Origin of the sequence: Lentzea flaviverrucosa (genome assembly GCF_003350445.1) — a bacterium.
GTDB classification, from domain to species: Bacteria; Actinomycetota; Actinomycetes; order Mycobacteriales; family Pseudonocardiaceae; genus Lentzea; species Lentzea californiensis.
Genome location: NZ_QQAU01000001.1, coordinates 1,021,986 through 1,077,395 on the forward strand (window position 1 = coordinate 1,021,986; position 55,410 = coordinate 1,077,395).

A 55,410-nucleotide genomic window follows, 5' to 3' on the forward strand; every position below is an offset into this window, starting at 1 on the left:
ACAGCGTCCACTACCGCAACGGACCACGATCGTAACGTCAGGGAAATCCCAAGTTTGTGCGAGTGAACTGGACCACTTGCCGAGCTGGACTCACGATTCCCGCCATGAACGTCCTGCTGGCATTCGCACTCACCGCGAGTCTCACGTCGCCGGTGCACCTGCCTCCCACAGCACCGTGCCCGGAGAACGTCCCCGCCGGCACCACCTGCTACGAAGGCCGGGACCCGAACGGCGCGTACTACACGATCGCCGTGCCGAAGAAGTGGAACAAGACGCTCGTCGTGCACTCGCACGGCGGACCCGACCTCGGCGATCCCACGCCGGAACGCACGCGTGACGACCTGAACCGCTGGTCGGTCATGGTCGAGGAGGGGTACGCGTGGGCAGGCACCTCGTACCGGCGCGGCGGGTACGGCACGCGGATGGCGGCGGAGGACACCGACAACCTGCGCAGGATGGTCACCGGGATGCTCAAGCCGCACAAGGTGTACCTCCACGGGCAGTCGTGGGGCGGCAACGTCGCGGCGAAGACCATCGAGCTGTACAAGGGTTATGACGCGGCGCTGCTCACGAGCGGCGTCATGGCCGGTGGCACGCGCGGCTACGACTACCGCGTCGACCTGCGCGTGGTCTACCAGTACTACTGCGGCAACCACCCGAGGCCGTCCGAGGCGCAGTACCCGCTGTGGCAGGGCCTGCGGCCCGGCTCGACGATGACGACCGCCGGTCTGCGCAGCAGGATCGAGGAATGCCTTGGCGTGGCGGGCAGTCGCACGCCCGAGCAGCAGCAGAAGCTCAACGACGTCCTCACTGTCACGAAGATCCCCGAGGAGACGCTGAACTCGCACCTGAACTTCGCGACGTTCACGTTCCGCGACATCGTGCACAACCGCCTGGGCGACCGGAACCCGTGGAGCAACACGGGTGTGGTGTACCAGGGTTCGCACGACGACAAGGCACTCAACGCCGGCGTCGAACGCTTCGCCGCCGACCCGGCGGCCCGCGCCGAACTGGCCTACGACAGCGATCTCACCGGCAAGATCGACATCCCGGTCCTGTCGGTGCACGCGATCGGCGACCCGACCGCGTTCGTCGAGCACGAGTCGGCTTACCGCGACACCGTGAGGAAGGCCGGCCGCTGGTACAACCTCGTGCAGACCTTCACGACCGAGGCGACGCACAGCGCGTTCAGCGACTCCGAGTACGCCGCGGCCATGCAGTCCCTGTCCGCCTGGGAGAAGTTCGGGGTGCGCTCCAACCCGTTCCTGATCTCGCACGCCTGCCCCGGCCACGACAAGAAGTACGGCACGGGCTGCTACTACAACCCCTGGTACCAGCCGAAGCCCTACGAGTCGCGGGTCGCACCCCGCCAGTGACCCGAAGGGCTTGACCTCCATCTTGGTCGAGGTACGACGATCTTGACCATGACCGACATCGCAGAGATCGAGAAGCTCGTCGCCACCGTCCAGCACTCGCAGCAGAACGAGCTCCCCGAGGAGTTCATCGGCCTCTTCCGCTCCGACGCCGTCTGGACGACCGCGCACGGCAAGCGGCTCACCGGCCGTGACGAGATCGCCTCCTTCACCCGCCAGGTCCTGCCCGGCGCGGCGAAGGAGGCGACCGCCACGTACGAGGTGGCGCACGTGCTCTTCATCCGGCCCGACGTGGCGGCCGTCAAGATCCGCCAGCGTCCCGTCCGGCCCGACGGCACCCCGATCCTCGACCAGAACGAGGGTTCACCGCTGTACGTCCTGTCCAAAGAGGATGGTGCATGGCGCATCGCCGCCGGGCAGAACACCATCGTGCTCTAACGCCCCTGCAACGACCTCACCTTGTCGCCGAAGGTCCAGTTCTTCGAGCCGTCCCAGTTGATGGACCAGGTCATGAGCCCCTTGAGCTGCCCGCCGAAGCTGTTCCACGCCTGTCCGACCAGCGTGGGGTTCATGTAACCGCCGCCGGCACCGGGTTGCGCGGGCAGCCCGGGAACCTGCTTGTCGTAGGGCACCTTGATCGTGGTGCCCTGCACGACCAGTCCCTTGTTCAGGCACTGCGTCTGCGCCACGAACCCCTGCACGGTCCCGGCCGAGTAGCTGTCGCCGGAGCACCCGTACATGGAACCGTTGTAGTACTGCATGTTCAACCACCACAGACGGCCGTTGTCCGCGTACTTCTTGATGATCGGCAGATAAGCACCCCAGATCGAGCCGTACACGACGCTGCCGCCCGTCACGTACGCGGTCTCCGGCGCCATGGTGAGCCCGAACCCGGCCGGCATCGCCGCCAGCACACCGTCGATGATGCGAACGAGGTTCGCCTGCGACGCCGACAACTGGTTGATGTTGCCACTGCCGACCAGGCCGGTCTCGATGTCGATGTCGATCCCGTCGAAGTTGTACCTCTTCAGGATCGGCACGACGGTGGCGACGAACCGGTCGGCCACCGCGGCCGAACTCAGGTCGATGCCCGCCGCCGCGCCACCGATCGACAGCAGGATCGTGGCCCCGGCCTCCTTCGCCGCACACATCTCAGCGGGCGTCGCGACCTTCACCCCGACGTCCATGCCGTCCTCCCACAGCACGGTGCCGTCGGAGCGGATCACGGGGAACGCCGCGTTGATCACGTTGTACCCGTGCTGCTTGATGCGGCTGTCGGTGATCGGGGTCCAGCCGAACGGCGGGTGCACCCCGTTGGAGGCGCCGTCCCAGTTCTCCCAGTACCCGTGCAGGACCTTGCCCGCGGGACGGGGTTTGAGCGCGCACGTGTCGGCCGCCTGGGCGGTGGACGGGACGAGCATCGTGCTCATGAGCAGAAGCAGGGCTGTCAGTGCCCTCGGCAACAAGCGGGCGGACATTCGCTCACCTTTCGCTTACAGGCGGCGACCCGCTGTCATTGAAGCATGAAATGGTCCAGACCTCTACCGACCGATGTCGGTCACCTCGAAGGCGTGGCCGCGCGGCTGTGTTCCGCTTGTGCCAGGACACTTACGAGGTATCTCGAACCTGTCGCCTCACGGCAGGCGGGCCATGCCATGACGAGCGTGGGAACACCTGAGGCCGAAGGCCCGGTGAGCCGCCCGCCGGTCTTCTTCCAGCAGCCGTTCTGGACCGCGCTCGGGCTCGCGGTCATGAGCACCGGCCCCCTGGCCCTGGGCGGCCGGCCTGGGCGGGTACGTCCCCGCCGAGGCAAGCCGGCCGTCGTCGTGACAGGCATCGTCCTGACCGCCTTCACCGTGGTCGTCACGATCGTGGCCGTCCTCGGCACCGCACGGGACCGGCGCGTGTGGCGCGACCTGGACACGGCCGGCGTGCACGTCCTGGGTCAGGTCACGTCCGCCGAGCGTGTGTGGTGCGGCGAGGACCGCTGCACCAGGGTCGGGATGCTGGTCACCGTGCCGGGCCGGGCGACGTTCACCACGAGCCACGTCGTCCACGGCGAGAAGATCGTCGAGGTCGGGACGAGCATCGCGGTCGACGTGCACCCGTGCGCAACCTCTTCCGCCTGGCCGAGGACCCGTCCTCGGGTTGAGGCGTAGGCGGCTGCCCGCGAGGCCGACGATGCTGCGCGGGACGCCCGATCGCGCACGTCTGCGCTGAGGGATCTCCCGCACCACTGGCACAGATGGGGTGGGTCCGACAGGCGTGGGATCGCCAGCGGGGCCGTGGCGTTGTCGGTCGTCGCACACCGGATGATCGAGGCGGCGCGCGCTGAGGCTCTGGCACACCGTTGGCGATGCGCAGCGGGAAGCAGTGCGAGCGCCGGTCCGCTAGGTGTGCCTCCCCTGAGACGTTGTTGACTCGGCCAGGATGCGGTTGAAGCGTTCGCCTGGAGCCGGCAGGGGCGGGCGAACCGGCGGCTGACCGGGCCGCACCACCACCGAACTCCCGCCGCCCTCCCGACCGCGTCAACACCCCAACCGCGTCACCACCCCGACCGCGCCGGCCCGGAGTTCGCCGCGGCTCAGGCCGCCTTCAGGGACCAGAGGGTCTCCTCGGACACCTTCCACAGCTGGGCCGCCGCCTCCGGGTCCTGGGCGTACGGGGCGACGCCGCGCATGTGCGAGCCGCCCGTGACCGGCTCGGCCTCGTTGCCGTCTTCGAAGTACCTGCCCGAGATGCCGTCCAGCAGCGGGGTCGTGGCCACCACGAGGGTGGTCGCGGCACCCTGTTCCGGAGTCTTGACCCTGCGGGTGGCCGTTGCGCCGCTTTGGCGGATGCGCTCCTGCATCTGCTCGGGGGTGAGGTGGCGCTGGAGGTTGGTGGCGATGCTGCCGGGCATCAGGGCGTTCATGGTGATGCCCTCGCCGGACCAGCGGCGGCCTGCCTCCACGCCGAAGAGGATGTTTGCGGTCTTGGACTGGCCGTAGGCCTGCCAGCGGTCGTACTCGCGGCGGGCGTAGTGGATGTCGTCGAACACGACCTCGCCCATGAGGTGGGCGGAGGAGCTGACGTTCACGACTCGGGCGCCTTCGGCTCGCATTGAGTTGAAGAGGCCCAGGGTCAGGGTGAAGTGGCCGAAGTGGTTCGTGGCGAACTGGAGCTCCCAGCCCTCCGGGGTGCGGGTCAGCGGGGTGGCCATGACGCCCGCGTTGTTGATCAGCAGGTGCAGCGGGCCGTCCCAGGTGCGGGCGAAGGCCTTCACCGAGGCTTGCGAGGCCAGGTCCAGGTGGGCCACCGAGATGTGCTTGTTGCCGGTGGACCTGGACAGGGAGGCCGCCACACGTCCGGCCGCGTCGATGTCGCGGGCCGCGATCGTCACCTCGGCTCCGGCCGTGGCCAGGGCCCGGACGGTTTCCACGCCGATGCCCGAGGCGCCGCCGGTGACGATGGCTCGGCGGCCTGCCAGATCGGCGGTCGCCGCTACCTCCAGGGCCGTCGTGTCGAAGCCGAATCCTGTGGTGATCATGCCTGCACCTTCACTGTTTCCTCGGAGACCTTCCACAGCTGGGCGGCGGCCTCGGGGTCGGTCGCGTAGGCGGCCACGCCGTTGGTCGTGCCCTCGGCGTGCGGGAGCGCCTCGTTGCAGTCTTCGAAGTAGAGGCCCGAACGGCCCTCCACCAAGGGGGACACGGCGAGCACCAGCGTGGTGGCCGCGCCCTGCTCCGGGGTCTTGAGCTGGAGCGGGTTGTCGCCGCCGCCGCGAAGCCTGATGCGCTCCTGCAGCTCCTCCTGCGAGATGTGGCGCTGCAGCGCCGTCAGGATGCCGCCGGGCATCAGCGCGTTCATCGTGATGCCGTCGCCGGACCAGCGGCGACCCGCCTCCACGCCGAACAGCACGTTGGCGGTCTTGGACTGGCCGTACGCCTTCCAGCGGTCGTACTCGCGGCGCTCGAAGTGGATGTCCTCGAACACCACCGGGCTGCTCAGGTGGCCGGCCGAGCTGACGTTCACGACGCGGGCGCCCTCGGCGCGCAGCGCGTCGAACAGGCCCAGCGTCAGCGTGAAGTGGCCGAGGTGGTTCGTGGCGAACTGGAGCTCCCAGCCCTCCGGCGTGCGCGTCAGCGGCGAGGCCATCACGCCCGCGTTGTTGATCAGCAGGTGCAACGGCCCGTCCCACGCCGCGACGAAGGCCTTGACCGACTCCTGCGACGTCAGCTCCAGCGGAGCGACCGACACGCTGCCGTTGCCCGTGGTGGCGGACACGTCCGCGGCGACCTTCCGGCCCGCCTCGACGTCGCGCGCCGCGATGGTGACCTCGGCTCCCGCGGCGGCCAGCGCCCGTACGGTCTCGACGCCGATGCCCGACGCCCCACCGGTGACCACGGCGCGACGGCCCGAGAGGTCGACGCCCTCGACGACCTCGAGAGCGGTGCTCCCGAAGCCGAACGGGGTGGTGATGCGCTCACTCATCTGACTTCCCCAACCTGTGTCGTACACTGAAACGGAGGTTCCTCCGGTTCGAGTTCCACAGTAAGCGGAGGGTCCTCCGTTTCGCAAGTGACATGCCCCATGGGAGTGATGAAGTGCGTGCAGACGCGGTCCGGAACCGGGGACTGCTGATCGAGGTGGCGCTCGACGCGTTCACCCACGAGAAGGACGTGACGCTCGGCGCCATCGCCAAGAAGGCGGGCGTCGGGATCGGCACGCTCTACCGCCACTTCCCCACCCGCGAGGCGCTGATCGAGGCCGTCTACCGCACCGAGTTGGAGAAGCTCTGCGACGCGGCGCCCGAACTGCTCGAGACCCACGAACCCGCGGCGGCGCTGAGGGAGTGGATGGACCGCTTCATCGCCTACGCCGCGACGAAACGCGACCTCAAGGACGCGCTGCAGGCGGTGATCGCGCTGGGTCTCAACCCGTTCGAGCACAGCCGCGCGAAGATGACCGAGGCCGTCCAGACCCTGCTGACCCCGCTGAACGCCCGCACGGAGCCCATGGACCTGATGGCGCTGCTGATCGGCGTCGCCCAGAACGGCGACCCGGATCAGGCGAGGCGGATGCTCGACCTGATCATGAACGGGGTCCTCCACGACGCTGCCGCTCGAAGCGCTCCACCAGCATCGGCGCCTCGTTGAGCAGGAACGCGTAGAAGTCCCGCATGTACTCGAGCCGGTCGTGCGCGCGACCGGGCCCGACCGCCTCGACCCCCTTCTCCACGGCGCCCAGCACGTCGTCGACGACGGAGTGCTGCCGCGAGTAGAGCGTCGTCCAGGCGTTGTCGCGCATCCGGAAGTGCTCACGCCGGCTGCCGGCGACGTGGATCCGCTCGATCAGCCCCATCTGCGCGACCATCCTGATCGCACCGGACACCGATCCCGCGCTCACACCCAGTTCCCGAGCCAGATCTCCCGCGGTCAGCGACTCCTCCTCCGAGAACAGGAACGCCGCGATCGTCCGCGCTCCCATGCGCTGCATCCCGGCGCCGACCAGCGTGAGCGCCAGGTGCTCGGCGGCTTCCCTGCGATCTGTCTCGCCCGTCACAGTCATCCTGTCTTCAGAAATTTCTGAACGTTCGCTAGCCTCAATCCTAGGGGGAAGGGGCTGGTCATGGCCACAGCACTCGTCGTCGGGACCGGCATCTCCGGTCTCGCCACCGCGCTCAGACTCGCCCGCAGCACGTGGGACGTGGTCGTGCTCGACCACGGCACCCACCACGAGCCGGTCGTGCTCACCGGCCCGGACCGCCACGCAGCGAAACGACTCGCCGCACTCCCCCTTCCGCTGCACTACGAGACCCGCCACAGCAAGGTCACCGCGCTGCGCCCGGACCGTTTCGGCGTCACGGTCGCCTTCAACGACCACGAGGACGAGTGGTTCGACATCGTCGTGTGCGCCCAGCCGTGCTGCGAGGCGGAACGATTACCCGGTCTCTGCCTCGAAACCTGGTCCCGCGACCACGTGGCGCTGCTCTACCGCGCCGTCCGCGACACCGGCCTGCCGCTCAGCGCCGCCGAACTGCTCGCCGACGCGTTCGACATACACCACGACGACATCGCCGCTCTTGCTTGGTGGGAGACCACTCTGAAGCCGCACGCCGTTAGGCGGGCCTTTACCCGCGTTCGGTAAGCCTGCGGGTCATGACCACGTTACGGAGACGTACCTTCATCGTGGGCGGCCTCGCGGGAGCGAGCGCCGGGGCCTGCATCGGATTGGCGTCCTCCGCCCCGGCGAACGCCCTCGGCTACCCCTTCACCCTCGGAGTCGCATCCGGCGAACCGGCGGCCGACGGGTTCGTGCTCTGGACCCGCCTCGCCCCGAACCCGCTGAACGCCGACGGACTCGGCGGGATGCCCAACACCAGCACCGCCGTCGAATGGCAGGTCGCCACCGACGAGCGCTTCACCGCCGTCGCCCGCACCGGCACGGTCACCACCACCCAGGCAAGCGCTCACTCCGTGCACGTCACCCTCACCGGCCTGGAGCCGGGACGTGAGTACTGGTACCGCTTCCGCACCGGCGGCCACATCTCCCCCGTCGGCCGCGCGCTGACCGCACCGGCGGTGGGCACGCAGCCCGAACTGACCATGCTCTTCGCCTCGTGCGCGCACTACGAGGAGGGCTACTTCACGGCCTACCGCCGGATGGCCGAGGAACAGCCCGACCTGATCCTGCACCTCGGCGACTACATCTACGAGGGCGCCGCCACCACCACGAAGGTCCGCAAGTTCGCGCCCGCCACCGAGATCAGCACGCTCGCGAACTACCGCGTCCGCCACGCCCAGTACAAGGCCGACCCGGACCTGCAGGCCGCGCACGCCGCCGCGCCCTGGCTCGTCGTCTGGGACGACCACGAGGTCGAGAACAACTACGCGAACCTGATCCGCAACGACACCAACCCGGCCGGTGACTTCAAGGCCCGCCGCGCAGCCGCGTACAAGGCCTACTACGAGCACATGCCGCTGCGGTCCGCCCAGGCGCCGACGGCGGAGAACATGCTGCTGCACCGCAGGGTCCGCTGGGGCAGCCTCGCCACGTTCCACATGCTCGACACCCGCCAGTACCGCAACGACCAAGCGTGCGGCGACGGCACGAAGGTCTGCCCCGCCGCCGACGACCCGGCACGCACGCTCACCGGCACCTCGCAGGAGACGTGGCTGATCGACGGCCTGCGCCAGAAGCTCGGCACCTGGGACTTCCTGGGCCAGCAGGTGTTCTTCGCGCAACGGCTCGCCGCCGCGGACGGGTCCAAGAGCATGGACGCGTGGGACGGCTACACCGCCAACCGCACGAGGATCCAGAACGCCTGGGACACCAACGGCAACAAGGGCACGGTCGTGCTCACCGGCGACGTGCACCGCAGCTGGGGTGCGAACCTCATGCAGAACTACGGCACCCAGAACCGGGTCATCGGCACCGAGCTCGTCACCACCTCCGTCACGTCCGGCGGTGACGGCAACGCGGCCGACAACAGCCTCAACCCGACGCTGAACCCGCACGTGAAGTACTTCAAGAACCTGCGCGGCTATGTGAAGACCCGCACCACCTCAGCCGAGATGCGCGTCGACTACCGCGCCGTCGACAAGGTCACCGTCCGCGACTACCCGGTCAAGACCGTCGGCAGCTACGTCGTCGAGTCCACCAACCCCGGATTGCAGGCGCCGTGAAGACACTGCTGCTCGCGAGCCTGCTGCTCGCCCCGGTTCCGATGACGTGGTCCACGGTCAACAGCGACTCGACCGGCGACCAGGACAACGCGTCCGTCTCGGCCTCCCGCAACGGCTACACCGCCGTCGTCTGGGAGGACGACCGCGACACCACCGCCCCCGAGGACCCGGTCCACTCCGACGTCTGGATCCGCCTCTACAAGGAGGGGACCTCGGTCTACGAGAAGAAGCTCTCCACCGGCGGCACCGGCACCTGGCGGCACTGGCAGCCGGACGTGTCGGTGCGCGAGGACGGCAGCGCCGTCGTCGTCTGGTCGGAGGACCCGGACGGCAACGGCTACTACAACATCGCCGTCCGCTCCGTCAGCGCGAGCGGGACCGTGTCGGGCTCCGGCACGGCCAACGCCAGCGCGGACGGCCAGCAGCACTTCCCCAGCGTCGCGGCGGATCCCGACAGCGGCGGCTTCGCGGTCACGTGGGAGGACGAGCAGGGCACCGCCGCGCCCACGGTGCGGGTGAGCGTGTTCGCGTCGATCAGCTCCAAGTCCTACGAGGCGCAGGTCAACAACGCCGGCGGCACCCACGCCAAGCCGCAGGTCGCGATGGGCGCCGCGGGCAACGCGATCGTCGTGTGGGAGGCGGACGCGAACGTCGCCCGCAAGATCGTCACCCCGGCCGGGGGCGTGAAGCAGGCGCAGACCACGACGGGGCAGGGAAAACGCCCCGCCGTGGCGGCGAACTTCAACGGTGACTTCGCCGTCGCCTGGGAGCAGTCCGGCGTCCGCACGCAGTCGTTCACGGCGGCCGGGACCTCACGCGGTGCCGTCGCGCAGACCACCGGCACCGACCCGCAGATCGGCATCGACGACCAGCTCGGCGTCGCGGTGACCACGGCGGAGGCGCAGGACGTCCACACCAGCGCCTACAACCCGGACGGGACCACCACGGGCCGTCCCGAACGGCAGCTCACGGTCTCGAACGCCACCGGCAGGCAGGACGAGCCCGCCGTGGGCGTCGACCCTTGGGGCCGCGTCACCGTCGTCTACACCGACGACAACGACGGCAACGGGCACGACCAGATCTACCTCGGCACCGGCCTGAGCACCCAGCAGTGGTGAGCCTGACTCAGCGCTGATCGAGCGGCCGGCGTCGCTGGTGGACCTCCAGCAGCGACGCCGGCTTCCAGAACCCGTGCACGTCGTAGGTGTCCACACCGGGCGGCACGATCTCGTCGATCCGGTCCAGCACGTCGTCGGAGAGCACCAGCGAAGCGCCCTCCAGCAACGACTCCAGCTGCTCCATCGTGCGCGGCCCGATGATCGCCGAGGTCACCGCCGGATGCGTCGTCGTGAACGCGATCGCCAGCGCGGGCAACGACACCCCCATCTCGTCGGCGAGCTTCGCGAACTGCTCCACGGCCTCGAACTTCGCCGCGTTGCCCGGCAGCGACTCGTCGAACCGCTCCGGGCTGAGCGTCGCCCGGAACGCCTCCGCCGACGCACCCCGCCGGTGCCTGCCCGACAGGAACCCGCTGGCGAGCGGGCTCCACACCAGCACGCCCATCCCCAGGCGCTGTGCGGTCGGCAGCACCGACCGTTCGATCCCGCGGGCCAGCATCGAGTACGGCGGCTGCTCGGTGCGGAACCGCATCAGGCCCCGGTTCAGCGCCACGTGGTGCGCCTCGACGATCTCCTCGGCCGGGAACGTGGAGCACCCGAACGCCCGGATCTTCCCCTGCCGCACCAGGTCCGTCAGCACGGACAGCGTCTCCTCGACGTCGGTCCGGTAGTCCGGCCGGTGCACCTGGTAGACGTCGATCCAGTCGGTGTCCAGCCGCCGCAGGCTGTCCTCGACGGCCCGCACGACATGGCGCCGCGAGTTGCCGCCGCGGTTGCGCCCCTCCCCCAGCGGGAAGTGGAACTTCGTGGCCAGCACGACGTCGTCGCGACGGCCCTTCAGCGCCTTGCCGACGATCTCCTCGGAATCCCCCGCCGAGTACATGTCGGCGGTGTCGACGAAGTTGATGCCCGCGTCGAGGGCGCGGTGGATGATCCGCACGCCCTCTTCGTGGTCGTTGTTGGCGACGGAGCCGAACATCATGGCACCGAGGCAGTGGTGACTGACCTCGATGCCGGTTCCCCCGAGAACGCGATAGCGCATGTTCATGGCGAGAACCTATGAAGTAGAGCCGACTCTAGGTCAAGCCTATGCTCGGTGACATGGGGCTGAGCATCGGACAGGTGGCCGAACGCACCGGACTGAGCGTGCACGCGCTGCGGTTCTACGAGAAGGAGGGCATCCTCGCGCGGGAGGTCCACAGAGGACCGGGAGGACGCCGGGTGTACACGCAGCAGGACGTCGACTGGCTGCGGATGTGCATCATGCTGCGCATGTCCGGGATGCCGGTGCCGGAGATCCGCCGCTACACCGACCTGGTCCGCCAGGGCGACGGCAACGAGTCGCAGCGCCTCGGCATCCTGAAGGAGCACCAGGAACGCGTTCAGCAGCAGATGGTGCAGTTGCAGGAGTGCATGGACCTGATCACGTACAAGGTCGGCAAGTACCAGGACTACGTCAATTCGATCGCCGCCAAGGCCGTCGGCCAATAGTCTCGTGACCATGCCTGTCGTGCTCTCGCTGAACGTCGCCCGCAAGACGATCCCGGTCGACTACGCCCGCGCGGGCGCCACCGGCATCGACAAACGCCCGGTGGACGGGCCGCTGCGGGTCAGCCCGACCGAGGCGAAGGGAACGGCGGGCAGCGGCGTCGCCGGTGACTCGATCGGCGACTGGACCGTGCACGGCGGTGAGTACCAGGCCGTCTACGGCTACGCGCGCGAAGACCTCGACTGGTGGCAGTCCGAGCTGGACGTCCCGCTGTCGAACGGCCAGTTCGGCGAGAACCTGACCACGCAGGGCATCGACCACACGACCGCGCTGGTCGGCGAGCACTGGCGGATCGGATCGGCGTTGCTGGAGGTCACCGGGCCGCGCATCCCGTGCCGCACGTTCGCCGAGTTCCTCGGTCAGCGCGGCTGGGTGAAGCGGTTCACGCAGCAGGCCCGGCCCGGTGCCTACTTCCGCGTGCTCGAAGAAGGCCTGATCGGGCCGGGCGACGAGATCAGCGTCGTGCACCGGCCCGGCCACGACGTGACGGTCGAGCTGTGCTTCCGCGCCCTGACCACGGAGGCCGCGTTGCTGCCCCGGCTGCTCGCGGCCGGCGACTCGGTGCCGCCGGAGGTCGTCGAGCTGGTGCACAAGCGCTCCGTGGTCGAGCTCGACTCCTAGCCCGGGAAGTCCCTACGCGGGGAAGTTCCTGACCCAGCGCTTCTGCCACGGCGTCTCGACCGCACGCCGGTGGTAGTTCGCGCGCGTCCACGCCACGGCCTCGGCCGCCGGGACACCGGCGAGCACAGCCAGGCACGAGATCACCGTGCCGGTCCTGCCGATGCCACCGCTGCACGCCACCTCGACCTGCTCGCCGGAGAGCGCCCTGGCGTGCAGGGAGCGGATCAGGCTGATCGCGGCGTCGTGGTCACGCGGGAGGCGGAAGTCCGGCCAGTCGATCCAGTCGTGCGCCCACGGCACGTCGACCGGTTTCGGCTGCAGGTACACCCCGTACTGCGGGTGCGGCTCCACGATCTTCCCGTCACGCAGGCCACGCCCGGTGATCACAGCGCCGTCAGGTAGTTCGATCGTCTTCAAGACAAGTTCCCCCATGTGGTCATCGGTGTTCCTTCTTTCTACCGCCCCTGTTCACTACCTCGAACGACAGGGCGGCAGGAACACCACGACCCTCATTGCGTCACGCCGTGGCGACCCAACGCCTCCATCCCGTTCCCGGACAGGTCGCGGAAGAACGCGCCCATGGCCTCTCCCACGGCGAACGCCAGGAACTGCACGGACGGCGTGTGCACGGTGAACGTGTGGGACGCGTTGGGCGGGATCGTGATGGCATCACCCGGCGACAGGTCGAACAACTCGCCGTCGAGGAACACCGCCATGCGTCCGTGCAGCACGTAGTAGGCCTTGGGCCACGGCGTGCGGTGAGGCGGCGCGGCCTCTCCCCGTGGCGCGTCCACCTCGAACAACTCATAGGCGCCGCCAGTGGACTTCCCCTGGATCCGGACGGTGATGGTCGCGTCGGGCACGGTGAGCACGTCGCCCTCGCCTGCAGTGGTCAGCATGCGACCAAGCCTCCCTGCGCCGGACGAGCCGCGACATCCCGGAAAACTGGGATCCCGGGCTCCCGGACGCGGGCGCATACTGCCAACCATGTGGGAGGGTCGGGCGCTCGGCGTGCGACGCGACGTCACGGCACTGGCGAGCGCGGGACTCGACGTCGCGCGACTGCACGAGGCGGCCATCGCCCTGGTCGGCCGGGTGGTCCCGTGCGACCTCACCTGCTGGGCGTCGATGGACCCGGACTCTGGCGTGTTCAGCACCATGACCAGCGGGGCCGACCGCATCCCCCAGCAGTACGAACCGGTGCTCGCGACCTGCGAGTACACGCCCGGCGAACCGCACACCTTCGCGGCACTGGCGCAGCGCGGCGACACGGTGGCGAGGCTCGAGGACGAGCGGTCGGCACGCCTGAACGAGGTCTGGCGGCCACTCGGGCTCAGTCACGAGCTGCGGTCGTTGTTCCGCGTCGGCGACACCTGCTGGGGCGGGGCGGGAATGGTGCGCACCAACGACTTCAGCGAGCGTGAGCTCGAGTTCATGACGTGGGTGGCACCCGCGATAGGAGCCGCCACCCAGGTCGCGGCGCGCACCTCGGCCCGCCGGACCGGCGCTCCGGCCATCGTCGTGGTCACCGGCGACGGCACGATCCGCGCCTCGACCGCGTCCGCCGCACGGTGGCGCGACGAACTGGAGGACGTCGCGCCCGGCCGGTTCGCGGTGGTGCTGCGGGCCGCGGCGGCCGGAGCGCGCGCGGGGACGTTCAGGGCGAGGCTCCGCGATGCGCACGGCGGCTGGATCCTGCTCGAAGCGAGCGAGCTCGTGGGCGACGAGACCGGCGAGGCGGCCGTGACGATCAGCCGGGCGTCGGGCGCGGACCTGCTGGGGTTGCGGCTCAAGGCGCACGGCGTGACCACCCGTGAGGAGGACGTCTGTCACGGGGTGCTGGCCGGGCAGCCGACGTCGGAGATCGCGGCACGGCTGGCGATCTCGCCCTACACCGTGCAGGACCACCTCAAGTCGCTCTTCGCCAAGTTCGGGGTGCGCAGCCGGGCGGAGCTGGCCGCGGAGCTGTCCTGACCGGGGGCGAAACACAGGACTCTTGGCGGGTCCCCCGGGAGGGGCGCTCTGCCAGCATGGCCGCCATGTACTCCGACCGCGCCCTCGTCATCGGCGCCGGCTTCGCGGGACTGCTCGCGGCGAGGGTGTTGTCCGAGTCGTACGGCGACGTCGTGCTGGTCGAACGGGACGCGATCACCGCCGACGCCGGCCACCGCGCAGGTGTTCCCCAGGCCCACCACCCGCACCCGTTGCCGGCGCGCGGTGCGCAGGCGCTGGAAGCCCTCTTCCCGCGGATCGGCAGGGAGCTGGAGAACGCGGGGGCCGTCCGCGCCGACCTGGGCAGCGACTTCCTGCACCGCTTCCCGAACGGCCCGGCACCGCGCGACCGCCTGGGCCTGAGCGTGCTCTCGGTGACGCGCGTGACGCTCGACCGGATCATCCGGCGCCGGGTGCTGCGGCTCGCCAACGTGTCCCTTGTGGACGGTGTGACGGTCGAAGGCCTGCTGCACGACCGGGGCACGGTCACCGGGGCGCACGGCCGGCGCGGCGACCGTACGTTCACCGACTACGCGGACCTCGTGGTGGACGCGTCGGGCCGCGACAGCAGGCTGGTGTCGTGGCTCGCGGAACTCGGCGTGCACTGCCCCGCGCCGCGGATCGTCAACGGCCACGTCACCTGCGCTTCGCGCCTCTACGAGGTGAACCGCGACCTGGACCTCGGCTGGAAGAACGCCTGCGAGACCACCCACGCGCCCGGCACGAGACGCGGCGGAGCGGTGTCCTCTGTGGACGGTTCACGCTGGCTCGTGACTCTGTTCGGCGCGGACGGCGACACCGCGCCGGCGGACGACGACGGTTTCCTCGACCACGCCACGAGCCTGCGGTGCCCGGACGTCGCGGAGATCGTCAAGACGGCCACCCCGGCATCGGCGATCCACCGCTCCGGCAACCTGCGCAACCGCTGGAACCGCTTCCACCAGGTCCCGGACTGGCCGCGTGGCCTGCTCGCGCTCGGCGACTCCGTGGTGTCACTCGATCCCGTGCACGGACACGGCCTGACGGTCACCGCCCTGAACTGCGCGGACCTGCGCACGTTGCTGCAGGAGCACGACCTCGCGGCTGAGCCGCTGATGTTCCAGCGCGCGGTCGCCAAGGCCGCCAGGTTCCCGTGGACGTTCGCGACGACCGCCGATCTCGGCTGGGCCACCAGGAAACTCCCGCTGTCGGCGCGCCTGATGCGGTGGTACTCCGGCCGCGTGATCGCGGCGATCCCCGGCAACCGGCGGGTCTACCGCGCGTACGTCCGCGTCTCCCAGCTCGCCGGCCATCCGGCGACTCTGCTCCGCCCTGCGGTGCTGTTCCGCGTGCTGCTGGGAGAGAAGCTCAGCGGACGGCGCCCTCGGGCCACAGCACCGTGACCGGCACGCCTCTCGACCGCGCGTAGTCCACCACGTCCGCGGTTCCACCAGGGCCACGCCCCGGCAGCCCGTCCCACACCGCGAGCAGGGAGTCGGACTCGTCGACCATCCGCTTGCCCGCCTCCATGTAGGCGTGCGGGTCCGGCGTGACGTGTTCGAGCTGCACGACCTTGGCCGCCCGCGCGAGCAAGGCGTCGTAGACGGGCCGGTAGGCCTCGGGCAACGTGTCGCGGTACCCCGATGCCGGCAGCACCGCGACGAGCGCACCGCCCGCGTCCAGCACGGCCTGCGCGAACACCGCGTCCGCACCGTCCGCGAGGCACGAGACCCCTACCACGGAGCCGGTCTCCGCGACCGCGGCGCGGATCATCCGGTCGACCTCGGCCTCCAGTGCCGCGGAGAGCCCACGATGTCCGGTGATGGCGAGCCGCGTCGTCATCACCGGAGGATATGCGGACGACGGACCGCGTCGCCCGCGACTACGGCTCCCGCGTCACGCGTCTCGGCGGCCGGCCTGGTTCCGCTCGGCGATGCCCAGGTAGTGGGTGTTGGTCATGACCCCGAGGATGTTGCCGAACGGGTCGACCACCGACGCCGTCACGAACCCCTCGCCGCGCACCCGAGGCTCGTCGTGGAGCTTGGCGCCCAGCTCCAGCAACCTCGCCAGCGTCCCGTCGAGGTCGTCGACCGCCCAGTAGAGGATCTCGCCCGCCGGGCCGTCGGACGGCGTGACCTCGAAGCGGCGGTTCACCAGGCCGAGCTCGGCCTGGTAGTCGCCGATGCGGAACTCGACGTAGGCGAGCACGCCGTCCGGGGTGCTCCGCTCGAAGTACGCGTCGACGCCGAGGAACGACGCGTACCAGTCGCGGGCCTCGGTCAGGTCGTCGGCGAAGTAGGACACGGTCGACATTCCTCGCAACACAACTGCCTCCAGGTGGTCCTCGTCCGGTTGTGTTCTCAGCTTCCGCCGTAAAGTGCTCATCCAATGAGCACTTTTAGCGGGAACCTGGAGACATGCGCGCAGACCGTCTAGTCGCCGTGTTGCTGCTGATGCAGGCTCGCGGCCGGGTGACCGCCGCCGAGCTGGCCGAAGAGCTCGAAGTCTCCAACGCCACCGCCAGGCGCGACCTCGAAGCGCTGTCCGCGGCGGGGGTACCCGTGTACCCCCAGCCGGGAAGAGGCGGGGGCTGGTCGCTCGTCGGCGGCGCCCGCACCGACCTGAGCGGCCTGACCTCGGCGGAGGCCCAGGCGTTGTTCCTGGTCGCCGGGCCGGCCGCGTCCGTCGCCCCGGAGATCAAGTCGGCACTGCGCAAGCTGGTCCGCGCGCTGCCGCAGACGTTCCGCACCGAGGCCGAGGCCGCCGCGGACGCGACGATCGTCGACACGGCGGCGTGGGGCGAGGACACCAAGGACAGGCCTGCCCTGGCCACGACGCTGCAGCAGGCCGTGGTCAAACAGGTGCGGGTGCGGCTGACCTACCAGAAGCGGGGCGAGGCACCGAAGGAGCGCGAGGTCGACCCGTGGGGACTCGTCGACAAGGACGGCTCCTGGTACTTCATCGCCGGTACCGGTGACGGGCGGCGCACGTTCCGGCTCGACCGCGTCACGGGCGTCTCCCTCACCGGCACCCCGGCCTCCCGGCCCGCCGACTTCGAGCTCGCCGGTGCCTGGGACGAGGTCGTCACGAAGATGGAGGCGAGGCGGTCGGAGACGTCGGCCACCATGCTCGTGCCGACTCGGTTCCTGGCCGTCTTCCAGCATCAGCACGGACGCCACTGCACGGTCGTCGAGGAGCAGGGTGAGCACACGAGGGTGCGGCTGACGGCGCCGCGGCCGCTCGACATCGCCCGCAACGTCGCCGGGTGGGGCGGCCTGATCACCGTCGAGTCGCCCGAGGTGGAGGAACACCTGGCGCGCATCGGCGCCGAGCTCGTCAGCCGATACCGGCGTGCTGCTCCAGCCGGGCCAGCCGCGACATGATCATCTCCAGGACCTTCGCCGCGTCCGGGGCGGCCTGCTGCTGCTTCTTCAGGTGGACGATGCCCGCGAGCGCCGTCTGGACGGCGCGGCGCGTGCCCTTGATCTCCGCGCCCAGCTCGCGCAGTTCCTCACCGCCCCTGCCGTTCGGTTCGGCCACGATGCCGAGCAGAAGGTGCTCACAGCCCACGTAGTTGTGCCCGAGCGCGATGGACTCGGTGACGGCGAGTTCCAGCGCGGCGGCGCCGTCGTCGGCGAAACCGGGTTTCCCGCCGGTGTCCGCGGGAATGGAGGAGGGAAGGCCGTCCGGCGTGATGTCGATCGCGCGGAGCACGTCCAGAGCCAGGTTCCCGCCCTCGCCGACGATGCCGTGCAGGAGGTGGGACGTGCCGATCTTCGTGCCCTGCGCGCTTTCCGCGGCGATCCGGAGCGCCCGCCACGCGCGGTCGGTGAAGTGCGGGAAGTTGTCGCGTTTCAAGTCTTCGACGGTGAGCCCCCGGATCGCGATGATCCGTTTGACGGAACCCTCCAGGGCTCTCTGGCAGATCGCCGAGACGGGAATGTTCATGTCCTTGACGGAATCGGCCAGGTCGTCGGGGAGGTACACGTTGATTTTCGGCATAACCCCATATATACCCCCAGATAGGGTTATGGTCAACGGCTACCGCGGCAACCGTCACACTTGTGAGTGATCAGAGGGGACGGGAGCACCCGCGTGGAGGAGAGCAGCAGGCTGATCGGAAGCCGCTACCAGTTGAAGCAGAAGGTCGGCCAAGGGGCGATGGGAGTCGTCTGGCAGGCCTATGACGAGCAACTACACCGCGTGGTCGCGGCCAAGGAACTGCTCGCGCTGGACGGCCTCGACGACGCCAGAGTGGACCGCGCGAAGGCCAGGGCGATGCGCGAGGCCCGCCTCGCCGCCCGGCTGGAGCACCCGAACGCCATCCGCGTCTACGACGTCGTGGAGGAGGAAGACCGCCCCTGGCTGATCATGGAGTACCTCCCCTCCCGCAGCCTGGCAGCCGTGATCGCCGAGCAGGGCACGCTGCCACCGCGCGAGGTGGCCCGCATCGGGTGCTACACCGCCGCCGCCCTGGCCGCCGCGCACCGCCACGGCATCCAGCACCGCGACGTCAAGCCCGGCAACGTCCTGATCGGCGACCAGGAAGTCAAGATCACGGACTTCGGCATCTCCCGTGCCACCGACGACGACGGCACCGCCACCGCGACGGGCACCGTCGGCACGCCGGCCTTCTTCTCCCCCGAGGTGGCCCGCGGCGAGGACGCGGGTCTGCCCTCCGACGTCTTCTCACTGGGCGCCACGCTCTACAACGCCGTCGAGGGCGGCCCGCCGTTCGGCACCGCGGACAACAACCTCGTGATGCTGCACCGCGTCGCCGGTGGCTCGATCATGCCGCCGGCCAACGCGGGCCCCCTGCTGTCCCCCGTGCTGTTCCGGCTCCTCGCGACCGACCCGGCACGCCGCCCGACCATGCAGGAGGCGGTGCACCTGCTGGCCGCCGTCGTGAACGAGACGCCACTCGCCGCCGAGGCGACCGCCGTCATCCCGGCGACGGTCAAGCTCCCCGTGGAGGCGCAGCCGGAGGAGAAGGCGAAGCAGGAGGCCGCGGCCGCCGCCGCGGGGTTGGTCGCGGGTGCCGCGGCCGTGGAGGCCGCCGGGCTGACGGCTCCGCCCGCCAAGCCGGAACCGGAACCCGTGGCAGAGGTCGAGGCCGAGCCAGCCGCGTCCACCGCGCCCGAGGCGGACATCGGCACGGCGCAGGAGACGCCGGCGGCCGCGCCGCCCGTCACCCCGGAACCCGAGCCCACCACCCCGGAGCCCCAACCGGCCCCGCCGGTCACCCCGAAGCCCACCACCCCGATCCGTCAGACCCTCGTGGCAGGAGGCGCCGGAGTCGCCGCCTCCGATCCACCGGCACCGGTGCCCCCGGCGGAGCCCGACGAGAACCGTCGCAAGTTCCCGCTGGTCCCCATCGCGATCGTCCTGCTCGTGCTGGCCGTGGGCGTCGGCTCGTTCCTGCTGTGGCCCAAGGGCGACAAGCAGAACGCCCAGACGCCCGGCAGCAACGGGCAGTCCACGTCGAGCACGCCGAGCCAGAACACGGGCGGGCAGACGACGGGTCAGACCGAGCCGCAGCAGCCGGGCAACAGCCAGACGCAGCCGCCCGCCAGTTCGCAGACGACCCCGCCGGAGAACACCCCCAGCCAGGGCCAGACCCCGCAGCCCCCCGCCGGGCCGGCGAGCGCCCAGGAGGCGATCACCGCCTACTACGCGGAAAGGCCGGGCAACCTCGAAGCGGGCTGGGCGACGCTCACCGACAACTTCAAGGCGAGCCGCAACCAGACCTTCCAGACGTACCAGCAGTTCTGGAACCGGTTCACCTCGGTGAGGCTGTCGAACGTCGCGCCGCAGGGCCCCAACGTGGTGACCGTGACATTGCAGTACATGCAGGGCGACGCCATCTTCACGACGGAGACGCACACGTACACGCTGGTGCAGCAGAACGGCAAGTGGATGATCGACAATCAGGCATGATCGTCGTATGACTCGACGCGCACTCGTCACCGGGGCCTCACGTGGCATCGGCGCCGCCGTCGCCCACGCGCTGGCCCGGCAAGGCCACCAGGTCGCCGTGCACTACCGCTCCGGCGCGGACGAGGCGCGCACCGTGGCCGGGAACCTGCACGGCGACGGACACGTCACCGTGCAGGGCGACCTCGGCGCGGACCAGGCCGGGCGGATCGTCCAGGAGACCGCCGAGAAGCTCGGCGGTCTCGACGTCCTGGTCAACAACGCGGGCATCTACTTCCACCACCCCATCGCCACGACGAGCTTCGAGGAGTGGCAGCAGGCCTGGCGCCGCACGATCGAGCTCAACCTGTACGGGCCGGCCGACCTCGCGTGGCACGCGGTCCGGCACATGCCCCGCGGCGGCCGCATCGTCAACGTCGGGTCGCGGGGTGCCTACAGGGGTGAACCCGACGCCCCGCGTACGGGGCGGCGAAGGCGGGCCTGCACGCGATGACCCAGTCGCTCGCCCAGTCGCTGGCGTCGCAGGGCATCGCGGTCGCGGGCGTCGCACCGGGTTTCGTCAGGACCGACATGGTCACCGACCTCCTCGCGAGCCCGGAGGGCGAGCGGATCCGGGCGCAGAGCCCGTTCGGGCGCGTCGCCGAACCCGAAGAGGTCGCCGCGGCCGTCGCGTGGCTGACCACGGAGGACGCGGTGTGGGCCAGCGGCACGATCATCGACGTGAACGGCGCCTCCTACCTGCGGTGATGGCGCGAGAGCAGACCGGAACCAGTTCCGGTCCCCAGTCGATCTTCCCGCAACCGGTCTAGACCACTAACGTCGCGGTGGGCGCTCGACGAAGTGGAAGGCCTCTCCCTGCAATGCGTTCATTCCGCTCACGCCTCGGTGCCGCCGGCCTAGCGCTGGCCGCCGCCGCGGCGACATTGACAGTCATGGCGCCTGCCGCGCAGGCCGCCTACCCCGCCGGGTTCAAGAGCGTCGGCTACATGCCGTCGTGGGCCGGCAACGTCAGCACGCTCCCGTACAACAAGCTGACGCACATCAACTACTCGTTCGTGCTGCCGAACTCCAACGGCACGCTCCAGGGCGTGCCGGACCCCGGCAAGCTGCAGCAGCTGGTGAGCCTCGGCCACCAGAACGGCGTCAAGGTCTCGATCGCGGTCGGCGGCTGGAACGACGGCAACGACGACAACTTCGAGATCCTCGCGGCCAGCGCCAACGGTCGCACGACGTTCGTCAACGCACTGATCAACCTGGTCAGCCAGTACAACCTCGACGGCGTCGACATGGACTGGGAGTACCCGGATCCGGGCGTCGAGGGCGACAACTACACGCTGCTGATGCGCCAGCTGGGCGACCAGCTGCACAGCCGCGGCAAGCTGCTCACGGCCGCGGTCGTCAGTGAGGGCGGCACGGCGAACGGCGTGCAGCCCGCGGTGTTCGGCATCGTCGACTGGCTGAACATCATGGCCTACGACGGCGGCAGCCCGCACGCGAACTACGACTGGTCGATCGCTTCCGTCAACTTCTGGAAGAACCGCGGACTGCCGGCGAGCAAGGCCGTCCTCGGTGTGCCGTTCTACAGCCGGCCGACCTACATCTCCTACCGCGACCTCGTCGCGCAGGACCCGGCCAACGCCAACCGCGACACCTACAACGGCAACTCCTACAACGGCCTTCCGACGATCCGTCGCAAGACCCAGTGGGCGCTGGCCAACGCGGGCGGCATCATGAACTGGGAGCTCTCCCAGGACACGACCGGCAGCACCAGCCTGCTCAACGCCATCTGGGAGACCGCCGGCGGCGGCACCCCGAACCCGCCCACCGGTGGCACCCTCACCGGGTTCGGCGGCAAGTGCGTGGACGTGGCCGCGGCGAGCTCCGCCAACGGCACCGCGATCCAGCTCTACACCTGCAACGGCACCAACGCCCAGAAGTGGACTCGCAACGGAGCCACGTTGCGCGCCTTGGGCAAGTGCCTGGACGCGTCCGGCACCGCCAACGGCGCGGTGACCCAGTTGTGGGACTGCACGGGTGCGGGCAACCAGCAGTGGACCGCCGAGGCCAACGGCCAGCTGCGCAACGCGGGGTCAGGACGTTGTCTCGACGCCACCGGGAACAGCTCCGCCGACGGCACCAGGCTTCAGCTCTGGGACTGCGCCGGAACCGCGAACCAGCGGTGGACCCTCAACGCCTGATCCTCCTGACTTCAGGAACTTCAGGCCGATGACGCAGGCGATGATCCCGGTGAGGAACACGATCTTCCACGCGGAGACCGCTTCCTCACCGGTGATCATCGCCCACGTCACGGTCAGGGCGGCACCGGTGCCGACCCACACCGCGTACGCGGTCCCGACCGGAATTCGTTTCATGCCAACGGAAAGCCCGACCATGCTCAGCGTCGCGGCGATCAAGAAGAGCACGTAGGCCCCTTGGGACAACGCCGTCGCCCACACCGCTTCGAGCACGGCGCTGGCCAGCAACACGGCCCAGTACATCAGCTCACCACCTTCAGGCCCGCGACGCAGCCGATCAACGCGACGAGCAGCAACGCCCTGGCCACCCCGAGCTTCTCCTCACCGCGCAGCACCGCGACGAGCACCGTGAGCACGGCCCCCACGCCGACCCACACCGCGTACGCCGTGCCGACCGGGATCTCCCGCATCGCCCACGCGAGCCCGACGACGCTCAGCGTCATGGACACGGCGAACACCACCACCGGCCACGGCCGGCGGAAACCCTTCGACGCCGCGAGCGCCGTGGCCCACACGGCCTCCAGCACCCCGGAGGCCACCAGCACAACCCAGTACATTGGTACGACCGTACCAGAAAAGCGGGGACCGGGCCGCTACGATCCCGTGATGTGGCTCCCAGCCTGGAGAACCTGCTGGTCGTAGGCGTCGCGTCGAGCGCCTTGTTCGACCTCGAGCAGTCCGACGCCGTCTTCACGACCGAGGGCGAACAGGCCTACCGCACCTACCAGGAAGCACACCTCGACGAACCGTTCGCCGCCGGAGTCGCGTTCCCGTTCCTCCGCCGCCTGCTGCGCCTCAACGCGCTGGCACCGCTGGTCGAGGTGATCGTGCTGTCGCGCAACTCCCCCGACACGGGCCTGCGCATCCTCCGCTCCGCCGCGCACCACGGCCTCGGGATCACCCGCGCGATCTTCACCGAGGGCCGCGCACCGCACGAGTTCATGCCGGCGCTGAACATGTCGTTGTTCCTGTCCGCCAACGAGAACGACGTCCGCAAGGCGACCCTCGCCGGCCTCCCGGCGGGCCAGGTGCTCAAGTCGTCGTTCCAGGACGACGACGATCCGGCACTGCGGATCGCGTTCGACTTCGACGGCGTCCTGGCCGGCGACGCGTCCGAGCGGATCTACCAGAGCGGCGGCCTCGACCAGTTCCAGCGGCACGAGGCCACGAACGTCGTCACACCACTGGATCCCGGTCCGCTGAGGAACTTCCTCGCGGGCGTGAACCGGATCCAGCGCCAAGCCGAGGACCGCATCCGGGTCTCGGTGGTGACCGCGCGGTCCGCTCCCGCCCACGAGCGCGCGATCAACAGCCTCAAGGCGTGGGGCCTCACGGTGAACGACGCGTTCTTCCTGGGTGGCTTGGAGAAGGCGCCGATCCTGGACGTGCTCAAGCCGCACATCTTCTTCGACGACCAGCGCGGGCACCTGGTCCAGACGGTGCCGTGCGTGCACGTGCCGTTCGGCGTGACGAACGAGTGATCGGAAGCGACCGATGCCGCACCTCGTGAGCCCTGCCCTGCCCGCGGGTTCTCTGCGCGTCCTCGAACAACCGCGCCTCGTCGTGGACGATCGCACGACGTTGCGGCCCTGGCGGGACGGTGACGCGGAGACCGTGATGGCGGCCTTCGACTGCGCCGACATCCAGCGGTGGCACGTGCGGCGCATGGACTCCCCCGCCGAGGCCCGTGCGTGGATCTCGGCCTGGGCGATGCGCTGGGACGAGGAAACCGACGCCAGCTGGGCGATCGTCGACGGCGGCGACCGGCCGATCGGCCAGGCAGGTCTGCGCACCGTCTCCTTGTTCGAGGCGACGGCGGGCCTGTCGTACTGGGTGCTGCCTGCCGCGCGCGGTGCCGGTGTCGCCGTGCGCGCCACACAGGCCTTGACCCGGTGGGCTTTCGGCGTGGCCGGCCTGCACAGGCTCGCTCTGGATCATTCGACGGCCAACCCGGCGTCGTGCCGGGTCGCCACCAAACTCGGCTTCGGCGTCGAGGGCACGGCACGTGGCGTCGCACGTCACGCGGACGGCTGGCACGACATGCATCTGCACGCCCGCCTGCGAACGGACGAAGCCCGGCCATCCAGCGGATGACCGGGCTTCGTCACTGAGAACTAGTTCGCGAGACCGTCCTCGATCGCCTTGATGATCGCCGGCCGCAGCTCAGCGGCCGAGATGATCGCGTCGACCGCCCCGACCTCGACCGCGCGCTGCACGCTGTGCACCCGGTCGAACTCGGCGGCCATCTCGTTCAGCTTCTCGGTCCGCACCGACTGCCGCGTCGAGGTCAGCTCGGCGGTGAGGGCCGAGCGCTCGGCACCGGAGGCCTCGGCCACCGCGGACTCCAGCTTCTTCACGCGCGGGTCGTTGGCCGTGCGGCCGTCCACCTCACGGGCGAACACCACGGCCGCGGCGGGTGCGCCGCCGATGACCGAGGCGAACGAGCCCTCGACCGCGAGCACCGTCATGGACGGGTTCAGGGCCTTGGAGAAGACCACGAACGCGCCGCCGTGGTACCGCGAGATCACGGTGAACACGATGGGGCCCCGGAAGTTGACGATCGCGCGGCCGATCTCGGCGCCGTACTCCAGCTGCAGTTCCCGCATGGACTCCGGTGAGCCGTCGAAGCCGGACAGGTTCGCCAGCACGACCAAAGGCCTGTTGCCGGAGGCCGCGTTGATCGCGCGGGCCGCCTTCTTCGACGACTTCGGGAACAACGTGCCGGCGGTGTAGGTGTCCGGGCCGTCGGTGGGCGGGAAGCCGGTGCGGGCGACACCGCGCGACTCGACGCCCAGCAGCGTCACCGGGATGCCGCCGAGGTGCACGTCCTGGACGACGGCGGTGTCGGCGTCGGCCATGCCGGCCCAGCGCTCCAGCACCTCGTGGTCCTGGTCGGACAGGGCGCGCATGACCGTGCGGATGTCGAACGGCTTCTTGCGGTCCGGGTTGGACTCGATCGAGAAGATCTCGCCGACGGTGTTGAACGGGCTGTCCCCCACCACGTGCGGGTACGACGACACGTCACGGGACGACGGGTCCGAAGTGGACACCCGGCGCGGACCGGTCTCGCCCGGCGCGACGTAGCTGTGCTCGTAGTGACCGAGCAGCACGTCGAACGCCGACCGCAGGTTCGGGGCCCAGTACTGCGCCTGGCCGTTCGGGCCCATGACGCGGTCGTAGCCGCCGATGCCGTAGTTGTCCTCGGCCGAGACGCCACCGGAGAAGTCGAGCGCCTGCTTGCCGGTCAGCACCATCGCCGAGTCCGGGGTCATGACCAGGATGCCCTTGGTGTGCATGAGCATCGTGGCCTCGGCGTTCCAGTACGGCTGGGCGCCGACGTTGATGCCGTTGACGACGACGTTGATCTCGCCACCGTCCTGCGTGAACTCGACGATCCGCTTCAGCGCCGCGGCCACCCAGTCCATGTTCTCGACACCGGAGCTCATCGAGATCTTCGCGCCGGACGACAGCGAGAACCACTCCAGCGGAACGGAGAGCTCCTCGGCGAGGTCGATGGCGTGGATCACCCGCGAGCACTCGGGCTCGGCCAGCGCGCCCAGCGACTTCGTCGGGTCGCCGAGCAGCACCACGCGCTTCATGCCCTCGGGGTACGCGGGCGTCGGCGTGGTCACGACACCGACGACGATGCCGGCCTTGTTGCCGCCGCGCGGGCGGTCGACCGGCACCAGCGCACCGTCGACGAGGTCGTGCTCCACGAACGACCCGCCGTCGCCGACGAGCATCTCGACCAGCTCGTACGGGTAGATCGTGCCACGCGACTGGGCGCGCAGGACGTTCTGGCGGTAGTCGTCCAGCGGCTGGATCGCGTCCGTCGGCGGCTGCACGAACGAGAACCGCACACCGGAACCGGCGTCGTTCGCGATCCGCACCGCGATGTCGGAGACGTCACCGGACGCGGGGTCCCTGCGGCGCGCCAGGAACAGGACCTCCTCGAGGTCCAGGCCGGCGGTCGTCGGCAGGACGCGCTGAGCGACCGCGTCCAGGTCCTTCGACCCGAGCTCGGTGGGCGGCCACGCGTAGAGCACCACGCGGTTCGTGGCCAGGCGGGTGCGGCCACCGGCCTGCGCGCGAGCCCTGCGGATGCCGTCCAGGCAGGTCGCCAGGACGTCCTCGGCGGCGGGCAGGGCCACGATCCGGCCCTCGTCGTCGCGCAACGGCGTCAGGTCGCGGACCTGGCCCAGCGCGACGAGGCGCTCGTCGGACTTGTTCGCCTTGGCGACCGCGCGGAACAGGTAGACGTCCTCGTCCACCGAGGACAGCCGGGTGAGGTCGAACTCCCGCAGCCGCTCCAGCTGCATGCGTTCGGCGATGCGCGGGTGCAGCCCGCGCACCAGCCTCTCCTCCGCGAACCCGTTGGACGACGGGCGGAACGTGAAGTGGTGGTGCATCGACTCGCCGCGGCGGCCCGCCACCGTGGTGGTGATGCGGGTGATCGTCGGCGGCAGCTGGTGCGCGGCGAGCGCGGCACCGAGGCCGGCGGCCATCTCGTCCTGGTCGGACGGTCCGCCGGGCCAGTTGACGTAGAGGTCCGCGACGACAGCGCTTCCGGTGCCGTGCTTGACGACGTCACCGATGGCGTCGGTCAGCGACGGGAACTCCACCGCGGTCGAGATGAGACGGGTCTGCTCCGGCTCGTTCTCCGCGATGAAGAACGCGCCGTGCACGCGCGGGTTCTCCAGCGCCTTCTTGGTGTAGTAGCGGCGGGCCAGCACCTCCAGCAGCGGGGTGTTGTCCGCGCCGGGCTTGCCGATGCGCTGGCCGAGCAGGCGCACCAGCGGTTCGGCCGACGCCACCATCGCGACGATCCGGTCCTCGCGGTCCGCCGCCTGCGGCTGCGCGTCGAGGTGGATCAGGTGCTTGCGGACCTCGCTGTGCACGCGGGCGCGGTTGCGGCGCACCAGCGGCTGGGCGAACCAGGTGAACACGACGCTGCGGGCGAGGTCGGCCACCGCCGGGTAGCGGACCTGCGTCGCGGCGACGATGTGCTCCAGCACCAGGCCGATCCGGACCTGCTCCGACTCGACCGGCGGCGCCTCCTGCACCCACTGGCGCAGCAGGGTCGTCGCGACGGCCGCGTCGAACACACCGCGGCGCAGCGCCACGAAGATCCGGAAGACGGCCTGCTCCAGCTCGGGCGTGCGGTCGAGCTCGGTGATGCCGTAGTGGCCGATCACGTTCTGCAGGCGGGCGCGGAAGCCCTCCGGCAGCCCCGCACGGTCGGCGTCGAGCGTCTTGAGGTACGTGTGGAAGTGCTCGCGCGGGGAGTGGATGTGGTTCTCCGGCTTGGAGTCCTCACCGGCGGGACGGTTGCGCGAGAGGTCGCACAGGTCGGCGAAGATGCCGAGCAGCTCGGCCTCCAGGACCAGCGGACGCTCCGGCAGGTCGCCCCGCGCGTCCATGTAGTTCTTCAGCACCCGCTCGGTGTCGGCGGCGGTGGTGTCGAAGCCCAGCAACAGGTTGCGCAGGTCGTCGATGCCGCTCGCGACGAGCTCCTCCGGCCGGACGTCCGTGCGCGGCGCGGGCAGTTCCAGCTCGACCGACGACTCGGACCTCTGCTCCTCGACGGCGCCGTCCTCGTCCTCGACCTCCTCCAGTTTGAGCAACGCGCCACCGGCGGGCACCTGGGTGCCGACGACGACGTTCAGCTCCCGGAGGCGTGCGCGGAACGGCGCGCGCAGCACCGTCTCCATCTTCATCGCCTCGAGCACCAGGACCGGAGCCCCGGCCTCGACCTCGTCGCCGACCGCGAGCGGCGTGGCGACGACGAGCGCGGGCATCGGCGAGCGCAGGACACCGCCCTCGTCACGGGTGACGCGGTGGGTGACCCCGTCCACCTCCACCTGGTGGACCGGGCCGTGCGTGCCGGTGACGACGCGGAACCGCGCGCCGTTGACGGTGATCTGGCCGACGTGGTGGTCGAACCGCTCGACGTCGACGTCAGCGGTCAGCACGGTCTCGGAGTCGGCGGGGGCCACACCGACGCGGTAGCTCGTGGCGCCGACGCGGGCGACGGTCACGACGTACGGCTGGCCGCGCAGCACGAACTCCAGCTTGACCGCGCCCTCGTGGTTCGTGCGCGGCTGGCCGCCACGCGCGGACGCCAGCAGCGCGGTGCGGTTGATCTGCTCCTCGTCCTCGTACACCTCGATACCGGCGGCCGCCAGGGCGATCGCGGAGTGGCGGTGCGAGATCAGGCCGCCCTCGGCGCGGACGCGGTCGATCCACGAGGTGTCGGCGGAGCCGTCGATCACGGCGGGCTCGTCGAGCAGGTCGAGCACGAAGCTCTTGTTGGTCGTGCCGCCCTCGATGATGACGGTCGTCTCGGCCATGGCGCGGCGCAGCTTGCCCAGCGCCTCGTCGCGGGTGCGGCCGTACGCGATGATCTTCGCGATCATCGAGTCGAAGTCGGCGGGGATCTGCGAGCCCTCGGCCACACCGGTGTCGACGCGGATGCCGGGGCCGGCGGGCAGCTCCAGCCGAACGATCGTGCCGGGGCACGGCGCGAAGTCGCGGTCCGGGTCCTCGGCGTTCAGGCGGGCCTCGACGGCGTGACCGAGCTCGACGGGCTTGGAGCCCTCCAGCCTGCCGCCACCCGCGACGTGCAGCTGCGCCTTGACCAGGTCGAAGCTGGTGGTGATCTCGGTGATCGGGTGCTCGACCTGCAGGCGGGTGTTGACCTCGAGGAACGCGAAGAGCTTCTCGCCGGGGTGGTAGAGGAACTCGACGGTGCACGCGCCGCGGTAGCCCACCGCGTTCGCGAGCCGCTCCGCCGACGTCTTCAGCTCGTCGACCTGGTGCTGTTGCAGCACGCAGGAGGCCGACTCCTCGATGATCTTCTGGTTGCGCCGCTGCACCGAGCAGTCGCGGACGCCGAGCGCCCACGCCGTGCCCTGGCCGTCGGCGATGACCTGCACCTCGACGTGCCGGGCGCCGGTGACCAGGCGCTCCAGGAACATCACGCCGGAGCCGAACGCGCGCTCGGCCTCCATGCTGGTGCGGTCGAAGTTCTCTTCCATCTCAGCCGGTGAGGTGATCTTGCGGATTCCCCGGCCGCCACCACCGGCGGTCGCCTTGAGCATCAGCGGGTAGGTGACCTCCTCGGCCACCTTCAGGGCGTGCTCGAGGTTCTCGACGGCACCGCGCGACCACGGCGCGACCGGGACGCCGACCTCCTCGGCGATCAGCTTCGAGCCGATCTTGTCGCCGAGCTTGCGCATGGCCTCGGCGGACGGGCCGACGAACGTGACGCCGACCTTCTCGCACAGTTCCGCGAACTCGGGGATCTCGGCGACGAAGCCCCAGCCGACCCACGCGGCGTCGGCCTTCGTCTCGACCAGCGCCTTCTCCAGCACCTGCAGGTTCAGGTACGGACGGTCCGCCGCCAGGCCGAGGTTGTAGGCGAGGTCGGCTTCCCGGACGAAGGGCGCGGACTTGTCGACATCGGTGAACAGGGCGACGGTCTCGATCCGTTCCCCTGACTCCGCGGCGAGTTCACGGACGGCGTGGATCAGCCGCATTGCGGCTTCCCCGCGGTTGACGATCGCTACACGACTGAACAACGACTTCTCTCCTCGCGGACAGACAACCTCAGCGGCAGTCGCCGCCCAATCGATGTACACACTCTCGTCTACTACCCGGTAACAAAACCGCTGGAGCGGAACGAGTTGAGCAGCGTGCTTTGTATGAAACCAACAAGGCACCAGGTCCTCGGCACAGCTTCACTTGAGCCCGTGTCCCAACTCACGACGAGGGGTGTCGGCGCCGTCACAGAGGTGTTCTGACCGAAAGAAGGCGGGTCCTCCCCTCGTCCGCGTCGAGGGGAGGACCCGTCGGGCTCAGGACTGCGGGATCCGGATCACGCTCCCAGGGGTGATCACGTTGGGGTTCGTGATGACGTGCGGGTTGGCCCGCACCAGGCGCGGGTAGAGGTTGCCGGAGCCGTAGAACTGCGTCGCGATGCCCCACAGCGTGTCGCCGGGCTTGACCTCGTACTCCTGGTAGACGCGGTAGCCGGGCACGATCCGCGGCCCGTACACGACCGGCACGATGATCTTGTCGAGCTCGGCGCCGTCCTTGGGCGAGACCCAGAACACCTCGACGAAGAGCCGGTCGAGCGCGAACGCCGCACCCGACACGTCGACCTGCACCTGGAACTGGCCGTGGCCGCCGGTCCCGTCTCCGGCCGTGAACCCGCCCACGACCTCGTCGTGACCCTCGTGGATGCGGTAGTTGAACTGCGCCTCGAACGCGCCGCCCGCGGTGCCGGCGATGTGGACGTGGCTCCCGACCAGGCCCTGCGGCCGGGGCTGCTGGATGTCGATGGACATGTTTCCCCTTCCTCCACCAGTAGGTCGTGGCGAGGCAGGCGGTCGTTGCCGGGGGTCACCCCGCTGGCGCAACGGCTGGTGGTGGAGGTCGGAGTCGAACCGACTCTGCGCGAGGCTCCCGTTTTACAGACGGGCGGGGCTCCACAGCCCCCTCTCCACCATTGTTCGAGCACACGAAAAAGCCGCCCCCACCCGTTCTCACGGTGAGGGCGGCTCTCGACGCCGACGAGGCCTTACGGCATCACGACGGAGAGCCTGAGCTGGGCGGATAGCTGCGATAGCGGCGCATGCGGGCTACCTTGCCGGAGCGTCCGCGCGGCGGTCAACCATTTATCTCCGCATTCGTGGGAAACGTGGTCACGCGACGGAGCGATATCCAGGCGTGAAGGTCGTGGGGCGTGCCCGTGAACTCGCTGCGGCACGGTCGTGGCTGGCGGCGGAGACCGGACGGCTGGTGCTCTGCGGCGGCGAGCCGGGCATCGGCAAGACGAGGCTGGCCCAGGAACTGGCCGGGCACGCGCTCGCGCTCGGCCGGGAGGTCGTGTGGGGGCATTGCGTCGAGACCGAGGGCGCACCCGCGTTCTGGCCGTGGCGGCAGGTGCTGAAGGCGGCCGGTGCCGATCCCGACCACGTGCTCGCGCACGACGCCGAGGTGCCGCAGGACAGGTTCCGGGTGTTCGACGCGATCGCGTCCGCACTGGACCGCGACGGCCTGGTGATCGTCGTCGAGGACGTCCACTGGGCCGACGAGGCGTCGCTGCTCGTGCTCGCCCACCTCGCCACCCACCTGCGCGGCGTGCTGCTGTTCGCGACCTTCCGCGACCCGTGCCCGGCGGTCGCGGACCTCATGCGCTCGGCCGACCGGATCGACCTGCACGGGCTGTCCGCCGACGAGGTCGCCGAACTGGCCGGCGCCGAGCACGCGGCCACGATCACGGAGCTGACCAGCGGAAACCCGTTGTTCGTCACGGAGATCGCCCGTGCGGTCGAGGACGGCACGTGGCGCGCGGACCAACCGCCGCGCAGCGTCCGCGACATCGTCACCGCCCGTCTCACCCGGCTCTCCCCCGCCGCCCGCGAGCTGATCAGGACGGCGGCGCTGATCGGCCGCGACTTCGACCTCGACCTCGCCGAGGCGGCCTCCGGAGTGCCCATCAGTGCGCTGGACGAGGCGGCGACGCTGATCGACGCGACCGGGCACCGGTTCGTGCACGCCCTGACCAGGGACGCGGTCGAGGCCGCGCTCACCCCGGCCGAACGCCGCGCGCTGCACCGCCGGATCGCCGGGGCGATGGCGGACAGCACGCGCTACGCGGACGTCGCCCGGCACTGGAACGCCTGCGGTGCGACGCAGGAAGCCCGCACGTGGACGATCCGCGCGGCACGGGACGCGGTGAAGCGGCTCGCCTACGAGGAGGGCGCACGCCTCTACCGGGCCGCGGCGGCTCTCGAGGACAGCCACGAGGTCCAGGTGGCGCTGGGCCGGGCCGCCTACTTCGCCGGGGACCTCGCGGGGTGCGTCCAGGCCGCCCAGCGCGCCGCCGAACTGGCCGGCACCGCAGAGGAGATCGCGGAGGCCGCACTGGTGCTCGAGGCCGCACCCGGCGCGGGCGTCAACGCGATCGCGACCCCGTTGTGCGACAACGCTCTTCGCCACGACGTCAGCCCGCCCACGCGCGCCCGGCTGCTCGCCCAGCGCAGCCACCTCGCGTTCTACCGCGGCGAGCAGCACCGGCTCGACGAGCTCAGCCGGGAGGCACTGCGCCTGGCACGGGGTGACGACCGCGCGCTCGCGGAGGCGTTGCACGCCAGGCAGGAGGCGTGTCCCGGGCCGGCGGGCCGGGCCGAACGACTCGGCCTCGCCACCGAGATGATCGCCCTCGCCCACCGCACGCACAGTCCGCGCGGTGCGATGTGGGGTTCGCTGTGGCGCATCCACGCGCTGGTCGAGAGCGGCGAACTCGCTGCCGCGCAGGAGGAGCTGCCGGCGCTGAAGCTCGCCTGCGAACGCGTCGGCGGCCAGGTCCCGTTGTGGCACCTCGACGTCGTGACGGCGTGCATCGCCCAGGCACAGGGCCGTTTCGCGGAGGCCCAGGAGGTGGGGCGGCGGGGTTACGACCGGATGCGGGTGATCGAGCGCGAACCGGCGTCGGGCGCCTACTTCGCCCTGCAGTGCGGGCTTTCCTGCCACCTCGGCCCCACCGAGGACGGCCTGGCGCTGGCCCGCCACTTCCACGACCCGCCGCCGCGGTTCCGGCTGATGTCGAAGCTCACGCGGGCGTTCCTGTTGCTGCGCGCGGGTCTGCGCGACGAGGCCCTGGAGTTCTACCGGCGCTCCGGCCCGGTCGCCGAGTGGGACCTGCCCGCGTTCTTCGTGCTGCCCGGGCTGGTCGACGCCGTCCTGGTGACGGCGGGGCTGGGCCTGACCGGCGACCTGCGCGTGATCCTGCCCCGGCTCGCGGAGTTCCGCGGCGAGCACGCGGCCGGCAACGGCGTCGCGTACATGGGCCCGGTGACCCTCGCGCTGGGGCGTGGTCACCTGGCGCTCGGCGAGCACGAGCAGGCCGTCACCGACCTCACCGCCGCCGTGGACGAGGCCTCCCGGGCGGGCGCCCCGGCGTTCGCCGCCGAGGCCCGCTGGCACCTCGCGGCGGCGTTGCGCGCCCTGGGCCGCGAGGCCGACGCCGTGCAGCGCGCCGCCGACCGGGCGATCCGCGCGCTGGGCATGACGGCGTTCACCACGACAGAGCTGAGCAGCCGCGAGCACGAGGTCGCGACGCTGGTCACCGAGGGACTGACGAACCGGCAGATCGCGCGCCGGCTGGTGATCTCCGAACGGACCGCCCAGAACCACGTCCAGCACGTCCTCACCAAGCTCGGCTTCAGCACCCGCAGCCAGATCGCGGCGTGGATGAGTACCGCACCGAGTACTCCGGCGGATGGCTGACCAGCGCGAACTTCCTACCTTGGGAGCCACACCGACCGAGGAGGACCTCATGTGGCTCACCATCGCGACCCCGCCCACCCAGTCCCTCGACCAGCTCGACCGGATGATGGGCGCGGTCGACCCCGACGGCCTGCGCGCCCGCTACGCCTGCCGCGCCGACGGGGAGTTCCGGATCATCGCCGTGTGGGAGAGCAAGGACCACGCGGACCGCTTCTTCCGCGAGGTGCTCGGCCCCGTCCTGGCCCGCGTGCTCGGCCCCGAACCGGCCGGAGCGCCCTCAACGACCGGCATGGAGGTGCTGCGGGAGTTCATCCCGGCCGTCACCGGGTAGCCACCGCACATGCGACCAGTACAAACGGCAGCCTCAGCGGTCGGCGCGGCGTTCCTGCTCGTCGGTGTGCTCGGCTTCATCCCGGGCATCACCACACACTACGACGAGCTGAGCTTCGCCGGCCACTCCGGCGCGCTCCTGTTCGGCCTCTTCGCCGTGTCCGTGCTGCACAACCTCGTGCACCTGTTGTTCGGAGTCCTCGGCCTGCTCGCCGCGAAGCGGTCCCAGTTCGCCCGCGTGTTCCTGGTGGCGGGCGGTGGCGTCTACGTGTTCCTGTGGGTCTACGGCTCGGCCATCGGCGAGCACACCGGCGCGAACTTCCTGCCCGTCAACACGGCCGACAACTGGCTGCACCTCGGCCTCGGCGCGGGCATGATCGTGCTCGGGGTGGCCACGACCGCGGTCGAACGCTCGCGCAGCGACTCGCCCGTCAACTGAGGCCCGTCAGTCGAGGCCTGTCAGTTGAGGACGGCGATCGACAGGTTCAGGGCCGCCGCGAAGCTCACCCAGCCCAGGTAGGGCACGAGGAGCAGGCCGGCGGCCTTGCTGCGCCGGGAGAAGACCACGATCACCGCGACGATCGCGAGCCACAGCACCAGGATCTCGGCGAACGCCACCCAGAACCACCCGAGCCCGAAGAACAACGGCGTCCAGGCCGCGTTCAGCACGAGCTGCACGCCGAACAGCGTCAGCTCACGCCGCGTCGCCCCGGCCCGCCACGCCAGCCACCCGGCGACCGCGATCATCACGTAGAGCAGCGTCCACACCGGACCGAACAGCCACGGGGGCGGCGCCCAGGAGGGCTGCTCCAGCGCCGTGTACGTCGACCCGGCGGACACGGAGAACAGCGACCCCACCACGGCGGTCACCAGCACCGCTCCCGCGAACAGGCCGAGAGCGCGGAGCGGATGGCGTTCGGATACCAGCGTCATGCCCAGGTGATACCCGTTCACGAGCCCTGCAAAGCACGGACGATCCCGAGCACGGCGGCGCGGCTCGGCCGCACCCGCTCGGCGGCGCCGAGGAGGCTGATCTCGTCGGCCAGCACGGCCTCGCGGATCTCGGCGTCCCGGCCGGGCAGTTCGGCCCGCAGCGCCTCGACCAGCCGTGACCGCAGCGCCCGGCCCAGCGGGTCGTCGGACGGCAGCAACCGCCAATGCTCGCGCAGCACCCGCTCCGCCACGTCCTCACCACCGGCCGCCCAGAGCAGGCGGATCATCCGGTCGGCGAGGCCCATGGGAACAAAGGTAATACCCGGGTCCGAGACCGGCTCATTACCTTCGACCACGAATCTTCCGCAATCGGGAAACGCTCGCGAAGCCCCATTCCGACACACGATTCGCTACAACACGTGCGAGGGGAACGGGAAATGACGGCCGCCGCTTCGGACCGTCCACGACGAACGGTCCGAAGTGGCCGCGCGACTACTTCCTCTTGCCGGTGAACAGGTCCTTGACCTGGTTCCCGCGGCGGCGCAGGCCCCACTTCGTCACGCGGATCAGTGCCTCGCGGACGATGTTGCCGCTCATCTTCGACTCGCCGAACTCGCGCTCGAGGAACGTGATCGGCACCTCGCGCACCCGGAAGCCCAGTTCCAGCGTGCGCCACAGCAGGTCGATCTGGAAGCAGTACCCGGCCGACGCGACCGAGGCGAGGTTCAGCTTGCGCAGGGTGTCCGCGCGGAACGCCCGGTAGCCACCCGTCATGTCGCGGATGTTCGCGCCCAGCGCGAGCCGCGAGTACAGCGAGCCGCCCAGCGACAGGAACTTGCGCTGCGCCGGCCAGTTCACGACCTCGCCGCCCGGCACCCAGCGCGAGCCCAGCACCAGGTCGGCCTTCGGCAGGGCGTCGAGCAGCCGGTGCAGCTGCTCCGGGGCGTGCGAGCCGTCGGCGTCCATCTCGCAGATGACGCCGTAGTTGCGGTCGAGCGCCCACTGGAAGCCCGCGACGTACGCGGCGCCCAGCCCGGCCTTCTCGGTGCGGTGCATCACGTGGACGCGGTCGTCCGCGGCCGCCATCTCGTCGGCGAGCTGGCCGGTGCCATCGGGGCTGCCGTCGTCGACCACCAGCACGTGCACGTCGGGCAGTGCCGTGTGCAGCCTCTTGACGATCTTTCCGATGTTGTCCCGCTCGTTGTACGTCGGGATCACCACCAGCACCTGCCCGAGTTCCTGGTCAGGCTGCTGCGCCATTCGAGTCCTTCCGTCGTCGGGTGAAGCCCAGCGCCAACGCCGCGAGGCCCGCAGCGGTAATCACCCACTCGGGCCAGGCTCCTAGCCAAGTCGCCAGAGTAGTCTGCGACCGCAGCGGCAGTGTCGCGACCAGGGCACCAGGCTCGAAGAGCCCAGTCTTCCGAGTGACGGAACCGTCGGGTTCGACGATCGCGCTGACCCCCGAGGTGGCCGCCACGACCACGGCCCTGCCGTGCTCCACCGCCCGCAGTCTGGACATGGAAAGCTGCTGGTAGGTCATCTCCGTGTACCCGAAAGTGGCGTTGTTCGTCGGGATCGCGATGATCGTCGCGCCGGCCGTCACGGAGTCGCGGACCACTGAGTCGAACGCCACTTCGTAACATGTGTCAAGTGCGACCTTCGCGGGCCCCATGACGAAACCCTCCGGGTCCGTGCCGGGCTGGAAGACGCCCGCCCGGTCCACCTCGGAGGCGAACAGCCGGAAGAACGACCGCATCGGCATCGTCTCGCCGAACGGCTGCAGCTTGCGCTTCGTGTAGGTGTCCGTGGGCCCCTTGCCCGGCTCCCACAGCACCACGGTGTTGCGCGGCAGCCCGTCGTTCTTGTCGAGGATCACCGCGCCCACCGCGATCGGCGCCTTGATGGCGTCGGCGGCCGCGTCGAGCACCGCGGCGGCGTCCGGGTTGCGGAACGGGTCGATGTCCGACGAGTTCTCCGGCCAGATGACGATGTCGGGCTGCTTCTCCGTGCCCGCGGCGACGTCGGCGGCCAGCTGCCGGGTGCGCTTGGCGTGGTTGTCGAGCACGGCCCGGCGCTGCGCGTTGAAGTCGAGCCCGGCGCGCGGCACGTTGCCCTGGATCGCGGCGACGGTGACGGTCCCCGCGGAGGCGTCCACCCCCACCGGCACCACCAGGCCCACGACCAGCGGCACCGCGAACAGCGGCAGGCCGAGCTTCCAGTTCTTCACGAGCCAGAACAGCCCGAAGCCGGTCAGCACCACCGCGAACGTCACCAGCGGCGCCCCGCCCAGCGACGCGAGCGGCAGGAACCAGCCCTCCGGCTGCCCGAACGCGATCTTGCCCCAGGTGAAGCCGCCGAACGGGACCACACCGCGCAGCGCCTCGTCCGCCACCCACAGGCACGCGGCCCACAGCGGCCAGCCCGGCACGCGCGACGCGAACGCCATCGCGGCCGTGCCGATCGAGATCATCAACGCGCACACCAGAGCCAGCGGCAGCCACGCGATCAGGCCGACGAACTCACCGGTCCACTGCAGCAGGGGCACCATGAACCCGAGCCCGAACAACAGCCCGTACCCGAATCCGGCGCGCGCACGCCTGCCGTGGATCACGTGCGCGAGCAACGCGAATCCGACCGGCGCCAGGAACCACAGCGGGCGCGGCGGGAAGCTCAGGTAGATCAGCACGCCGCCGGTGACGGCGAGCGCCATGCGCGACAACACCGGACGGCTCACTCTTCGCCTGCGCGCGGGCAGTTCCGGCGATTCCGGCGCGATGGGGGGTGCGACCACCGGATCAGCGTACGAGCCGTGGGCGTGCGGAGGACGTACGACCCACGCCGGCCTCGTGCGGAGCGGCCTTCCGGGGACGGTTCGCAGTGGACAGCCGAAGGGCCGAACCTGCGTTGAGCGGAACGGCCGATGGCCGGTTGAGCTGCGCCGGTCCGCAGAGGTGACGATCCTTCCCGCACCGCCTCCAGTCGAGACGGAAAAGGTCGACGAGCACGAGCTCCGTTCCCCGTTTCGGTATGGTTCGGGCTAAATCAGGAGGTGACGGATGCCCCGTCCAAGCGTGGAAGCCGAACGCAAGGCGCAGATCCTCGCGTCCACCTGCAAGGTGATCGCGGCTGAGGGCTTCCGCCATCTCCGGGTGTCCGACGTGGCCAAGGACGCCGGCGTGTCCGGCGGCACGGTCCACTACTACTTCGAGACCAAGCGCGAACTCACCGACGCGGCCTTCGAGCACTGCTTCGAGGTCTCGGTGGCACGCCGCCGCTGGATCCTCGAGTCCGACGAGCCGCCGCTCTCGCGCCTGCGCATGGTGGTCGAGTCGTACCTCCCCGAGGGCGCCGAGACGGTCGAGGCGTGGAAGGTCTGGGTCGAGCTCTGGGTCGAGGCCATCCGCAACCCCGAGCTGCAGGAGCTCAACGAGCGCTTCTACGGCGAGTGGCGCGACATCGTCGCGAGCATCTTCCGCGACGGGCAGGCCTCCGGCGACATCCACCTGTCCGGTGACCCGCTCGAACTGGCGAACATGATGGTCAGCATGCTCGACGGCCTCGCGCTCCAGGTGCTCGCGGGCTCGCGGGCGATGACGGTGGACACCATGCGCACCACGTGCCTCAGGTTCGTCGACCAGCTCTCGACCGCCAACGTCTGACAGCCCGCCGCTGTTGCGGTCCGGACCCCTGAGATCGCGTGACCTGCCTCATCCGGGTCGAACCAGGGTTGGTCCCGATGTGAAAGATGCCTGACAGCGGGCATCCTGGGTACATGACCACGACAGTTGCTTTGAGCAGGCCCAGGACCAACCGGATGATCGCGGGTGTCTGCGCGGGGCTCGCCCAGCGCTGGGGGATGAAGGCGGGCACCGTGCGCCTTCTGTTCCTGCTGTCCTGCCTTCTGCCCGGACCGCAGTTCGTCGTCTACCTCGTTCTCTGGGTGATGCTGCCCGACCGCGGCTACTGACCGGCGGCCATCAGCTCGCGGTAGCCGGGGATCGGGGCGCCGCCGGCCTTCTCGAACAGGAGCGCCTCGCTGAGGCCGACACGCGTGCCGTCGCCCAGGCTCCTGTTCGAGGTCCACAGGTTCGCGCGCAGTCCCTCGTTCTCGACGGACGGGACGTCAGTGGACCGCAGCGGCTCGCCGGTGCCCCGGTGCTACTCGGCGACCGCCGTCCAGAACCTGTCGACCTCCCACACGACGAGGCAGCGCGGCCCAGGCACCGCCCGGTTCGCGGCCACGTACGCCGCCATCGTGGCGGCGTGCAGCTCGCTCTGGTCCTCGACGTGCTTCCAGGTGAACCCGGCCGACTCGGGCCAGCCGCTGCGGCGCGGTCCTGCGTCCCCACGCGGGGCGCAGGTTGTCGCCGAACTCGTGACCCAGCACAGTGGACACTCTTTTCACCGGTTCGCCTCCACGGGTATCCCGGCCAACTCTTCCGTGACACTCGTGAACGCCTCCGGCTCCACCCGCAACACCCCGTCGAACGGCTGCGTCATCCCCGCGCACAGCACGCAGACGAGCGCCAGCACGGCCGAGGTCAGGCTCATCTGCAGGATGTGCCGCTTGCGCGCCGTGAACCCGATCATCATCGGGAACACGACCATCGCGACGGCCCCCGCGATCGTCCCGATCAGCATGATCCGGCCGGTGTTGTCCAGGCCGCCGGCCGAGTCCAGCCGGTCGCGCCGCAGGTCGGTGATCTCCCGCATCCGTTCCAGCGACCGCTCGCGCGCGCTCTTCACCTGGTCCGGTGACGCGGGCAGCGACAGGATCTCGGTGTGCAGCGAGTTCAGCGTCTCGCTCGTCCTGTCGTCGGACTCCCCCGCCGCCAGCTTGGGCCATTCCCGCTCCGCCACCAGTTTCGGGTACTCGGTGAGCAGTGAGCGGATGTGGTCGCGTTGCGGTTGCGGCATCACGGCGGTCTGCCAGTAGACGTCGGCGACCGCGGCGGCCTCGCGCGAGGCGTTGTCCCCGGCGGCGCCGCTCTCCTCCCAGACGATCACCACGTAGAAGGCCAGCGCGACGATGAACAGGCCGCTGATCACCGCGCCGAGGAAGCCGCGCGAGTCCGCGTCCCTGTCGTCGGCCTGGTCGTGGGCGCGGGAACGCCCGAACAGCAGGAGGGCGAGCGCGGTGACGACCACCGACGCGAGAACGATGACGAGCCCGGTCCACATGGTCTCAATCTCCCCACAGCGGACACCGTTTGACCACCAACACCACGCTTCCCGGCACTCTTCCCCGCCCGGAAAGAGCAATGGGTGTTGATCAAGTGCACAGCAAGTCCACTTCGGACAGCCGACGTGAAAGCCTTGGACACGAACAGGAGAACCAGCGATGTCCGTCCCGGACGGAGAGTGACGACGCGGTGATCAACGGGCGGTGACAACGCCGTCCAACCATGCCAACCTGTGCGCCGACCCGACCGGAAGGCCTGGCATGCGTGTACCGATCCTCATCGCCGTCGTGCTGCTGGTTCCGCTGCTCACCCCGGGCCCGCCGGTCGCCGCGGCCGAGGTGTGGCGCACCCAGTTCGACGAGGCGGTGTACGGAGACGTCACGGTCGTCGGCAACTCCGTCCTGACCTGCCCGACTCCCGAGCAGGCGGGACCGGACCCCAAGTACTCCCCGAAGTCCTGTGTGGACGCCCTGCACCGCAAGGGGCACGGGCCCTCCGCGCTGAACAACGGCCACCGCATGTCGTGGACGGACGTCGACGACGACCCGGCGACGGTCACCTCGTCCAGCGCCCAGCTCGCCATACCGGCCGGCGCGACCGTCGCCTACGCCAAGCTCGGCTGGGCGGGCAGCGCGACTTGCCGCGACGACGTGCCGCCACCCGGCACCCCGCGGGACCCCGTCACGTTCAACGGCACCCGCGTGAGCCCCGGCCGGTTCGTCATCGACGGCCCGGACGGCCTCTCCCACACCGACAACGCCTTCTACAGCGCCGAAGCAGACGTCACGCGGGCGTTGACGAGCGGCACCGTGACGGTCGGCAACGTCTGGGCGCCGCAGGGGTTCGACTGCTTCGGCGGCTGGTCGCTGACGGTCGTGTGGAAGTTCGCGAACGCCACCGCGGCAGCACCCGCGAAGCGGCACGTCGCGGTGCACGGCGGCCACGTCCGGCTCCCCACCGGGAAGCCGGTGCTGCACACCCCGATCGCGCCGACGCACCCCACCGGCGGGGACATCCGCGTGGGGGTGACCGCGTACGAGGGCGACTGGGCAACGGACGGCGACCAGATGCTGGTCAACGGCACCGCGGTCGGCGGGCGCAACGCGTTCGTGTCGTCCGCACAGGGCGCCGCGTACCCCAACAACATGAGCGTCGACGCGCGCACCGTCACCGTCGACGCGAGCGTCCTCAAGCCCGGCACGAAGAGCGCCGACCTGGCCTTCCGGAGGGACGAGGACGCGTTCCTCGTCCAGAGCATCGCGTGGTCGTTCCCGCTCCCCGAGCTCACCCTCACCGTCGACCCGGCCACGCCCGTCGCGCACCCGAAGGACACCGTCGCGCAGACCGCGACGGTCACCAACGCGGGTGACGCACCCGCGACAGGCGTGACCGTGTGCGGCCAGCAGGTCGGCACGATCGCCCCGCGTGCCACGGCGACGCGCACGTGCTCGTCCACGGCGGCCGACGACGACTACCCCACGACGGTCGCGGCGAGCGGCACCAGTCTCGCCGGTGATCCGCTCGCGGCGCAGCGGTCGTCGACCGTGGACGTGCTGCACCCGGCGTTGCGCGCGACCACCGCGACCGAACCGGTGACGGCGCTCCCGGGCCAGGCCGTGAAGTTCACGACGACGGTCACGAACACTGGCGACACCCCGCTCTACGGCCTGGCCGCCCGTGCGGCCGCCGGGTGCGACCCCATGCAGGGGCAGCTCGACCCCGGCGCCACCTCGAAGGTGGACTGCACGGCACCGGCGGGCGACGAGAGCGGTGCGCTGACCGCGACCGTCTCGGCCGCCGACAGGATCGGCGGCAAGGTCGAGGCGTCGGCGTCCGTGCGGGTCGAGGTGATCTACCCGCGGCTGACCATCAGCGCGGTCTGGTCGAAGGACCGCGCGCGGGACGGCGAGGTCGTCACCGTCACGGTCACGGTCGGCAACCCGTCCGGGCTGCCGATCGAGAACGTCCAGGTGAACGGCGAGCCCGCCGCGTGCCGCCGGACGTTCGCGGTGCTGCCGCCCCGCTCCCGCGTCACCTACACCTGCCAGGTCACCGCGCCGATGAACTCCCGGCTGACGGTGTCCGGCGCGGGTGCCGGCGGCGCGATCGGCGAGAGCGCGGTCGTCCGGATCGAGTCGCTGAGCGCCCCGCTCCCTCCCGACCCCGAGCCGCCCGCCCCGGCGCCGGACGTACCGGCGCCCCCGCGGCCGGTCGCGCACGTCCAGCAGGTGTCGAAACCCGCGGTCGGCGGTGTGGCGGCGATCATCGGGATGATCGGCATGGTCGTGGTCGCGAGCGCGTTGTCCGGGCTGGGGCGGCGCTGAGGCCCCGCGAGTTCGGTTTCGCGGTGTGAACACCGACGTGTTGCTTCAGAGCCGGATGCGGTAGAAGGGTCCTGTGGAGATCACCGCCTTCCTCGACCGCAAGCTCGCCCGCAGGTTCCGGACCTACGACACCGACGGCGACGGGTACGTCGAGCGGGACGACTTCACCCAGGCGGCCGAGCGCACCACGAAGGCGTTCGGGCTGGCGGCGGACGACCCGAAGGCCGTGCGGTTCCACGACATGCTGATCGGGCTGTGGGAGCACCTGGCGTCGGTCGCCGATCTGGACCGCGACGGGCGCATCAGCGTCGAGGAGTACAAGAACGCGTTCGCCAACGGGCTGCTGGAGACGCCGGAGTCTTTCGACGAGGGTTATGTGCCGTTCCTGGACGCGGTGATGGCGGTCGCGGACGAGGACGACGACGGCAAGCTGACGCTCGAAGAGCACGTGAAGTGGACCGGCGCGTTGATGAACCTCTCGGAGCGCGACGCGCGCGGGATCCACGACCTGTTGTCCGACGAGGACGGCCTGCTGTCCACACAGGCCCTGCTGGCGGCCATCCGGGAGTTCTACTTCTCCGAGGATCCCGCCGAGGCGGGGAACTGGCTGCTGGGGTCGTTGGACTGACGTGCTGCTGAAGACGCTGCAGGAGTGCGCGGCGCGGGCCCAGCCCGCCGCGCACGTCGAAGAGGCGGGCGGCTGGTGGCTGCGGCACTCCCCCGGCGACGCCTGGTGGGTGAGCGCGGTCCTGCCGCACGACCGCGAGGACCGGGTGGCCCAGGCCGAGGAGTTCTGCGCCGAACGCGGGTCCGGGGCGCGGTTCCAGATCACGCCGGGCGTGTGCGCGGACGACCTCGACCGGACGCTGGACGACAGGGGTTACGCGCGGGGTCACGACATGTCCCTGCAGATCGCGTCGACCTCCGAGGTGCTGCGCCAGTCCCACTCGGACGCGGGCGAGGTGACGACACGGCCGACCGGCGAGTGGCTCGCGGCGTGGCAGGCCGTGACCACGAGGGACGTCAGCGCCGAACGCGACCTGCTCAGCCGCGTCGAGCACCCGTCCGCCTACGCGCACGCCGAGGTGGACGGCCAGGTGGTGGCCGTGGGACGCGCGGTGACCGAAGAGGGGTGGGCAGGGGTGTTCGGCATGGCGACACTCCCGCACGCACGTGGTCAAGGCGCCGCACGGTCCGTGCTCGCCGCACTGGCCTCGTGGGCGGCCGCGCGCGAGGCGAACCACATGTACCTGCAGATGGAGAAGGCGAACACCACGGCGTTCCGGCTGTACGAACGGACGGGGTTCCGCGAGGTGTGCACCTACCACTACCGGATTCGCGGATAACCAATCAGGAATCAAGAAGGCAGAGCCGAGTGGCGCGAGTTAGCTTTGCGCCATGACCAGGACAGCACCGGCGGCGCATGATGCCGACACCCACGACCTGATCCGCGTGCAGGGCGCGCGGGTCAACAACCTGCGCGACGTCGACGTGGAGATCCCGAAGCGCCGGCTGACGGTCTTCACCGGTGTCTCCGGGTCCGGCAAGAGCTCGCTGGTGTTCGGCACCATCGCCGCGGAGTCGCAGCGGCTGATCAACGAGACCTACAGCGCGTTCATCCAGGGGTTCATGCCGACGCTGCCGCGCCCCGAGGTGTACCTCCTGGAGGGCATCACCACGGCGATCCTGGTCGACCAGCAGCGGATGGGCGCCGACCCCCGCTCGACCGTCGGCACCGCGACCGACGTGAACGCGATGCTGCGCATCCTGTTCAGCCGCCTCGGCACCCCGCACATCGGTGGCCCGCAGGCGTTCTCGTTCAACGTCGCCTCGATCTCCGGCGCGGGCGCCGTGACGATCGAGAAGGGCGGCCAGAAGGTCAAGGAGCGCCGCGAGTTCTCCATCACCGGCGGCATGTGCCCGCGCTGCGAGGGCCGCGGTCAGATCTCCGACATCGACCTGACCGAGGTCTACGACGAGACGAAGTCGATCATGGAGGGCGCCATCAAGGTGCCCGGCTACAACGTCGACAACCAGTGGACCGTGCAGACGTTCGCGCAGTCCGGTTTCATCGACCCGGCCAAGCCGATCCGCAAGTACACCAAGAAGGAACTGCACGACTTCCTGTACCGGGACCCGGTCAAGATCAAGGTCAACGGCATCAACCTGACCTACGAGGGCCTGATCCCGAAGCTGCAGAAGTCCATGCTGTCCAAGGACCGCGAGGCGCTGCAGCCGCACATCCGCGCGTTCGTGGACCGCGCGGCCACGTTCGGCACGTGCCCGGACTGCGGCGGTACCCGCCTGACCGAGGCGGCGCGGTCGTCCAAGATCAAGGGCGTCTCGATCGCGGACCTGTGCGACATGCAGATCACCGACCTGGCGGACTGGATCCGCGGTGTGAAGGACAAGTCCGTCACACCGCTGGTGGACAAGCTCGCGCACACCCTCGACTCGTTCGTGGAGATCGGTCTCGGGTACCTGTCGCTGAACCGGCCGGCGGGCACGCTGTCCGGTGGCGAGGCGCAGCGCGTCAAGATGATCCGGCACCTCGGGTCCGCGCTGACCGACGTGACGTACGTGTTCGACGAACCGACGATCGGGCTGCACCCGCACGACATCGAGCGGATGAACAACCTGCTGCTCCGCCTGCGGGACAAGGGCAACACCGTGCTCGTCGTCGAGCACAAGCCCGAGACGATCGCCATCGCGGACCACATCGTCGACCTCGGTCCCGGTGCCGGCCGGGGCGGCGGCACGATCTGTTACGAGGGGTCGCTGGAGGGGTTGCGCAAGAGCGACACCGTGACCGGCCGCCACCTCGACGACCGCGCGTCGCTCAAGCCGTCCGTGCGGGAGCGGACCGGGGTGCTGGAGATCCGCGGGGCGTCCACGAACAACCTGCGCGACGTCGACGTCGACGTCCCGCTCGGGGTGCTGACCGTGGTCACGGGTGTGGCGGGCTCGGGCAAGTCGTCGCTGATCCACCGGTCGCTGCCGCGCGACGCCGGTGCGATCGTGGTCGACCAGACGCCCATCAAGGGGTCGCGCCGGTCCAACCCCGCGACCTACACCGGTCTGCTGGAGCCGATCCGCAAGGCGTTCGCCAAGGCCAACGGCGTGAAGCCCGCGCTGTTCAGCGCGAACTCCGAGGGCGCGTGCCCGAACTGCAACGGCGCCGGCGTGGTGTTCACCGACCTCGGCATCATGGCGACGATCGAGTCCCCCTGCGACGTCTGCGAGGGCAAGCGGTTCGACCAGGCCGTGCTGGAGTTCAAGTTCGGTGGCCGCGACATCTCCGAGGTGCTCGCGATGCCCGTCGCCGAGGCCGTCGAGTTCTTCGGCTCCGGTGAGGCCCGCACTCCCGCCGCGCACGCGATCCTGGAGCGGCTCAACGACGTCGGCCTCGGCTACCTGTCGCTGGGCCAGCCGCTCACGACCCTGTCCGGCGGCGAACGCCAGCGCCTGAAGCTCGCCACGCACATGGCGGACAAGGGCGGCGTCTACGTGCTGGACGAGCCGACGACCGGCCTGCACCTGGCCGACGTCGAACAGCTCCTGGCGCTCCTCGACCGCCTGGTCGAGTCGGGCAAGTCGGTGATCGTGATCGAGCACCACCAGGCCGTGATGGCGCACGCCGACTGGATCATCGACCTGGGCCCCGGTGCCGGTCACGACGGTGGCAAGGTGGTGTTCGAGGGCACCCCGGCCGACCTGGTCGCCGGTCGCACGACGCTGACCGGCGAGCACCTCGCGGACTACGTGGGCGCCCCGGTACGCAAGAAACGGCGCTGACGGGGTACACAAGGGGCATGAAGATCACGCCGTTCCTGGACCGCAGGCTCAGCCGCAGGTTCGAGACCTACGACAGCGACGGGGACGGGTACGTCGAGCGCGCGGACTTCGACCTGGCCGCCGCCCGGCTGACCTCGGCGTTCGGCCTGACCGACGACGACGTGCGGGCGAAGCGGTTCCACGAGCAGCTGCTGGGCGTGTGGGGCCACCTCGCCGCCGTGACGGACACGGACGACGACGAGCGGATCAGCCAGGCCGAGTACCGGACGGCGTTCGTGCGCGGACTGCTGGGGCGCCCCGAGGCGTTCGACGACGTCTACGTGCCGTACCTCGACGCCCTGCTGGACGTCGCCGACCACGACGGCGACGGCCGGCTCGGCGTGGACGAGCACGTGCGGTGGTCCACGGCGTTGATGCACATGTCCGAGGACGAGGCACGGGCCGTGCACGCGCGGCTCGACCACGACGGTGACGGGCTGATCGGGACCGAGGACCTGCTCGCCGCCTGGCGGGCGTACTACTTCTCGGAGGACGAGGACGGGCCGGGAGCCTGGCTGCTCGGCCCGCTCTAGCCCTGGGCCTGGCTCTGCTCGGCGACCTTCTTGATGGAGGCGGCCTCGGTCTCGACGTACCGCCTGGCCCGCGCCTTGGTCATCAGCCAGCCGATCCCCGCGAGCGGGCCGGACACGGTCAGCGCGAGGGTGAGCCGGGTGCCGCCGGGATGCGGCTCGACGACGTGCGAAGCGACGCCCAGAACGCCGGGGGACTTCGACTCCCAGGTGTACGAGGTGCCGTCGGTCAGTTCGGTCACCGTCCACACGGCCTCGGGCAGCTTCGGTTGCCGGAGGCGGGCGCTCGAGCCGACGGCGAACGGCCCTTCGTCCAGGCGTTGCACGGAGTCGACCGTCGGGATGCGTTCCGGCCAGCGCTCGACGTCGACGAGGACCGCCCAGACGCGTTCCGGCGGGGCCGAGATCGTGATCGTGTGCTCCAGGCCTGGCATGCGCCGAGTCTACGACTCGGGGAACCGCAGTTCGATCTCCTTCACCGCGGCGGCCGCGAGGTGCCGTGCCGCTGCTCGCGGTGACGGCTCGCTGATGATTGCCGTGACGAGCCGGCGCATGGTGGTGCCGATCTTCTCGAACGCGGACTCGGCCGTGGGTTCGACGTCGCCGAACAGGGTCCACCACCACCAGGAGTTCGTGGCGGAGTTCGCGACGACGTCCGGGATGACCAACGCGTCGATCATGGCCTCCGCTTCGGGTGTCACGGGCATGTTCGCCGCTTCGACGACCAGCTTCGCCCTGACCCGTCCCGCGTTGCCGCTGTCGATCGCGTAGCTGGTCGCGGCGGGGACGAGGACGTCCGCTTCGACGTCGAGCCAGCTGTCGCAAGGCAGTTCCTGGTCCTGCGGGCGGAGTTTCGTCCTGTCGATGGCGCCGTGCGCGTCGCGGGACAGCAGCAGGGTCTCCACGTCGAGCCCGGCCGGGTTGGCCACTACGCCGTGGACGTCGGCGAGCCCGACGATCCTGACTCCCGCCCTGGCGAGGTACCGGGCGGTGGCACCACCCATCGATCCGAAACCCTGCACGAACGCGGTGGGGTCGTGCAGGTGGAGGTGTTCGATGCCGGTCAGCGCGGCCTCGGCCACCCCGTAGCCGCCGGCCAGTTCGTCCAGGCCGACACCGTCGACGGTGACCTGGAAGGCGTCCGCGAGGCGTTGCCTGGCCTTCTTCTCGTCGTCGAGCAACGGGTAGACCGCCTGGATCGACGACTGGAGGCCGATCTTCGCGATGGCCTCGTCGATCGCGGACTGCCGCAGCCCGAGGTCCTCCCCCATCGTCCAGAAGCGTTCGACGTAGGGGGACATGGCGTACAGGTAGGCCGTGAGGACGTCCTTCGCCCGCGGGTCGTAGGGGTCGAAGTCGATGCCGCCCTTCGCGCCGCCGAGCGGCACGTAACGCGCGTCCGGGTCGTAGTTGAGGGCTTCCTTGGCCGTCATCCCCTCGGCCAGCCCCCGGACCTCGTCGAGGGTGCAGCCCGCGCGCATGCGCAGACCCCCGCTGCTGACCCCGCGCACCAGCCGGTCGATGACGAGGTAGCCGCGCGCTTGTGTGGCCGGGTCGGTCCACGTGACCTGGAGGAAGCTCATCGCCGTCAGTCAACCACCTGCGGCGTCACCTCGACATCTGCATGAGGAACTCGGCGTTGCTCTGCGTCTTGCGCAGTCCGTCGACGATCACGTCGATGTCCCGGTCCGCCATCGCCCGGCGCAGCGCGTCCGTGATGACGAGTTCCTGCTGCGACACCAGCAGTTCCGCCTTGCGCGTGCTCGACTGGTGGAGGTCGATCGCGGGGTAGATCCGCCGCTGCGCCGCCTTGCGGTCGAGCTTCAGCTCGGCGTTGCCGGTGCTCTTGAGCTCCTCGAAGATCGCGGTGTCGGCGAGCGACCCGGTCTCGACGAGCGCGGTGGCGAAGATCGTGAGGCTGCCACCGTCCTCGATGTTGCGCGCCGAACCGAGGAACTGCTTCGGCGGCGTCAGCGCCCTGGCGTCGATGCCACCGCTGAGGATGCGCCCGCCGTTGGGCTGCGCGAGGTTGTAGGCACGCCCGAGCCGCGTCAGCGAGTCGAGCAGGATCACCACGTCCTGACCGTCCTCGACGAGCCGCTTGGCCCGCTCGACCGCGAGCTCGGCGACCCGGATGTGCTCGTTGGGGTGCTCGTCGAAGGTGGAGGTGAACATCTCGCCCGGAATGGTGGTGCGCATGTCGGTCACCTCCTCCGGCCGTTCGCCGACGAGCGCGACGATGAGGTGGGCCTCGGGGTGATTCTTGGCGATCGCGGCCGCGATCTGTTGCAGCACAATGGTTTTACCCGCCTTGGGCGGCGCGACGATCAACGCCCGCTGCCCCTTGCCGACCGGCATGACCAGGTCGATCGCCCGGCTGGTCAGCTCGTTCGGATCGTGTTCCAGCCGCAGCCGTTCGTTGGGGTAGAGCGGCGTCAGGTCCTCGAACCGCGGCCGCTTGTGGGGCGCACGTCCGTTGACCGTGTCGACGCCGACGAGCTTGTCGCCCTCGGCCTCGCCGCTGATCTGGTCGCCGCGCCGCAGGTCGTACTGCCTCACGAGACTCTGCGGGACCTGCGGCCCGTCCACGAGGAACGCCTTGTTGTTACGTACGTCGAGTACACCGATGTGCATCGGGTCTGTCCTTTCAGGAGGGTTGTTCGAGACGCGCTTCGTCGACTTCGCGCACGAGGTGCGACGGGAGGAGAGCGCTGCAGATGCCGTTGATCCGACTGCATCTGATGTGTGGGGCCACCGGCATGAGAAGCTGGCGGTGGTGGCTGCGGCGTTGTGATCGTCCAGCAGCTGATCGGAGCTTACGTGCGCTTAGTGGCGCACCGCCGGGTACAAACGGACTGTAGCAGAGAACGTCAACAGCGCGCTTGTTATTCCGCGCACTTCTTCCACGAGAGCCGGAACGTCGTGCTCACACTCGAATCGGTCGAGTCCATCGTCATGAAGCTGCCGCTGCCCTTGCCGGTGAGCTTCAGCTCGGTCTCCACGGCCAACGGCTTGCGGTCCTTGCACGGCCCGTGCGCCACCCCGCTGGGCGTGTCGGTCACCTGCCAGTTGTCACTCATCGGTGCCTGATACGTGTGGCTGCTGTGCCGTGTCGGGAATCCGGGGAACCAGTAGTCGTTGCGCACCACACCGCGAGCCTTGTCGGTCAGATGCGCGAACCCGCGGTAGTCCGTGGCCGCGATGCCGAACGTGTACCCGGCCGCGTGGTTGATCCGCAGGGCGATCGTGCAGCTCCGCTTGGCCTCGTTCCCGTTGCCCTGCACCAGGAAGTCGCTGTAGGTGACCGTGAACGCCTCGTTGTCCAGCGACATGGCGACGTTCGTCGTGCCGGCCGGGCACCCCGAGCCGCTGACACCGGCGACCTCGATCGTCACCGGGCCGGGTGGCGGCACGAGGAAGGCCAGCAGCGCCACCACAACCAGCATCAGGGTCTCCTCACGTCACTGCAGGAGAACCTATCGGTGCCCGCAATCCCGCAATCGGAGCAGCCGGAAGGTCACGCCACGCGTGGTCCACCGTCCTCTCCGCAGGGATGATCAACGCGTCCACGGCCAGCACGCCGTCAGAGCCCACGCGCACGGGGTTCAGCTCGATCTCGGCGAGGTCCGGCCTGGCCGCGAGCGTCTCGGAGACCTGGGCGATCACCTCGGCCAGCGCCGCCACGTCGGGTGCCGGGGCACCGCGCCAGCCCGACAGGAGCGGAGCGCACGTGAGGCGTGCCAGCATGTCCCGTGCCGTGGCGGGGGTCACGGGGGCGAGCTCGATCGCGGTGTCCCTGAACAACTCCGCGTGCACGCCGCCCGCGCCGACGAGGACGACCGGGCCGAACGAGTGGTCGCGCTTCGCGCCGATGATCAGCTCGACGGTGTGCTCGCGCGTGTCCATCTCCTCCAGGACGTACGTGCCCGGGCCGAGTCTCGCGCGCATCTCCTCGAACGCCGCCGCGGGGTCGGTCAGGCCGATCCGCACCCCGCCGTGCTCGCTCTTGTGGGGCAGCCAGTCGGCTTTGAGCGCGAACGGGCCCTTCAGGGCGGTGGCGATGACATCGGCGGTGGTCGTGACGGCGTGGGCGTTCGGGAACTCTACGAAGCTCAGCAGTTCGCGGGCCGCGAGGTAACCGGGGCGGAAGGGAATGGCGGTCGCGGTGCGTGGCACGACCTCCAGTGAGCTCCTGCCCAGCTTGCTCGCGTGGCCCAGGGAGGCGACGGCACGTTCGATCGTGAGCTGCACGGGAATGCCGCCCGTCCGCAGCGCGCGTACCGCGGCGGAGTCTTCGCGCATGCTGTGCACGACGACGGTGACTCCGGTTTCCCTTGCCAGCGAACAAATCCGGGCAGCCACCGCCACCTCGGACTCCTCCAGTGACGGCGTGTCGGGCCCGTAGCTGCCGAAGTAGCCCGACAGCACCACCGCGTCGACCTCACCTCCGCGTGCCAGCACCTCGACCGCCCTGGAGTAGTTCGCCAGGTCCTGCTCCCCCGCCCCGGCGAGGTCGATCGGGTTCCGCGTCGACGCGCCCGCCGGCAGACCGTCCACAACGGACAGCGCGGGCATCGTCAGGCCCGCTGCCACCGCGAGGTCCGCCGCGATCGCGCCCTGTCCGCCCGAGTCGGAGACGACCCCGACCCTTCCCCCGCGTGGCACCCCGGACGTCAGCACCGCCGCCAGGTCCACGAGAGCCGCGGGTGTCGTCACGCGGACCGCGCCCGCGCGGCGGCAGGCCGCGTCCACCACGTCCGAAGGTGACGTCAGGGCGCCGGTGTGCGTGCGGGCGGCTTCCTGAGCCGCGACCGACGTTCCGACGGTCAGCAGCACCACGGGTTTGCCGGCCGCGCGCAGTTCCGACATGGCCGCCACGGTTCCGGGGCCGAAGCTCTCCAGGTAGACCCCCACGACGGTGGTCAGGTCGTGGGACACCAGGTCCAGCAACGCTTCCGTCGCCGTCACGTCCGCCTGGTTGCCCACCGAGACGAACCGCGAGACCCCGGTGCCCGACGACGCCGCGAGCCCGGCGATCTCCAGCCCGACCTGCCCGCTCTGCGACACCACGCCCAGCGAACCGGCCTGGAACCGGCCCCAGGCGAGGTGCAGCGACGTCGCCGCGTCGAACACGCCCAGGCAGTTCGGCCCGAGCAGCCGCGCCCCCGCGGCACGGATCCGGCGGATGACGCGGTCGTCGATTCCCGAGGTGATGCCGACGAAACCGCGCACACCGGCCGCCAGCGCCTCGTCCACCACGGCGGGCACGTGTGCCGCGGGCACGGCGAGCACGACCAGTTCGGGAGCCTCGGCGAGTTCGGAGAGCGAGCGCACGGTGGGCTGGCCCAGAACCGCGCCACCACCGCGGTTCACCAGGTGCACGGCGCGGCGGTCGTGACCGACGAGCGCGCCGCGCGCGAGCCAGTGGCCCCACTTGGCGGGGTCGTCGCTGGCGCCGACGACGGCGACGGACGCGGGATCGGAGAAGATCATCTCTCACCGAGGCCGCGGGAGATGATCAGGCGCTGGATGTCCGAGGTGCCCTCTTCGATCTCCTCGAGCTTCGCGTCGCGCATCCAGCGCTCGACGGGGTGCTCACGGGAGTACCCGTAGCCCCCCAACGTCTGCACGGCCGCGTGCGTGCACCACATGGCGTTCTCCGAGCCGGCGAGCTTGGCCATCGCCGCCTCCTGCGTCACGGCGTGTCCCGCGTCGTACAACGTCGCCGCGCGCACGGTCAGCAGGTGCGAGGTGTCGACGCGCGTGGCCATGTCCGCGAGCCGGAACGCCACCGCCTGGTGCTCGATGATCGGCACCCCGAACTGCACGCGCTGCGCCGCGTAGGAGGTGGCGAAGTCCAGCGCGGCACGGGCGAGCCCCGTCGTGGCCGCGCCGATGAGGATGCGTGACGCGTCGAACGTCCGCATCAGCCCGGCGAACCCCTGCCCCTCCTCGCCGAGCCGGTCCTCCACGGGCACGCGCACGTCGTCGAGGAACACCTCGGCGTTGACGATCGCGCGCTGCCCCATCTTCCGGAACGGCGGCCCGACCGTCAGCCCGGCCGCGGAGCGCGGCACGACGAACGCCGTGACACCGCGGGACCTCAGCGACGGGTCCACCGTCGCGAAGATCACGAACATCTCGGCGTACGGGGCGTTGGAGATCCAGGTCTTCTGCCCGTTCAGGACGTACTCGTTCCCCTCGCGCCGCGCCGAGGTCCGGATGCCCGCCGCGTCCGACCCGCTGCCGGGCTCGGTCACGGCGACGGCGGTGAGCGGCGGGCACGCGTTCCCCAGCGGGCTGAGGAACCGGTCCTGCTGCTCGGGCGTGCCGAGGTGCTCGACCGGTGCGCCGAAGAAGCCGTTGGAGGTGACCAGGTTGCCGATGCCGATGTCGCCGTGGCACAGCTCCTGCTGGACCAGCACCTGGGTCAGCAGGTCGGTGACGCCACCGCCGCCGAACTTCTCGGGGAGCATGAACGACGTCAGCCCGAGCGCGGACGCCTTCTCCCACACGTCGAGCGGTGACTCGGTGTCGGCCTCGTCGACGGCGCGCCCCCGCGGCCGGATCTCCCTGGCGGCGAACTCCCTGGCCACCTCGACGAACTGCTCCTGTTCGGCCGTGAGCCGCAGGCCGTCGCGGACGGTCCGCCCCATCGCGCACTCCTAGATTGACTGACGAATCAGTTATTCACGATCCACGGGGCAGCCTAACCGCGCCGGGGCGTGCAAGGAGGGTCGCGAACGGGTGACTACCAGGGCAAACGCACAACGGTGAGTCGGTCCGGCCGACGTGCCGCGAGCCCCGAAGGAGTATTGATCACCTGCATGGAGCAGCCCGGGGTCCAGGGGCGCCCCGACGCAGCGAGAACGTGATCATGGCGGTGGCCGATGTGGAACTTCACCGTTCCCGAAGCGGCAGTTCTACGACCGCAGGGCCGCTCGCACGATCTCCATGGCCTCCTGGGACGAGAGCCCGAGCTCCGCGGACATCGACGCGTACTGGGCCGCCGCCGCACGCACCCGCTCGCGGTTGCTGTCGCCGTTCGCGCTGACCACCGTGCCGGCACGGCCCCTGGTCTCCACGAGGCCGGCTTCCTCCAGCTCGCGGTAGGCACGAGCGACCGTGTTCACCGCGAGACCCAGGTCTTTCGCCAGGGCACGCACCGTGGGCAGCTTCGCACCCACCGGCAGCTCTCGATTCGAGATGGCGTGCGCGTAATGCACGCGCACCTGCTCGTAGGGAGGTGTCTCCCCCTGGTGGTCGATCTTCACCACGCCGCATCCTCCCCGCATGTAGCTACTTCTGTATTGACCAACGGGAGAAGGCGGCGAAGGTTGCGGTCGATTCAGCTCAAATTGGTCTGATCCGGCGCGAGCACCGTCTTGGGCACCTGGCCTGGTCCCTGTTGACGCCGAAGTTCGGGAACGACGCGGGCCCGGGGTTACTCCGCGGCTGTCGGAGCGACAACAGTGCCGCGGGCCCGCGTCACGACGATCGGCTCAGCGAGCAGATCGGCCGCCGACGGACCGCGTTCGGGCGCCGAACGGCACACCACACGCGCCTCGAACTCGATCTCGCGCGACCGCTTCCCGATGCGCACCAGCGTCGCCGACGCCTCGATGACGTCACCGGCCTGGATCGGCGCGATGAACTCGACGGAGCTGTATCCAGCGAACAACCCCTCGTCGGAGTCCGTGTGGATGAGCAACTCGGTGGCGACGTCACCGAACATGCCGAGCCCATAGGCGCCGTCGACCAGGTTGCCGCCGTAGTGCGCGTGCGAGTGCGGGACGTACCGGCGGTGAGTCACCACAAAACCCTCGACCAAAGCTCCGCTCACGCGGCGACCCCCTTCTTCTCCTGCATCGCGTGCACCAGGTAGCTCGCGACCTCACCGGGGGTGGTACCCCGGGAGAAAACTCGATCAACCCCCAGTTCGCCCGCCATCAGCGGGTCGAACCGCGGGCCGCCGGCCACCAGCAGCGGCCTCCGGTCCCCCATCGCCTCGCGGAACGCCGCCGACATCTCCTGCGTGTTCAGGATGTGCGCGTCCCGCTGGGTCACGACCTGGGAGATCAGCACCGCGTCGGCCTTCTCGGTGCGGGCGGAGCGGACCAGCTCCGGTACCGAGACCTGGGCGCCGAGGTTCACGACCTTCAGCTCCCGGTAGTACTCGAGGCCCTTCTCGCCCGCGAAGCCCTTGATGTTGAGGATCGCGTCGATGCCGACCGTGTGCGCGTCCGTGCCGATGCACCCGCCGACCACGACCAGCTTGCGCCGCAACACCTTCTTGAGCGCCGAGTTGACCTCGGCCGGCGACAGGAGCGGGTACTCGCGCTCGACGACCTTGACCTCGTCGAGGTCCACGAGGTGCTTCACCGACCCGTAGACGACGAAGAACGTGAAGTCGTCGCCGATGGGGTTCGAGTGGACCACCATCGCGGGGTCCATGCCCATCCTGTTCGCGAGCTGCAGCGCCGCGCCGTCCGC

At 70.1% G+C, this 55,410-nt stretch carries 54 protein-coding genes, 1 tRNA gene and 2 pseudogenes (2 of these 57 running past the window's edge); 28 read left to right on the top strand and 29 right to left on the bottom strand.

Annotated features, from left to right (window positions below; all coding sequences use genetic code 11):
- The 3 genes from DFR72_RS04610 to DFR72_RS04620 all read left to right on the top strand — a co-directional run.
- Window positions 1–35 carry the 3' portion of a hypothetical protein gene (locus tag DFR72_RS04610; RefSeq protein ID WP_090063881.1) on the top strand. It extends 808 nt beyond the left edge of the window, so the window shows 35 of its 843 coding nt (coding positions 809–843); its start codon lies off the left edge, out of view; it ends in the stop codon at window positions 33–35.
- A gap of 69 nt (window positions 36–104) precedes the next feature.
- Window positions 105–1,376, top strand: coding sequence for an alpha/beta hydrolase family protein (locus tag DFR72_RS04615; RefSeq protein WP_090063880.1), 1,272 nt, complete (start codon window positions 105–107; stop codon window positions 1,374–1,376).
- 48 nt (window positions 1,377–1,424) lie between these two features.
- The gene (locus DFR72_RS04620) at window positions 1,425–1,811 is read left to right on the top strand and encodes an SgcJ/EcaC family oxidoreductase (protein WP_090063879.1); all 387 of its coding nucleotides are present in this window, start codon (window positions 1,425–1,427) and stop codon (window positions 1,809–1,811) included.
- Here DFR72_RS04620 and DFR72_RS04625 read toward each other — a convergent pair.
- A complete protein-coding gene (locus tag DFR72_RS04625) occupies window positions 1,808–2,851 on the bottom strand; it encodes a chitinase (RefSeq protein WP_090063878.1) in 1,044 nt (347 codons plus the stop codon). The genes DFR72_RS04620 and DFR72_RS04625 overlap by 4 nt on opposite strands.
- A gap of 186 nt (window positions 2,852–3,037) precedes the next feature.
- Here DFR72_RS04625 and DFR72_RS04630 point away from each other — a divergent pair, with 186 nt between their 5' ends.
- Entirely contained in the window at window positions 3,038–3,532 is a 495-nt protein-coding gene (locus tag DFR72_RS04630) for a hypothetical protein (RefSeq protein ID WP_143086645.1), read from the top strand.
- Between the two features lie 425 nt (window positions 3,533–3,957).
- On the opposite strand, the gene DFR72_RS04635 is transcribed toward DFR72_RS04630, so the two are convergent.
- Both DFR72_RS04635 and DFR72_RS04640 read right to left on the bottom strand, forming a co-directional pair.
- Window positions 3,958–4,902, bottom strand: a complete 945-nt coding sequence (locus tag DFR72_RS04635; RefSeq protein WP_090063876.1) for an SDR family NAD(P)-dependent oxidoreductase — start codon at window positions 4,900–4,902, stop codon at window positions 3,958–3,960.
- A complete protein-coding gene (locus DFR72_RS04640) occupies window positions 4,899–5,846 on the bottom strand; it encodes an SDR family NAD(P)-dependent oxidoreductase (RefSeq protein WP_090063875.1) in 948 nt (315 codons plus the stop codon). The genes DFR72_RS04635 and DFR72_RS04640 overlap by 4 nt, the downstream gene beginning before the upstream one ends.
- A gap of 113 nt (window positions 5,847–5,959) precedes the next feature.
- Between DFR72_RS04640 and DFR72_RS04645 the strand changes: the two genes are divergently transcribed.
- Window positions 5,960–6,511 carry a TetR/AcrR family transcriptional regulator gene (locus DFR72_RS04645; RefSeq protein ID WP_245982517.1) on the top strand — a complete coding sequence of 184 codons (552 nt, stop codon included), beginning with the start codon at window positions 5,960–5,962 and terminating at the stop codon, window positions 6,509–6,511.
- Here the strand turns inward: DFR72_RS04645 and DFR72_RS04650 are convergent.
- The gene (locus DFR72_RS04650; RefSeq protein ID WP_090063873.1) at window positions 6,447–6,923 is read right to left on the bottom strand and encodes a GbsR/MarR family transcriptional regulator; all 477 of its coding nucleotides are present in this window, start codon (window positions 6,921–6,923) and stop codon (window positions 6,447–6,449) included. The two genes, DFR72_RS04645 and DFR72_RS04650, sit on opposite strands and share 65 nt — an antisense overlap.
- 60 nt (window positions 6,924–6,983) lie before the next feature.
- Between DFR72_RS04650 and DFR72_RS04655 the strand changes: the two genes are divergently transcribed.
- The 3 genes from DFR72_RS04655 to DFR72_RS04665 are packed head-to-tail and all read left to right on the top strand — an operon-like array spanning window position 6,984 to window position 10,158.
- A complete protein-coding gene (locus DFR72_RS04655) occupies window positions 6,984–7,502 on the top strand; it encodes an FAD-dependent oxidoreductase (RefSeq protein ID WP_090063872.1) in 519 nt (172 codons plus the stop codon).
- 11 nt (window positions 7,503–7,513) lie between these two features.
- The gene (locus DFR72_RS04660; protein ID WP_090063871.1) at window positions 7,514–9,040 is read left to right on the top strand and encodes an alkaline phosphatase D family protein; all 1,527 of its coding nucleotides are present in this window, start codon (window positions 7,514–7,516) and stop codon (window positions 9,038–9,040) included.
- A complete protein-coding gene (locus DFR72_RS04665; protein WP_211335300.1) occupies window positions 9,037–10,158 on the top strand; it encodes a hypothetical protein in 1,122 nt (373 codons plus the stop codon). Before DFR72_RS04660 ends, DFR72_RS04665 begins: the two co-directional genes overlap by 4 nt.
- A gap of 7 nt (window positions 10,159–10,165) precedes the next feature.
- Here DFR72_RS04665 and DFR72_RS04670 read toward each other — a convergent pair whose 3' ends face one another.
- Window positions 10,166–11,200 (bottom strand): aldo/keto reductase, encoded by a 1,035-nt coding sequence (locus DFR72_RS04670; protein ID WP_090064510.1) that lies wholly within the window; start codon window positions 11,198–11,200, stop codon window positions 10,166–10,168.
- Between the two features lie 59 nt (window positions 11,201–11,259).
- Here DFR72_RS04670 and DFR72_RS04675 point away from each other — a divergent pair, with 59 nt between their 5' ends.
- Both DFR72_RS04675 and DFR72_RS04680 read left to right on the top strand, forming a co-directional pair.
- Complete coding sequence (locus DFR72_RS04675; RefSeq protein WP_211335301.1) at window positions 11,260–11,649, top strand: MerR family transcriptional regulator; 390 nt, start codon at window positions 11,260–11,262, stop codon at window positions 11,647–11,649.
- 10 nt (window positions 11,650–11,659) lie between these two features.
- On the top strand, window positions 11,660–12,328 hold the full coding sequence (locus DFR72_RS04680) for an MOSC domain-containing protein (protein ID WP_090064509.1): 669 nt from the start codon (window positions 11,660–11,662) through the stop codon (window positions 12,326–12,328).
- Between the two features lie 12 nt (window positions 12,329–12,340).
- Here the strand turns inward: DFR72_RS04680 and DFR72_RS04685 are convergent, their stop codons facing one another.
- The gene (locus tag DFR72_RS04685; protein WP_090063869.1) at window positions 12,341–12,760 is read right to left on the bottom strand and encodes a protein-tyrosine phosphatase family protein; all 420 of its coding nucleotides are present in this window, start codon (window positions 12,758–12,760) and stop codon (window positions 12,341–12,343) included.
- 77 nt (window positions 12,761–12,837) lie between these two features.
- Window positions 12,838–13,227, bottom strand: a complete 390-nt coding sequence (locus DFR72_RS04690) for a cupin domain-containing protein (protein ID WP_090063868.1) — start codon at window positions 13,225–13,227, stop codon at window positions 12,838–12,840.
- A gap of 88 nt (window positions 13,228–13,315) precedes the next feature.
- On the opposite strand from DFR72_RS04690, the gene DFR72_RS04695 reads away from it, so the two are divergent.
- Together DFR72_RS04695 and DFR72_RS04700 are read left to right on the top strand one after the other, a co-directional pair.
- Complete coding sequence (locus DFR72_RS04695) at window positions 13,316–14,302, top strand: response regulator transcription factor (RefSeq protein WP_090063867.1); 987 nt, start codon at window positions 13,316–13,318, stop codon at window positions 14,300–14,302.
- Between the two features lie 65 nt (window positions 14,303–14,367).
- The gene (locus DFR72_RS04700) at window positions 14,368–15,702 is read left to right on the top strand and encodes an FAD-dependent oxidoreductase (protein ID WP_170176121.1); all 1,335 of its coding nucleotides are present in this window, start codon (window positions 14,368–14,370) and stop codon (window positions 15,700–15,702) included.
- On the opposite strand, the gene DFR72_RS04705 is transcribed toward DFR72_RS04700, so the two are convergent.
- Window positions 15,668–16,141, bottom strand: a complete 474-nt coding sequence (locus tag DFR72_RS04705) for a hypothetical protein (RefSeq protein ID WP_090063865.1) — start codon at window positions 16,139–16,141, stop codon at window positions 15,668–15,670. The genes DFR72_RS04700 and DFR72_RS04705 overlap by 35 nt on opposite strands.
- Window positions 16,142–16,195: 54 nt before the next feature.
- Complete coding sequence (locus tag DFR72_RS04710; protein WP_114773598.1) at window positions 16,196–16,612, bottom strand: VOC family protein; 417 nt, start codon at window positions 16,610–16,612, stop codon at window positions 16,196–16,198.
- 104 nt (window positions 16,613–16,716) lie between these two features.
- On the opposite strand from DFR72_RS04710, the gene DFR72_RS04715 reads away from it, so the two are divergent.
- Window positions 16,717–17,682, top strand: a complete 966-nt coding sequence (locus DFR72_RS04715; RefSeq protein ID WP_090063863.1) for a helix-turn-helix transcriptional regulator — start codon at window positions 16,717–16,719, stop codon at window positions 17,680–17,682.
- Here DFR72_RS04715 and DFR72_RS04720 read toward each other — a convergent pair.
- Window positions 17,636–18,301, bottom strand: coding sequence for a Clp protease N-terminal domain-containing protein (locus DFR72_RS04720; RefSeq protein WP_090063862.1), 666 nt, complete (start codon window positions 18,299–18,301; stop codon window positions 17,636–17,638). The genes DFR72_RS04715 and DFR72_RS04720 overlap by 47 nt on opposite strands.
- 93 nt (window positions 18,302–18,394) lie before the next feature.
- Between DFR72_RS04720 and DFR72_RS46220 the strand changes: the two genes are divergently transcribed.
- From DFR72_RS46220 to DFR72_RS04735, 3 genes and pseudogenes are all read left to right on the top strand, one after another.
- Window positions 18,395–20,236 (top strand): protein kinase domain-containing protein, encoded by a 1,842-nt coding sequence (locus tag DFR72_RS46220; protein ID WP_177224504.1) that lies wholly within the window; start codon window positions 18,395–18,397, stop codon window positions 20,234–20,236.
- A 7-nt stretch (window positions 20,237–20,243) separates the two neighbouring features.
- Window positions 20,244–20,980: pseudogene (locus tag DFR72_RS04730) on the top strand (SDR family NAD(P)-dependent oxidoreductase).
- 185 nt (window positions 20,981–21,165) lie between these two features.
- Window positions 21,166–22,431: a glycosyl hydrolase family 18 protein gene (locus DFR72_RS04735; protein WP_211335302.1), complete on the top strand. Its 1,266-nt coding sequence runs from the start codon at window positions 21,166–21,168 to the stop codon at window positions 22,429–22,431.
- Here the strand turns inward: DFR72_RS04735 and DFR72_RS04740 are convergent.
- Both DFR72_RS04740 and DFR72_RS04745 read right to left on the bottom strand, forming a co-directional pair.
- Window positions 22,324–22,731 (bottom strand): DMT family transporter, encoded by a 408-nt coding sequence (locus tag DFR72_RS04740; RefSeq protein ID WP_090063860.1) that lies wholly within the window; start codon window positions 22,729–22,731, stop codon window positions 22,324–22,326. The genes DFR72_RS04735 and DFR72_RS04740 overlap by 108 nt on opposite strands.
- Window positions 22,731–23,045 carry a DMT family transporter gene (locus DFR72_RS04745; protein ID WP_090063859.1) on the bottom strand — a complete coding sequence of 105 codons (315 nt, stop codon included), beginning with the start codon at window positions 23,043–23,045 and terminating at the stop codon, window positions 22,731–22,733. The genes DFR72_RS04740 and DFR72_RS04745 overlap by 1 nt, the downstream gene beginning before the upstream one ends.
- 51 nt (window positions 23,046–23,096) lie before the next feature.
- On the opposite strand from DFR72_RS04745, the gene DFR72_RS04750 reads away from it, so the two are divergent.
- Both DFR72_RS04750 and DFR72_RS04755 read left to right on the top strand, forming a co-directional pair.
- On the top strand, window positions 23,097–23,969 hold the full coding sequence (locus tag DFR72_RS04750) for a 5'-nucleotidase (protein ID WP_090063858.1): 873 nt from the start codon (window positions 23,097–23,099) through the stop codon (window positions 23,967–23,969).
- A 13-nt stretch (window positions 23,970–23,982) separates the two neighbouring features.
- The gene (locus DFR72_RS04755; RefSeq protein WP_090063857.1) at window positions 23,983–24,582 is read left to right on the top strand and encodes a GNAT family N-acetyltransferase; all 600 of its coding nucleotides are present in this window, start codon (window positions 23,983–23,985) and stop codon (window positions 24,580–24,582) included.
- A gap of 20 nt (window positions 24,583–24,602) precedes the next feature.
- Here DFR72_RS04755 and DFR72_RS04760 read toward each other — a convergent pair whose 3' ends face one another.
- From DFR72_RS04760 to DFR72_RS45355, 3 genes are all read right to left on the bottom strand, one after another.
- The gene (locus DFR72_RS04760) at window positions 24,603–30,068 is read right to left on the bottom strand and encodes an ATP-binding protein (protein ID WP_090063856.1); all 5,466 of its coding nucleotides are present in this window, start codon (window positions 30,066–30,068) and stop codon (window positions 24,603–24,605) included.
- A 276-nt stretch (window positions 30,069–30,344) separates the two neighbouring features.
- The gene (locus DFR72_RS04765; RefSeq protein ID WP_090063855.1) at window positions 30,345–30,836 is read right to left on the bottom strand and encodes a Gmad2 immunoglobulin-like domain-containing protein; all 492 of its coding nucleotides are present in this window, start codon (window positions 30,834–30,836) and stop codon (window positions 30,345–30,347) included.
- A gap of 76 nt (window positions 30,837–30,912) precedes the next feature.
- Window positions 30,913–30,996, bottom strand: a tRNA-Tyr gene (locus DFR72_RS45355).
- Window positions 30,997–31,218: 222 nt separating this feature from the next.
- On the opposite strand from DFR72_RS45355, the gene DFR72_RS04770 reads away from it, so the two are divergent.
- The 3 genes from DFR72_RS04770 to DFR72_RS04780 are packed head-to-tail and all read left to right on the top strand — an operon-like array spanning window position 31,219 to window position 34,552.
- Entirely contained in the window at window positions 31,219–33,783 is a 2,565-nt protein-coding gene (locus DFR72_RS04770; RefSeq protein ID WP_090063854.1) for an ATP-binding protein, read from the top strand.
- A 49-nt stretch (window positions 33,784–33,832) separates the two neighbouring features.
- Complete coding sequence (locus DFR72_RS04775) at window positions 33,833–34,114, top strand: hypothetical protein (protein WP_211335303.1); 282 nt, start codon at window positions 33,833–33,835, stop codon at window positions 34,112–34,114.
- Between the two features lie 9 nt (window positions 34,115–34,123).
- Entirely contained in the window at window positions 34,124–34,552 is a 429-nt protein-coding gene (locus DFR72_RS04780) for a DUF4383 domain-containing protein (RefSeq protein ID WP_090063852.1), read from the top strand.
- A gap of 20 nt (window positions 34,553–34,572) precedes the next feature.
- Here DFR72_RS04780 and DFR72_RS04785 read toward each other — a convergent pair whose 3' ends face one another.
- From DFR72_RS04785 to lnt, 4 genes are all read right to left on the bottom strand, one after another.
- Window positions 34,573–35,046: a TspO/MBR family protein gene (locus DFR72_RS04785; protein ID WP_090064508.1), complete on the bottom strand. Its 474-nt coding sequence runs from the start codon at window positions 35,044–35,046 to the stop codon at window positions 34,573–34,575.
- A 17-nt stretch (window positions 35,047–35,063) separates the two neighbouring features.
- Complete coding sequence (locus DFR72_RS04790; protein ID WP_090063851.1) at window positions 35,064–35,351, bottom strand: hypothetical protein; 288 nt, start codon at window positions 35,349–35,351, stop codon at window positions 35,064–35,066.
- Between the two features lie 187 nt (window positions 35,352–35,538).
- The gene (locus DFR72_RS04795) at window positions 35,539–36,306 is read right to left on the bottom strand and encodes a polyprenol monophosphomannose synthase (RefSeq protein WP_090063850.1); all 768 of its coding nucleotides are present in this window, start codon (window positions 36,304–36,306) and stop codon (window positions 35,539–35,541) included.
- Window positions 36,290–37,837 carry an apolipoprotein N-acyltransferase gene (gene lnt, locus DFR72_RS04800; protein ID WP_245982518.1) on the bottom strand — a complete coding sequence of 516 codons (1,548 nt, stop codon included), beginning with the start codon at window positions 37,835–37,837 and terminating at the stop codon, window positions 36,290–36,292. The genes DFR72_RS04795 and lnt overlap by 17 nt, the downstream gene beginning before the upstream one ends.
- A 265-nt stretch (window positions 37,838–38,102) precedes the next feature.
- Between lnt and DFR72_RS04805 the strand changes: the two genes are divergently transcribed.
- Together DFR72_RS04805 and DFR72_RS04810 are read left to right on the top strand one after the other, a co-directional pair.
- The gene (locus DFR72_RS04805) at window positions 38,103–38,705 is read left to right on the top strand and encodes a TetR/AcrR family transcriptional regulator (RefSeq protein WP_090063849.1); all 603 of its coding nucleotides are present in this window, start codon (window positions 38,103–38,105) and stop codon (window positions 38,703–38,705) included.
- A gap of 113 nt (window positions 38,706–38,818) precedes the next feature.
- Complete coding sequence (locus DFR72_RS04810; protein ID WP_090064506.1) at window positions 38,819–39,013, top strand: PspC domain-containing protein; 195 nt, start codon at window positions 38,819–38,821, stop codon at window positions 39,011–39,013.
- A 434-nt stretch (window positions 39,014–39,447) separates the two neighbouring features.
- Here DFR72_RS04810 and DFR72_RS04815 read toward each other — a convergent pair whose 3' ends face one another.
- Window positions 39,448–40,227, bottom strand: coding sequence for a bestrophin-like domain (locus DFR72_RS04815; RefSeq protein ID WP_090063848.1), 780 nt, complete (start codon window positions 40,225–40,227; stop codon window positions 39,448–39,450).
- Window positions 40,228–40,489: 262 nt separating this feature from the next.
- Between DFR72_RS04815 and DFR72_RS04820 the strand changes: the two genes are divergently transcribed.
- The 5 genes from DFR72_RS04820 to DFR72_RS04840 all read left to right on the top strand — a co-directional run bounded on the left by DFR72_RS04820 (window position 40,490) and on the right by DFR72_RS04840 (window position 46,920).
- A complete protein-coding gene (locus DFR72_RS04820; RefSeq protein ID WP_090063847.1) occupies window positions 40,490–42,553 on the top strand; it encodes a hypothetical protein in 2,064 nt (687 codons plus the stop codon).
- Window positions 42,554–42,626: 73 nt separating this feature from the next.
- A complete protein-coding gene (locus tag DFR72_RS04825) occupies window positions 42,627–43,181 on the top strand; it encodes an EF-hand domain-containing protein (protein ID WP_090063846.1) in 555 nt (184 codons plus the stop codon).
- Between the two features lies 1 nt (window position 43,182).
- Window positions 43,183–43,899: a GNAT family N-acetyltransferase gene (locus DFR72_RS04830; protein WP_090063845.1), complete on the top strand. Its 717-nt coding sequence runs from the start codon at window positions 43,183–43,185 to the stop codon at window positions 43,897–43,899.
- 52 nt (window positions 43,900–43,951) lie between these two features.
- Window positions 43,952–46,348 (top strand): ATP-binding cassette domain-containing protein, encoded by a 2,397-nt coding sequence (locus DFR72_RS04835; RefSeq protein ID WP_090063844.1) that lies wholly within the window; start codon window positions 43,952–43,954, stop codon window positions 46,346–46,348.
- Window positions 46,349–46,365: 17 nt separating this feature from the next.
- Window positions 46,366–46,920, top strand: a complete 555-nt coding sequence (locus DFR72_RS04840; RefSeq protein WP_090063843.1) for an EF-hand domain-containing protein — start codon at window positions 46,366–46,368, stop codon at window positions 46,918–46,920.
- Here the strand turns inward: DFR72_RS04840 and DFR72_RS04845 are convergent.
- The 9 genes and pseudogenes from DFR72_RS04845 to kamE all read right to left on the bottom strand — a co-directional run.
- Window positions 46,917–47,351: an SRPBCC family protein gene (locus DFR72_RS04845; RefSeq protein ID WP_090063842.1), complete on the bottom strand. Its 435-nt coding sequence runs from the start codon at window positions 47,349–47,351 to the stop codon at window positions 46,917–46,919. The two genes, DFR72_RS04840 and DFR72_RS04845, sit on opposite strands and share 4 nt — an antisense overlap.
- A 9-nt stretch (window positions 47,352–47,360) precedes the next feature.
- Entirely contained in the window at window positions 47,361–48,500 is a 1,140-nt protein-coding gene (locus DFR72_RS04850) for a Glu/Leu/Phe/Val dehydrogenase dimerization domain-containing protein (protein WP_245982519.1), read from the bottom strand.
- Between the two features lie 25 nt (window positions 48,501–48,525).
- Window positions 48,526–49,542: pseudogene (gene rho / locus DFR72_RS04855) on the bottom strand (transcription termination factor Rho); the annotation flags it as partial.
- 260 nt (window positions 49,543–49,802) lie between these two features.
- Window positions 49,803–50,363 carry a DUF4360 domain-containing protein gene (locus DFR72_RS04860; RefSeq protein ID WP_090063839.1) on the bottom strand — a complete coding sequence of 187 codons (561 nt, stop codon included), beginning with the start codon at window positions 50,361–50,363 and terminating at the stop codon, window positions 49,803–49,805.
- A gap of 10 nt (window positions 50,364–50,373) precedes the next feature.
- The gene (locus DFR72_RS04865; protein WP_090063838.1) at window positions 50,374–52,410 is read right to left on the bottom strand and encodes an acetate--CoA ligase family protein; all 2,037 of its coding nucleotides are present in this window, start codon (window positions 52,408–52,410) and stop codon (window positions 50,374–50,376) included.
- Complete coding sequence (locus DFR72_RS04870; RefSeq protein WP_090063837.1) at window positions 52,407–53,573, bottom strand: acyl-CoA dehydrogenase family protein; 1,167 nt, start codon at window positions 53,571–53,573, stop codon at window positions 52,407–52,409. The genes DFR72_RS04865 and DFR72_RS04870 overlap by 4 nt, the downstream gene beginning before the upstream one ends.
- A gap of 267 nt (window positions 53,574–53,840) precedes the next feature.
- Window positions 53,841–54,194 (bottom strand): GntR family transcriptional regulator, encoded by a 354-nt coding sequence (locus tag DFR72_RS04875; RefSeq protein ID WP_245982520.1) that lies wholly within the window; start codon window positions 54,192–54,194, stop codon window positions 53,841–53,843.
- A 167-nt stretch (window positions 54,195–54,361) separates the two neighbouring features.
- Complete coding sequence (gene kal / locus DFR72_RS04880) at window positions 54,362–54,760, bottom strand: 3-aminobutyryl-CoA ammonia lyase (RefSeq protein ID WP_090063835.1); 399 nt, start codon at window positions 54,758–54,760, stop codon at window positions 54,362–54,364.
- A protein-coding gene (kamE, locus tag DFR72_RS04885; RefSeq protein WP_090063834.1) for a lysine 5,6-aminomutase subunit beta crosses the window boundary here: on the bottom strand, window positions 54,757–55,410 show its 3' portion. It continues 99 nt past the right edge of the window; only the last 654 of its 753 coding nucleotides appear in the window; its start codon lies beyond the right edge, outside the window; its stop codon occupies window positions 54,757–54,759. The genes kal and kamE overlap by 4 nt, the downstream gene beginning before the upstream one ends.

Excerpts from the sequence above, each read along its gene's own strand:
- DFR72_RS04740 (WP_090063860.1), bottom strand. The coding sequence starts at position 22,731 with ATGTACTGGGCCGTGTTGCTGGCCAGCGCCGTGCTCGAAGCGGTGTGG.
- DFR72_RS04625 (WP_090063878.1), bottom strand. The coding sequence starts at position 2,851 with ATGTCCGCCCGCTTGTTGCCGAGGGCACTGACAGCCCTGCTTCTGCTC.
- DFR72_RS04815 (WP_090063848.1), bottom strand. The coding sequence starts at position 40,227 with ATGTGGACCGGGCTCGTCATCGTTCTCGCGTCGGTGGTCGTCACCGCG.
- DFR72_RS04700 (WP_170176121.1), top strand. The coding sequence starts at position 14,368 with ATGTACTCCGACCGCGCCCTCGTCATCGGCGCCGGCTTCGCGGGACTG.
- DFR72_RS04820 (WP_090063847.1), top strand. The coding sequence starts at position 40,490 with ATGCGTGTACCGATCCTCATCGCCGTCGTGCTGCTGGTTCCGCTGCTC.
- DFR72_RS04805 (WP_090063849.1), top strand. The coding sequence starts at position 38,103 with ATGCCCCGTCCAAGCGTGGAAGCCGAACGCAAGGCGCAGATCCTCGCG.
- DFR72_RS04745 (WP_090063859.1), bottom strand. The coding sequence starts at position 23,045 with ATGTACTGGGTTGTGCTGGTGGCCTCCGGGGTGCTGGAGGCCGTGTGG.
- DFR72_RS04860 (WP_090063839.1), bottom strand. The coding sequence starts at position 50,363 with ATGCTGGTTGTGGTGGCGCTGCTGGCCTTCCTCGTGCCGCCACCCGGC.
- DFR72_RS04655 (WP_090063872.1), top strand. The coding sequence starts at position 6,984 with ATGGCCACAGCACTCGTCGTCGGGACCGGCATCTCCGGTCTCGCCACC.
- DFR72_RS04720 (WP_090063862.1), bottom strand. The coding sequence starts at position 18,301 with ATGCCGAAAATCAACGTGTACCTCCCCGACGACCTGGCCGATTCCGTC.
- DFR72_RS04840 (WP_090063843.1), top strand. The coding sequence starts at position 46,366 with ATGAAGATCACGCCGTTCCTGGACCGCAGGCTCAGCCGCAGGTTCGAG.
- DFR72_RS04690 (WP_090063868.1), bottom strand. The coding sequence starts at position 13,227 with ATGCTGACCACTGCAGGCGAGGGCGACGTGCTCACCGTGCCCGACGCG.
- DFR72_RS04620 (WP_090063879.1), top strand. The coding sequence starts at position 1,425 with ATGACCGACATCGCAGAGATCGAGAAGCTCGTCGCCACCGTCCAGCAC.
- DFR72_RS04710 (WP_114773598.1), bottom strand. The coding sequence starts at position 16,612 with ATGTCGACCGTGTCCTACTTCGCCGACGACCTGACCGAGGCCCGCGAC.
- DFR72_RS04715 (WP_090063863.1), top strand. The coding sequence starts at position 16,717 with ATGCGCGCAGACCGTCTAGTCGCCGTGTTGCTGCTGATGCAGGCTCGC.
- DFR72_RS04865 (WP_090063838.1), bottom strand. The coding sequence starts at position 52,410 with ATGATCTTCTCCGATCCCGCGTCCGTCGCCGTCGTCGGCGCCAGCGAC.
- DFR72_RS04870 (WP_090063837.1), bottom strand. The coding sequence starts at position 53,573 with ATGGGGCGGACCGTCCGCGACGGCCTGCGGCTCACGGCCGAACAGGAG.
- DFR72_RS04705 (WP_090063865.1), bottom strand. The coding sequence starts at position 16,141 with ATGACGACGCGGCTCGCCATCACCGGACATCGTGGGCTCTCCGCGGCA.
- DFR72_RS04775 (WP_211335303.1), top strand. The coding sequence starts at position 33,833 with ATGTGGCTCACCATCGCGACCCCGCCCACCCAGTCCCTCGACCAGCTC.
- DFR72_RS04810 (WP_090064506.1), top strand. The coding sequence starts at position 38,819 with ATGACCACGACAGTTGCTTTGAGCAGGCCCAGGACCAACCGGATGATC.
- DFR72_RS04675 (WP_211335301.1), top strand. The coding sequence starts at position 11,260 with ATGGGGCTGAGCATCGGACAGGTGGCCGAACGCACCGGACTGAGCGTG.
- DFR72_RS04835 (WP_090063844.1), top strand. The coding sequence starts at position 43,952 with ATGACCAGGACAGCACCGGCGGCGCATGATGCCGACACCCACGACCTG.
- DFR72_RS04780 (WP_090063852.1), top strand. The coding sequence starts at position 34,124 with ATGCGACCAGTACAAACGGCAGCCTCAGCGGTCGGCGCGGCGTTCCTG.
- DFR72_RS04795 (WP_090063850.1), bottom strand. The coding sequence starts at position 36,306 with ATGGCGCAGCAGCCTGACCAGGAACTCGGGCAGGTGCTGGTGGTGATC.
- DFR72_RS04785 (WP_090064508.1), bottom strand. The coding sequence starts at position 35,046 with ATGACGCTGGTATCCGAACGCCATCCGCTCCGCGCTCTCGGCCTGTTC.
- DFR72_RS04755 (WP_090063857.1), top strand. The coding sequence starts at position 23,983 with ATGCCGCACCTCGTGAGCCCTGCCCTGCCCGCGGGTTCTCTGCGCGTC.
- DFR72_RS04845 (WP_090063842.1), bottom strand. The coding sequence starts at position 47,351 with ATGCCAGGCCTGGAGCACACGATCACGATCTCGGCCCCGCCGGAACGC.
- DFR72_RS04650 (WP_090063873.1), bottom strand. The coding sequence starts at position 6,923 with ATGACTGTGACGGGCGAGACAGATCGCAGGGAAGCCGCCGAGCACCTG.
- DFR72_RS04790 (WP_090063851.1), bottom strand. The coding sequence starts at position 35,351 with ATGGGCCTCGCCGACCGGATGATCCGCCTGCTCTGGGCGGCCGGTGGT.
- DFR72_RS04735 (WP_211335302.1), top strand. The coding sequence starts at position 21,166 with ATGGCGCCTGCCGCGCAGGCCGCCTACCCCGCCGGGTTCAAGAGCGTC.
- DFR72_RS04660 (WP_090063871.1), top strand. The coding sequence starts at position 7,514 with ATGACCACGTTACGGAGACGTACCTTCATCGTGGGCGGCCTCGCGGGA.
- DFR72_RS04695 (WP_090063867.1), top strand. The coding sequence starts at position 13,316 with ATGTGGGAGGGTCGGGCGCTCGGCGTGCGACGCGACGTCACGGCACTG.
- DFR72_RS04670 (WP_090064510.1), bottom strand. The coding sequence starts at position 11,200 with ATGCGCTATCGCGTTCTCGGGGGAACCGGCATCGAGGTCAGTCACCAC.
- DFR72_RS04685 (WP_090063869.1), bottom strand. The coding sequence starts at position 12,760 with ATGGGGGAACTTGTCTTGAAGACGATCGAACTACCTGACGGCGCTGTG.
- DFR72_RS04640 (WP_090063875.1), bottom strand. The coding sequence starts at position 5,846 with ATGAGTGAGCGCATCACCACCCCGTTCGGCTTCGGGAGCACCGCTCTC.
- DFR72_RS04765 (WP_090063855.1), bottom strand. The coding sequence starts at position 30,836 with ATGTCCATCGACATCCAGCAGCCCCGGCCGCAGGGCCTGGTCGGGAGC.
- DFR72_RS04850 (WP_245982519.1), bottom strand. The coding sequence starts at position 48,500 with ATGAGCTTCCTCCAGGTCACGTGGACCGACCCGGCCACACAAGCGCGC.
- DFR72_RS04615 (WP_090063880.1), top strand. The coding sequence starts at position 105 with ATGAACGTCCTGCTGGCATTCGCACTCACCGCGAGTCTCACGTCGCCG.
- DFR72_RS04680 (WP_090064509.1), top strand. The coding sequence starts at position 11,660 with ATGCCTGTCGTGCTCTCGCTGAACGTCGCCCGCAAGACGATCCCGGTC.
- DFR72_RS04635 (WP_090063876.1), bottom strand. The coding sequence starts at position 4,902 with ATGATCACCACAGGATTCGGCTTCGACACGACGGCCCTGGAGGTAGCG.